Source organism: Legionellales bacterium, from assembly GCA_026125385.1.
Taxonomy (GTDB): Bacteria; Pseudomonadota; Gammaproteobacteria; order JAHCLG01; family JAHCLG01; genus JAHCLG01.
This window is the reverse complement of the sequence record JAHCLG010000012.1, coordinates 1-57,671: the sequence shown is the minus strand read 5'-3', so window position 1 is coordinate 57,671 and position 57,671 is coordinate 1. Positions and strand designations below refer to the sequence as shown.

General features: G+C 36.1%; 54 protein-coding genes (1 of these 54 running past the window's edge). 24 read left to right on the top strand and 30 right to left on the bottom strand.

Annotated elements, in window-relative coordinates:
* The 4 genes in view from KIT27_06460 to KIT27_06445 are tightly spaced (at most 21 nt apart) and all read left to right on the top strand, a layout consistent with a single transcriptional unit that may run on beyond the window.
* A protein-coding gene (locus KIT27_06460; GenBank protein MCW5589291.1) for a nucleotide sugar dehydrogenase crosses the window boundary here: on the top strand, positions 1 to 1,248 show its 3' portion. 66 nt of this gene lie to the left of the window's left edge; 1,248 of the gene's 1,314 nt are visible here — the last part of the coding sequence; its start codon lies beyond the left edge, outside the window; it ends in the stop codon at positions 1,246 to 1,248.
* Between the two features lie 12 nt (positions 1,249 to 1,260).
* On the top strand, positions 1,261 to 2,316 hold the full coding sequence (locus KIT27_06455; GenBank protein MCW5589290.1) for a Gfo/Idh/MocA family oxidoreductase: 1,056 nt from the start codon (positions 1,261 to 1,263) through the stop codon (positions 2,314 to 2,316).
* Between the two features lie 3 nt (positions 2,317 to 2,319).
* Complete coding sequence (locus KIT27_06450; GenBank protein ID MCW5589289.1) at positions 2,320 to 2,904, top strand: N-acetyltransferase; 585 nt, start codon at positions 2,320 to 2,322, stop codon at positions 2,902 to 2,904.
* Positions 2,905 to 2,925: 21 nt separating this feature from the next.
* Positions 2,926 to 4,005, top strand: a complete 1,080-nt coding sequence (locus KIT27_06445) for a DegT/DnrJ/EryC1/StrS family aminotransferase (GenBank protein ID MCW5589288.1) — start codon at positions 2,926 to 2,928, stop codon at positions 4,003 to 4,005.
* A 198-nt stretch (positions 4,006 to 4,203) separates the two neighbouring features.
* Here the strand turns inward: KIT27_06445 and KIT27_06440 are convergent, their stop codons facing one another.
* From KIT27_06440 to KIT27_06425, 4 genes are read right to left on the bottom strand one after another with little or no spacing between them, the layout of a single operon-like run.
* Positions 4,204 to 6,075, bottom strand: a complete 1,872-nt coding sequence (locus KIT27_06440; protein ID MCW5589287.1) for a polysaccharide biosynthesis protein — start codon at positions 6,073 to 6,075, stop codon at positions 4,204 to 4,206.
* A gap of 17 nt (positions 6,076 to 6,092) precedes the next feature.
* Positions 6,093 to 7,310 (bottom strand): DegT/DnrJ/EryC1/StrS aminotransferase family protein, encoded by a 1,218-nt coding sequence (locus tag KIT27_06435; protein ID MCW5589286.1) that lies wholly within the window; start codon positions 7,308 to 7,310, stop codon positions 6,093 to 6,095.
* Positions 7,303 to 7,935, bottom strand: a complete 633-nt coding sequence (locus KIT27_06430; protein ID MCW5589285.1) for an acetyltransferase — start codon at positions 7,933 to 7,935, stop codon at positions 7,303 to 7,305. The genes KIT27_06435 and KIT27_06430 overlap by 8 nt, the downstream gene beginning before the upstream one ends.
* The gene (locus KIT27_06425; GenBank protein ID MCW5589284.1) at positions 7,932 to 8,543 is read right to left on the bottom strand and encodes a sugar transferase; all 612 of its coding nucleotides are present in this window, start codon (positions 8,541 to 8,543) and stop codon (positions 7,932 to 7,934) included. Before KIT27_06425 ends, KIT27_06430 begins: the two co-directional genes overlap by 4 nt.
* A 288-nt stretch (positions 8,544 to 8,831) precedes the next feature.
* Between KIT27_06425 and KIT27_06420 the strand changes: the two genes are divergently transcribed.
* The 9 genes from KIT27_06420 to KIT27_06380 all read left to right on the top strand — a co-directional run bounded on the left by KIT27_06420 (position 8,832) and on the right by KIT27_06380 (position 18,975).
* The gene (locus tag KIT27_06420) at positions 8,832 to 9,629 is read left to right on the top strand and encodes a hypothetical protein (protein MCW5589283.1); all 798 of its coding nucleotides are present in this window, start codon (positions 8,832 to 8,834) and stop codon (positions 9,627 to 9,629) included.
* A complete protein-coding gene (locus tag KIT27_06415) occupies positions 9,619 to 10,830 on the top strand; it encodes a hypothetical protein (GenBank protein ID MCW5589282.1) in 1,212 nt (403 codons plus the stop codon). Before KIT27_06420 ends, KIT27_06415 begins: the two co-directional genes overlap by 11 nt.
* On the top strand, positions 10,830 to 11,807 hold the full coding sequence (locus KIT27_06410) for a hypothetical protein (GenBank protein MCW5589281.1): 978 nt from the start codon (positions 10,830 to 10,832) through the stop codon (positions 11,805 to 11,807). The genes KIT27_06415 and KIT27_06410 overlap by 1 nt, the downstream gene beginning before the upstream one ends.
* Positions 11,808 to 11,814: 7 nt before the next feature.
* A complete protein-coding gene (locus tag KIT27_06405) occupies positions 11,815 to 13,086 on the top strand; it encodes an O-antigen ligase family protein (GenBank protein ID MCW5589280.1) in 1,272 nt (423 codons plus the stop codon).
* Positions 13,087 to 13,108: 22 nt separating this feature from the next.
* Positions 13,109 to 14,938 carry an asparagine synthase (glutamine-hydrolyzing) gene (gene asnB / locus KIT27_06400; protein MCW5589279.1) on the top strand — a complete coding sequence of 610 codons (1,830 nt, stop codon included), beginning with the start codon at positions 13,109 to 13,111 and terminating at the stop codon, positions 14,936 to 14,938.
* Positions 14,939 to 14,947: 9 nt separating this feature from the next.
* Entirely contained in the window at positions 14,948 to 16,174 is a 1,227-nt protein-coding gene (locus tag KIT27_06395) for a glycosyltransferase family 4 protein (protein MCW5589278.1), read from the top strand.
* Between the two features lie 75 nt (positions 16,175 to 16,249).
* The gene (locus KIT27_06390) at positions 16,250 to 17,029 is read left to right on the top strand and encodes an isochorismatase family protein (GenBank protein MCW5589277.1); all 780 of its coding nucleotides are present in this window, start codon (positions 16,250 to 16,252) and stop codon (positions 17,027 to 17,029) included.
* Positions 17,030 to 17,046: 17 nt separating this feature from the next.
* Positions 17,047 to 18,132, top strand: a complete 1,086-nt coding sequence (gene wecB, locus KIT27_06385; protein ID MCW5589276.1) for a UDP-N-acetylglucosamine 2-epimerase (non-hydrolyzing) — start codon at positions 17,047 to 17,049, stop codon at positions 18,130 to 18,132.
* 387 nt (positions 18,133 to 18,519) lie between these two features.
* Positions 18,520 to 18,975, top strand: coding sequence for a hypothetical protein (locus KIT27_06380; protein ID MCW5589275.1), 456 nt, complete (start codon positions 18,520 to 18,522; stop codon positions 18,973 to 18,975).
* Between the two features lie 239 nt (positions 18,976 to 19,214).
* Here KIT27_06380 and KIT27_06375 read toward each other — a convergent pair whose 3' ends face one another.
* The 3 genes from KIT27_06375 to KIT27_06365 form a co-directional block, all read right to left on the bottom strand.
* Positions 19,215 to 19,472, bottom strand: coding sequence for an acyl carrier protein (locus KIT27_06375; GenBank protein MCW5589274.1), 258 nt, complete (start codon positions 19,470 to 19,472; stop codon positions 19,215 to 19,217).
* Between the two features lie 183 nt (positions 19,473 to 19,655).
* Positions 19,656 to 20,741, bottom strand: coding sequence for a hypothetical protein (locus tag KIT27_06370; GenBank protein MCW5589273.1), 1,086 nt, complete (start codon positions 20,739 to 20,741; stop codon positions 19,656 to 19,658).
* Between the two features lie 151 nt (positions 20,742 to 20,892).
* Positions 20,893 to 22,407 carry a flavodoxin family protein gene (locus KIT27_06365; GenBank protein ID MCW5589272.1) on the bottom strand — a complete coding sequence of 505 codons (1,515 nt, stop codon included), beginning with the start codon at positions 22,405 to 22,407 and terminating at the stop codon, positions 20,893 to 20,895.
* 178 nt (positions 22,408 to 22,585) lie between these two features.
* On the opposite strand from KIT27_06365, the gene KIT27_06360 reads away from it, so the two are divergent.
* On the top strand, positions 22,586 to 24,271 hold the full coding sequence (locus KIT27_06360) for a hypothetical protein (protein ID MCW5589271.1): 1,686 nt from the start codon (positions 22,586 to 22,588) through the stop codon (positions 24,269 to 24,271).
* Between the two features lie 16 nt (positions 24,272 to 24,287).
* Positions 24,288 to 25,787: an acyl--CoA ligase gene (locus tag KIT27_06355; GenBank protein ID MCW5589270.1), complete on the top strand. Its 1,500-nt coding sequence runs from the start codon at positions 24,288 to 24,290 to the stop codon at positions 25,785 to 25,787.
* Positions 25,788 to 25,845: 58 nt separating this feature from the next.
* On the opposite strand, the gene glnE is transcribed toward KIT27_06355, so the two are convergent.
* Together glnE and KIT27_06345 are read right to left on the bottom strand one after the other, a co-directional pair.
* The gene (gene glnE / locus KIT27_06350; GenBank protein MCW5589269.1) at positions 25,846 to 28,755 is read right to left on the bottom strand and encodes a bifunctional [glutamate--ammonia ligase]-adenylyl-L-tyrosine phosphorylase/[glutamate--ammonia-ligase] adenylyltransferase; all 2,910 of its coding nucleotides are present in this window, start codon (positions 28,753 to 28,755) and stop codon (positions 25,846 to 25,848) included.
* Entirely contained in the window at positions 28,748 to 29,674 is a 927-nt protein-coding gene (locus tag KIT27_06345; GenBank protein MCW5589268.1) for a hypothetical protein, read from the bottom strand. The genes glnE and KIT27_06345 overlap by 8 nt, the downstream gene beginning before the upstream one ends.
* 189 nt (positions 29,675 to 29,863) lie before the next feature.
* Here KIT27_06345 and KIT27_06340 point away from each other — a divergent pair, with 189 nt between their 5' ends.
* The 3 genes from KIT27_06340 (at position 29,864) to KIT27_06330 (ending at position 34,335) form a co-directional block, all read left to right on the top strand.
* Positions 29,864 to 31,228, top strand: a complete 1,365-nt coding sequence (locus KIT27_06340) for a DUF945 family protein (GenBank protein ID MCW5589267.1) — start codon at positions 29,864 to 29,866, stop codon at positions 31,226 to 31,228.
* 181 nt (positions 31,229 to 31,409) lie between these two features.
* A complete protein-coding gene (locus KIT27_06335) occupies positions 31,410 to 32,831 on the top strand; it encodes a DUF945 family protein (protein ID MCW5589266.1) in 1,422 nt (473 codons plus the stop codon).
* A gap of 25 nt (positions 32,832 to 32,856) precedes the next feature.
* Positions 32,857 to 34,335, top strand: coding sequence for a YdgA family protein (locus tag KIT27_06330; GenBank protein ID MCW5589265.1), 1,479 nt, complete (start codon positions 32,857 to 32,859; stop codon positions 34,333 to 34,335).
* Positions 34,336 to 34,436: 101 nt separating this feature from the next.
* Here the strand turns inward: KIT27_06330 and radC are convergent, their stop codons facing one another.
* A complete protein-coding gene (radC, locus tag KIT27_06325) occupies positions 34,437 to 35,111 on the bottom strand; it encodes a DNA repair protein RadC (GenBank protein ID MCW5589264.1) in 675 nt (224 codons plus the stop codon).
* A 222-nt stretch (positions 35,112 to 35,333) separates the two neighbouring features.
* On the opposite strand from radC, the gene coaBC reads away from it, so the two are divergent.
* A complete protein-coding gene (gene coaBC / locus KIT27_06320) occupies positions 35,334 to 36,533 on the top strand; it encodes a bifunctional phosphopantothenoylcysteine decarboxylase/phosphopantothenate--cysteine ligase CoaBC (protein ID MCW5589263.1) in 1,200 nt (399 codons plus the stop codon).
* Complete coding sequence (dut, locus tag KIT27_06315; protein ID MCW5589262.1) at positions 36,514 to 36,966, top strand: dUTP diphosphatase; 453 nt, start codon at positions 36,514 to 36,516, stop codon at positions 36,964 to 36,966. Before coaBC ends, dut begins: the two co-directional genes overlap by 20 nt.
* 36 nt (positions 36,967 to 37,002) lie before the next feature.
* Here the strand turns inward: dut and KIT27_06310 are convergent, their stop codons facing one another.
* From KIT27_06310 to psd, 19 genes are all read right to left on the bottom strand, one after another.
* Positions 37,003 to 37,173, bottom strand: a complete 171-nt coding sequence (locus tag KIT27_06310; protein MCW5589261.1) for a DUF4277 domain-containing protein — start codon at positions 37,171 to 37,173, stop codon at positions 37,003 to 37,005.
* Positions 37,160 to 38,632 carry an AAA family ATPase gene (locus tag KIT27_06305; protein MCW5589260.1) on the bottom strand — a complete coding sequence of 491 codons (1,473 nt, stop codon included), beginning with the start codon at positions 38,630 to 38,632 and terminating at the stop codon, positions 37,160 to 37,162. The genes KIT27_06310 and KIT27_06305 overlap by 14 nt, the downstream gene beginning before the upstream one ends.
* Positions 38,633 to 38,791: 159 nt before the next feature.
* Positions 38,792 to 39,037, bottom strand: a complete 246-nt coding sequence (locus KIT27_06300) for a Rieske 2Fe-2S domain-containing protein (protein MCW5589259.1) — start codon at positions 39,035 to 39,037, stop codon at positions 38,792 to 38,794.
* Positions 39,038 to 39,063: 26 nt separating this feature from the next.
* Positions 39,064 to 39,516, bottom strand: a complete 453-nt coding sequence (locus tag KIT27_06295) for a YaiI/YqxD family protein (GenBank protein ID MCW5589258.1) — start codon at positions 39,514 to 39,516, stop codon at positions 39,064 to 39,066.
* A 151-nt stretch (positions 39,517 to 39,667) separates the two neighbouring features.
* Positions 39,668 to 40,075 (bottom strand): type II toxin-antitoxin system VapC family toxin, encoded by a 408-nt coding sequence (locus KIT27_06290; GenBank protein MCW5589257.1) that lies wholly within the window; start codon positions 40,073 to 40,075, stop codon positions 39,668 to 39,670.
* Positions 40,075 to 40,302, bottom strand: a complete 228-nt coding sequence (locus KIT27_06285) for an AbrB/MazE/SpoVT family DNA-binding domain-containing protein (GenBank protein ID MCW5589256.1) — start codon at positions 40,300 to 40,302, stop codon at positions 40,075 to 40,077. The genes KIT27_06290 and KIT27_06285 overlap by 1 nt, the downstream gene beginning before the upstream one ends.
* A gap of 100 nt (positions 40,303 to 40,402) precedes the next feature.
* On the bottom strand, positions 40,403 to 40,723 hold the full coding sequence (locus KIT27_06280; protein ID MCW5589255.1) for a Rieske (2Fe-2S) protein: 321 nt from the start codon (positions 40,721 to 40,723) through the stop codon (positions 40,403 to 40,405).
* Positions 40,723 to 41,067 (bottom strand): SUF system Fe-S cluster assembly protein, encoded by a 345-nt coding sequence (locus KIT27_06275; GenBank protein MCW5589254.1) that lies wholly within the window; start codon positions 41,065 to 41,067, stop codon positions 40,723 to 40,725. The genes KIT27_06280 and KIT27_06275 overlap by 1 nt, the downstream gene beginning before the upstream one ends.
* Positions 41,068 to 41,072: 5 nt before the next feature.
* Entirely contained in the window at positions 41,073 to 41,522 is a 450-nt protein-coding gene (locus KIT27_06270) for an SUF system NifU family Fe-S cluster assembly protein (GenBank protein ID MCW5589253.1), read from the bottom strand.
* On the bottom strand, positions 41,519 to 42,754 hold the full coding sequence (locus KIT27_06265; protein MCW5589252.1) for a cysteine desulfurase: 1,236 nt from the start codon (positions 42,752 to 42,754) through the stop codon (positions 41,519 to 41,521). The genes KIT27_06270 and KIT27_06265 overlap by 4 nt, the downstream gene beginning before the upstream one ends.
* Complete coding sequence (gene sufD / locus KIT27_06260; GenBank protein ID MCW5589251.1) at positions 42,741 to 44,030, bottom strand: Fe-S cluster assembly protein SufD; 1,290 nt, start codon at positions 44,028 to 44,030, stop codon at positions 42,741 to 42,743. The genes KIT27_06265 and sufD overlap by 14 nt, the downstream gene beginning before the upstream one ends.
* Entirely contained in the window at positions 44,027 to 44,776 is a 750-nt protein-coding gene (sufC, locus tag KIT27_06255) for a Fe-S cluster assembly ATPase SufC (GenBank protein ID MCW5589250.1), read from the bottom strand. Before sufC ends, sufD begins: the two co-directional genes overlap by 4 nt.
* The gene (sufB, locus tag KIT27_06250; GenBank protein MCW5589249.1) at positions 44,776 to 46,224 is read right to left on the bottom strand and encodes a Fe-S cluster assembly protein SufB; all 1,449 of its coding nucleotides are present in this window, start codon (positions 46,222 to 46,224) and stop codon (positions 44,776 to 44,778) included. The genes sufC and sufB overlap by 1 nt, the downstream gene beginning before the upstream one ends.
* Positions 46,225 to 46,241: 17 nt before the next feature.
* Positions 46,242 to 46,703, bottom strand: a complete 462-nt coding sequence (locus tag KIT27_06245; GenBank protein MCW5589248.1) for an SUF system Fe-S cluster assembly regulator — start codon at positions 46,701 to 46,703, stop codon at positions 46,242 to 46,244.
* Positions 46,704 to 46,916: 213 nt separating this feature from the next.
* On the bottom strand, positions 46,917 to 47,726 hold the full coding sequence (locus KIT27_06240; protein ID MCW5589247.1) for a hypothetical protein: 810 nt from the start codon (positions 47,724 to 47,726) through the stop codon (positions 46,917 to 46,919).
* Positions 47,723 to 48,367 (bottom strand): hypothetical protein, encoded by a 645-nt coding sequence (locus KIT27_06235; protein MCW5589246.1) that lies wholly within the window; start codon positions 48,365 to 48,367, stop codon positions 47,723 to 47,725. The genes KIT27_06240 and KIT27_06235 overlap by 4 nt, the downstream gene beginning before the upstream one ends.
* A gap of 6 nt (positions 48,368 to 48,373) precedes the next feature.
* Entirely contained in the window at positions 48,374 to 49,150 is a 777-nt protein-coding gene (locus KIT27_06230; protein MCW5589245.1) for a TIGR04255 family protein, read from the bottom strand.
* Between the two features lie 204 nt (positions 49,151 to 49,354).
* Positions 49,355 to 50,740, bottom strand: coding sequence for an amino acid permease (locus KIT27_06225; protein MCW5589244.1), 1,386 nt, complete (start codon positions 50,738 to 50,740; stop codon positions 49,355 to 49,357).
* A 20-nt stretch (positions 50,741 to 50,760) separates the two neighbouring features.
* Positions 50,761 to 51,609, bottom strand: a complete 849-nt coding sequence (psd, locus tag KIT27_06220; GenBank protein MCW5589243.1) for a phosphatidylserine decarboxylase — start codon at positions 51,607 to 51,609, stop codon at positions 50,761 to 50,763.
* 122 nt (positions 51,610 to 51,731) lie between these two features.
* Here psd and KIT27_06215 point away from each other — a divergent pair, with 122 nt between their 5' ends.
* The 4 genes from KIT27_06215 (at position 51,732) to tdh (ending at position 55,814) form a co-directional block, all read left to right on the top strand.
* Positions 51,732 to 52,874: a multifunctional CCA tRNA nucleotidyl transferase/2'3'-cyclic phosphodiesterase/2'nucleotidase/phosphatase gene (locus KIT27_06215; protein MCW5589242.1), complete on the top strand. Its 1,143-nt coding sequence runs from the start codon at positions 51,732 to 51,734 to the stop codon at positions 52,872 to 52,874.
* 162 nt (positions 52,875 to 53,036) lie between these two features.
* Positions 53,037 to 53,513 carry an HU family DNA-binding protein gene (locus KIT27_06210; protein ID MCW5589241.1) on the top strand — a complete coding sequence of 159 codons (477 nt, stop codon included), beginning with the start codon at positions 53,037 to 53,039 and terminating at the stop codon, positions 53,511 to 53,513.
* A 72-nt stretch (positions 53,514 to 53,585) separates the two neighbouring features.
* Positions 53,586 to 54,773: a glycine C-acetyltransferase gene (locus KIT27_06205; protein ID MCW5589240.1), complete on the top strand. Its 1,188-nt coding sequence runs from the start codon at positions 53,586 to 53,588 to the stop codon at positions 54,771 to 54,773.
* 3 nt (positions 54,774 to 54,776) lie between these two features.
* Positions 54,777 to 55,814, top strand: coding sequence for an L-threonine 3-dehydrogenase (tdh, locus tag KIT27_06200; GenBank protein MCW5589239.1), 1,038 nt, complete (start codon positions 54,777 to 54,779; stop codon positions 55,812 to 55,814).
* 535 nt (positions 55,815 to 56,349) lie between these two features.
* Here the strand turns inward: tdh and KIT27_06195 are convergent.
* Positions 56,350 to 57,603, bottom strand: a complete 1,254-nt coding sequence (locus KIT27_06195; protein MCW5589238.1) for a hypothetical protein — start codon at positions 57,601 to 57,603, stop codon at positions 56,350 to 56,352.
* Between the last annotated feature and the right edge of the window lie 68 nt (positions 57,604 to 57,671).

The window sequence follows — 57,671 nt, the reverse complement described above, 5'->3', positions numbered from 1 at the left end:
GGTTATGTTGGTTTACCTTTAGCCCTACGCTATAGCGAAGTCGGATTCAAAGTACTTGGGTTTGATATCGATGCCAAAAAAGTCGATGATCTTAATCGTGGTCAGTCCGAAATTAAACATATTTCTCACGATGTTGTGGCCACCGCGATTCATGCGGGTTTCCGTGCGACCGTTGATTTCAAACAAATTGCTCAGGTGGATGCAATCATTTTATGCGTTCCTACACCACTTAATAAATATCGCGAGCCAGATTTAAGTTATGTCATTAATACTGTCGAGAATATTTTACCTCATCTTCGCAAAGGGCAAGTATTATCGCTTGAAAGTACCGTTTATCCTGGTACCACTGAAGAGGAATTACTGCCACGTCTCCAAGCAAAAGGATTTGCAATCGGGCATGATTATTTCTTAGTTTATTCTCCTGAGCGCGAAGATCCCGCCAATCCCGATTTCTCCACCGCCAGCATTCCTAAAGTCTGTGGGGGCAGTTGTCCGGCGTGTTTAGAAATTGGTATTGCACTTTATGATCAAATTGTTTCTCAAGTCGTGCCGGTGAGCTCAACCAAAGCAGCAGAAATGACGAAATTATTAGAAAATATTCATCGTGCTGTAAATATTGGTTTAGTGAATGAAATGAAAAAAGTGTGCACGGCGATGGATGTGAATATTTTTGAAATTGTGAATGCCGCAGCGACCAAGCCATTTGGTTTTGTGCCTTATTATCCTGGCCCTGGTATTGGTGGGCATTGCATACCTATCGATCCCTTTTATTTAACCTGGAAAGCCCGCGAATATGGGATTCATACTCGTTTCATTGAATTAGCGGGAGAAATTAATAGTAGCATGCCGCATTGGGTGATTGATAAAACCATTGAAGCGATGAATGCGCGAGGTAAGCCTATTAAAGACAGTAAAATGTTAATTTTAGGCATTGCGTATAAAAAAAATGTCGATGATATGCGTGAATCTCCTTCGCTAGAATTAGTTGAACTCTTATTAAACAAAGGCGCCCAAGTGGATTATAGCGATCCTCATGTGGAAGAATTTTCTCATATGCGTAAATACGCTGATTTACACATGAAAAGTGTCCCTCTAACGCCAGAAATATTAGCACACTACGATTGCGTCGTTATTGCCACGGCACATAAGGCATTTGATTGGCGGTTAATCAAAAATCATGCTCAATTAATTGTTGATACCCGTGGAGTTTATTATCAGGAATCGGCTGAACATATTATTGCTGCTTAGAGGAGATAATTAATGTCATCCCAACTTATAAACGATCGTAAAATTCGGATAGGTTTAATCGGTTACGGCCAAATTGCTAAAAAACATATTAAAGCGATTCGTGAGTTAACAGATGATTTATCGTTAGTGGCAATTACCGATGCCAACCCTCAAGCCTTGCACCATGCGATGCAAACAGAAAGTGTGGATGGCTATTCCGATTTAAACGATATGTTGCAAAAATCCAACCTTGATATCGTCACCATTTGCACACCCAGCGGTTTGCACGCCATGCAAACCATGGCGTGTGCCGGTCAAGGTAAACATGTAATTTGTGAAAAACCGATGGCAGTGAAATGGCAAGATGGTTTAGCGATGGTGGATGTGTGTAAAAAAAATAATGTGAATTTATTTGTCGTTAAACAAAACCGCAATACCCCTACTCTCCAATTATTAAAACAAGCCATTGATAAAAAACGATTTGGAAAAATTTATCAGGTAGCCATGAATGTATTCTGGACACGCCCACAAGATTATTACGATACGGCTCCTTGGCGAGGAACTTGGGAATATGATGGTGGAGCGCTAATGAATCAAGCTAGCCATTATGTCGATTTATTCCATTGGTTATTTGGTGCAGTAGAAAGTGTGAGTGCTTTTACCGCAACTCAAGCGCGAAATATCGAAACCGAAGATAGCGCGGTGATGAATGTGCGTTGGCGTAATGGCGCATTAGGATCATTAAACGTGAGCATGTTAACGTACCCTAAAAATTTAGAAGCATCACTGACTGTTTTAGGTGAGAAAGGCACAGTAAAAATTGGTGGTGTTTCCGTGAATAACATTGAACATTGGGAATTTGCCGACGTGCAACCCGAAGATAATCACATTGTAAAAGCGTCTGAAGAAACTACGCAGGCAGTAGGTTTTGGTCACACCTATTATTATCAAAATGTGATCGATACTTTGCGCGGGAAAACTCGGGCAGCCACCGATGGTAGTTCTGGTTTGCATTCCTTAGAGTTATTAATTGCTGCGTATCGTTCTGCTCGCGATGGCATTACCATTCACCTACCCTTAGAGATTTAAATAATGACAGATTATCAACAGCATCCCACTGCAATTGTCGATGAAGGCGCAAAAATTGGTAAAGGTTCGCGAATTTGGCATTTTGTTCATGTGTGTGGTGGCGCTGAAATTGGTGAACGTTGTTCACTAGGGCAAAATGTATTTGTTGGTAATCATGTTAAAATCGGTAATAACGTTAAAATTCAGAATAACGTTTCTGTCTATGATAATGTTTTTTTAGAAGACGACGTATTTTGTGGACCCAGCATGGTGTTTACCAATGTGTATAATCCACGTTCTGCCGTAGAACGTAAAAACGAATATCGCGACACACTCGTTAAAAAAGGTGCAACACTGGGGGCAAATTCGACAATAGTGTGTGGTATTACCATTGGAAAATACGCGTTTATCGGTGCTGGTAGCGTTGTCAATCGTGATGTGCCAGATTACGCGCTAATGGTGGGCGTGCCCGCCAAACAAATTGGGTGGATGAGTGAATTTGGTGAACGTTTAGATCTACCCTTACACGGACAAGGTGAAACCATTTGCCCACACAGTAGAAAAATATATCGGGTGATTAACGGCGAATGTTTTGTGATTGAACAATAAATTTATAGCGAGGGAAAGAGAATGCAATTTATCGATTTAAAAACCCAATACCAACGGATTAAACATGCGATTGATAAAAATATTCAAGACGTCATCGATAGCGGTAATTTTATTATGGGACCCGAGATTAAACTCTTGGAAACTCAATTAGCAGAATTTACAGGCGCTAAACATGCGATAACCTGTGCCAACGGCACCGATGCACTACAATTAGCATTAATGGCGATTGATATAAAACCGGGTGATGAAATTATTACCACACCTTTCACTTTTATTGCGACTTGCGAAACCATTGCTTTATTAGGCGCAGTGCCAGTGATGGTTGATATTGAAGAAAATACCTATAATATCGATCCGTCAAAAATAGAAGCAGCAATTACCTCAAAAACCAAAGCGATTATGCCGGTGAGTTTATACGGTCAGCCTGCTAATTTTACTGCCATTAATGAAATTGCCGCCAAATATCAATTAATCGTGATTGAAGATGCCGCGCAAAGTTTTGGTGCGACTCATCATGGTAAACGTTCGTGTAATTTATCCACGATTGCCACCACGAGTTTTTTCCCATCTAAACCATTAGGGTGCTATGGTGATGGTGGGGCGTGTTTTACCAATGATGATGCAATTGCATTAAAATTAAGTCAATTACGCGTGCATGGACAAGATCGCCGTTATCATCATCCGTTAATCGGTGTGAACAGTCGCTTGGACACCTTACAAGCGGCAATTTTAATTGCCAAACTAACCATTTTTGCTGACGAAATTGCAAAACGCCAAATGGTTGCAAATGCCTATAATGAATGTTTGCAAGGTAAAGTGGTAACCCCGTTTATTGCACCTGAAAATACCAGCGTTTATGCGCAATACACTATTCAAGTAGAAAATCGCGATAATGTCATTAACACTTTAAAAGAAAAAAATATTCCAACCGCCGTGCATTATCCCGTTCCACTTCATTTACAACCTGCTTTTGCGTATTTAGGATTAAAGCCAGGCACGTTCCCCATTTCCGAAGCGGCGGCAAAAAGAGTGATGTCATTGCCGATGCATCCGTATTTGGAGATGGCAGAAATTCAGGAAATTGCGCAGGTTGTGGGGTAGTGCAAAATATTATTAATGTAGAATTTGGGACATGTTGGCAATTCTACTCTGCTGGCCGTATCTTTTTGATTTTTTGTGCTCCGCTACTCATTTACTCCATGCAAACTGAACTCTAGCGCTAAAAAATCACGAGCTATGTCTCAGCTCAGCATAGCAAATTCTCAACACTCCCTAATAATAAAGTAGTACTATTTTTATTTAAAGCTGTACTACGCGTATCCCGCTTTTTTGATTATCAGAGATTTTTTCAGGGACAACTTTATTAAGCAATTCTATTAGCTTGCTTGGATCAACCTGATTAAACCTTTCAATAGCCATGGTATTAATGACGCTATTTAATAGTTTCCAATCAACCGATCTATATTTGGCTTGTAAAATTTTATTATGAATAGTTTTCTGGAGCGCTTCGTTCTTATGAAATAATTCTTCATATAATTTTTCACCCGGTCTTAAGCCAATATATTTTATCCCAATCTCTTCTACTCGTTTACCTGCGAGTGTAATAATTTTTTCTGCTAAATAGGATATTTTTATAGGTTCACCCATGTCCAGTACAAAAATTTCACCGCCCTTCCCTAAAATCATCGCTTGCAGAATTAACTGGCATGCTTCAGGGATCGTCATAAAATAACGAGTAATATCAGGGTGGGTAACAGTTAATGGCCCACCATTATTTAATTGCTTTTTGAATAATGGTACGACGCTACCGGCGGAACCTAAAACATTACCGAAACGTACGGTAATAAATTTAGTGTGTGGATTGTTAAAATTAAAATTTTGACAAAAAACTTCAGCTGCTCGTTTTGTGGTGCCCATAATGCTGGTTGGATTAACGGCTTTGTCGGTGGAGATTAAAATAAATTTTTCTACATGTGCTAAAACAGATTCCTCCGCAATAATTTTAGTTCCTAATATATTATTTTCAATCGCAATAGAAATTTGATTTTCTAATAAAGGAACATGTTTATAAGCTGCAGCATGATAAACAATAGCGGGTTTATGAGTTGAAAAAATTTGTTTTATAGCATCTCTATTCGTAATACTGGTTAAATAGAGATGAATGATAAGATTAGGATATTTATGCTTTAATTCGAGATCAATTTTATATAAATTAAATTCAGAATGGTCAATAATAATAATTTCTTTAATGCCCAATTTGGCAATTTGCCGACATAATTCAGAGCCAATTGATCCACCACCTCCTGTGACCAAAATAGTTTTATTCAAAAAATCATCATTAACTTTATCCCAGTCTACTGTCACTGGCTCACGTCCTAGAAGATCTTCAAGCGAAACTTCGCGTATGGTATTAATATTAATTTTGCCTTCTGCCAAATCGATTAAACTAGGCAAAGTACGAAAGGGTACTTCTGCTTTTTCACAATATGAAACTATACGTCTCATCGCTTTGGACTTTGCAGAAGGTAATGCAATTAGAATGAGATCAATGTTAAATTTCTTAACCAACCGTGGTATGTTTTTAATTTTACCTGCAACTCTTATACCGTGTATTTCTCTGCCTTGTTTTTCATGATTATCATCGACAAAAGCAATGGGAGAAAATGGTGCATGGCGCTGACGCTTTAAATCTCGAACAATTGCCTCTCCAGCCTGACCGGCGCCAACAATTAATATACGCTGTCCTAAATTAAATTTAAAACGCATCTCTCGTAAATAACGAAAGGCAAAACGTGAACCTCCCAAAAAAAAGATCAGCAACATTGCATATAACGGAATAACCGAACGAGGAACACCCGCCAAATGGTCATAAAAAAAGATAGCCATTGTGGAAGCTGATACTCCTATGAGCACTGCTTTGATAATGCGAATTAAATCGGGGCTCGAAGCAAAGCGCCAAACACCGCGGTATAAACCCACGAACCAATAAGCAATAATTTGGAAAAATAATAAAATCGGTAAATAAGTTAATGCATGAGTGAGGGTGTTGTACGAAAAAACAGTCATGTTGTAGCGTAACCAATACGCTAAAAGCCAAGCAATGGGTACCATGCAAGTATCATGTAAAAAGACAGTCCATTTTTTTAATTGTTGCGATAATTGCTTATTCATTACAGTTAATTAATTCCTTAAGTTTGCGCCGCATCACTTAAAATACTTTTAATAATCTCGGCTTGATGACTAATGTGTTGATGAGTCAATGTTGGATGGACGAGTAACATGATGCTAGTTTCACCTAATAATTTTGCATTTGGATAGCGTTGTGATGGTGATAGTTTATTATCTATAAAGGCATTTTCCAAATAGATTTCTGGGCAGATCCCACTAAAGGCTGAAATATTCTGTTGGGTAATTTTTTCTAAGATACTATCGCGACTCCAGGTAGCTTTTAATTTTTCGGGACGAATGAATAAATAATATTTATAATAAGCGTGAATATATTCTTGCGGAGGTAATGTTAACCTCACATTTTTAAGATCCGCAAACGCTTGATTAAATATCGCAGCATGTTCATTACGAATTTTTACCCAGCTCGCCAACTTTTCTAATTGTTTTCTGCCAATTGCTGCTTGAATTTCAGTAAGACGATAATTTGATCCAAAATTATCATGACGCCATGGAAAGCCAATGGTGGTAGCATGAGTTTGGATTTTTTTATGATTTTTCCCATGATCTTTATAAGCCCATGCCTTTTCCCAATAATCTGAATTATTCATTACTACCATTCCACCTTCACCGGCGGTGGTAATGATTTTATCTTGGCAAAATGAAAATGCTCCAATATCACCCAGTGTTCCTACATGTCGGCCTTTATAATATGCGCCATGAGCTTGTGCACAATCTTCGATGACTTTTAGATGATGACTATGCGCCAAATGCAAAATTTCATCCATATCACAAGGCCAGCCAGCAAGATGAACGACAATAATCGCTTTAGTTTTTGCAGTGATGAGTGGTTTAATGGTACTGGCAGTCATATTTTGTGACTCTAGATCGACATCTGCAACGATGGGAATTGCACCCCGGGCAACCACTGCACTCGCAGTGGCGATAAAAGTTCTTGAAGGTACAATCACTTCATCACCGGCTTGGATGTCTAGGCTGATTAAGGCTAATTCCAATGCCAGTGTGCCATTGGCTAGTGCAATAGCATGTTTTGCGCCCACAAATTCTGCAAATTCATTTTCAAATAAACGACATTCATTGCCCGTCCAATAATTGACTTTGCCAGAATAAAGTACTTTATTGGCCGCTGCAATTTCATCTTCGGCAAAAAAAGGCCAACTGCTGGTTTGATATTGGGGAAGAACGTTTTCAGAATGATTTTTTTCAACTAACTTATTCATGAGTTTCTATTAATCTCGCAGGATTGCCAACCACTTTGCTGTAGTCGTCGATGTTATTGATCACAACGCTTCCAGCCCCGATAATTACAGATTGTCCTATTGTAACATTTTGAATAATGTTTGCACCCATTCCAACCCAACTAAGATCGCCAACAGTGACGGTGCCTGCTAAACAAGCTTTTGGTGAAATATGAACGCCTGCTCCTAGTTTGCAATCATGTTCTACAGTGGCGGCAGAATTAATAATGCAGGCTAGCCCGATGTGAGTGGAAGCATTAATCACACTATTAGCGAAAATGACGCTCCCCTCCTCAATCACCACCTCACTGCCGATTATCGCTGATGGATGGATGAGTGTTGCAATCGACAAACCTTTATTGCGCAAGGTGTTAGTTAAGGATAACCGCCGTTGATTATCGCCTATTGCCACAATGATAGACGAATATTTTTGTATAACTTTTTCTAATTGTTCGAATTTGTCCAAGATTGGAAATTGGAGAAGTTGTTTTATAGCAGGATAGCGATCATCCAAAAATGCAATACGGTCCCATTTTTGCGTAGCATTTGCCGTATCTGCAACTACTTTGCCATGTCCACCAGCGCCAATAATTAATAATTCGTTCATTCTTGGTTACCTTTAAATTTAGGAGCAGTGACATGGCCTTCCGTGTTGATATGTTGCGGTTTAATTATTCTAATAACCGTTAAAAAAAGAATTTTAATATCCAGTAGAAAAGAATGATTATCCACATACCATACATCCAGTTTGAATTTTTCTTCCCAAGCAAGAGCATTGCGACCATTGACTTGTGCCCAACCCGTAATACCTGGTTTTACCTCATGTCGGCGCATTTGTTCTGCAGAATAAAGTGGAAGATATTCGACTAATAAGGGTCTCGGCCCTACTAAACTTATTTCTCCTTTTAGCACATTAATTAGTTGAGGCAGTTCATCGAGACTCCATTTACGTAAAAATTGACCGAATTGACTCAGCCTTTCTTCATCGGGCAAATCATTTCCAGCACTATCCTGTTTAATTTTCATGGTACGGAATTTATATAGGTAAAATTTCTTTCCTTGGTAGCCGATGCGCTCTTGTTTGAAGAAAATGGGATGGCCTAGTTTGATTCCAATGAGTAAGGTGGTTAATAAGAGGAAAGGGCTGATAAGAACCAATATAAAGGAAGCTATTATTAAATCAAAAATCATTTTCATGAGATGTTCTTTATATATGTGTGAGCGTGGTCTAAAGCATACAAAACGCAAAAAATATGGTCAAGTTTTGTTTTAAATATACTCTTCACACTTGAATTTTAGGCTTTGTTGCCGAGCTAAGGCTACTCAGTTATATGTTTCTGTATATACTTCTTCGTAGCTTTAGCTTGGAGGCTCGCCTAAAATCTGATTGCGTTGAGTATAGAGCCTTAATTTTATGCACCAATATGTGTATTGACTTAAGTTTGTTTCAAGTTCACAATTCGCCAAGTTTTATTAGCTATGAAATTCATAAAGGACGCCAAAATGGAGTTTATACTCAGAACAATTTTAAATGAAAAAAAAACTTATGCAAGCTTCATTATTTGTTTCGCTATTCTAGGTATTGTTCTGTCGTTAATCATTCCTGGAAAATATATTCATACTCAGATATTGTCAGTAGCCTCTTATTATAACCCAAATTCATCAACGATAACCCCTTTAGAAAACACGAGATTATTAATTCAATCTATAAACGAAGAAATTACTCCTGAATACATCATAAAAAATAATAAGAGTACTGGGTTGTTAAATAATTTAATCGCAAGTTTACTGCCAAGCAATAAAATATTATTGACTGCAGAGGATAATACAAGATCCTATAACAATGCCATGAAAATTTTCAATGAAATTTACTCTAAAATATATGATCAGGAAAAAAAACTGTTTGATTTCAAAAGACAAGGATTTATAAGTTTGATAAAAAATATTCAAGAATCTCTTAATGTAACTAGAAAAACTATGGGTGATAAGAAAAAATATACAGGCCAAAACATAAATTTAAACAAAACATTATATTTCTTAGCAAGTATTTCTCAAGAAAATACAATTAATATATCCATGATTGAGCCAGCTTACATTAGATCATATGAAAAAGATTTGTTGGAATTGCAGATGAAAAGCATGGTTTTACCAAAATTAGAAAATAGTGTAATTACTAAAAAAATCTCCACACCTCGGATAGCAATAGTCATTTCATGTGCTTTTTTAGGTTTTGTTGTGGCAATTATTTTTTGCTATATAAGATCAATTGTTTTAGGATATAAAAAAAGCAATGAGGTTTAAATCAGATTTAAAAATTATTAATAAGGCGAATAATCATTACTATATATCCGTTTTTATTTCCCTGACAAGTGTTGTTTTTGGTATTTTTAGAGAAATTCTTATTATTAGCATTTTGGGATTTACTGCGGAAAATGACAGGTTACAAGTCTATCTTTCAATTTTCTATTCATCAGCATTATCAATGGATGCTATTAAATTGGCGACACTTAATCTTTGCAATTATTTGCCATTTCATAAAATATTAGCTTATTGTGGATTTGTAGCATTGATTATTTCATCAACTATTGGTTTTGGAATTTGTTATTTGACAAATAGCAAATTTGATATATTATTTTTCGCTGTAGTTATAGGCAGCGCTCTTAATTTAATTATTGCAACAATTGTAACATATAAACAGAAATTAGGCGCCTTTCTTGGCTCTCAAATAATTAATGTGTTGCCAAATTTTATATTGATCCCAGTAATTTTGTTTTTTTATTTTCTACATACAAAAAATTTAGTTTCAGGAATAATACTTGCATGTTGTTTAATCCCTTTTTTCCAAATTATATTTCTTGCAGCTATGAAACAAAGAACTAAAATTATTATTGAAAATAGTAATCTTAGTTCTTTTAACGTGCTTATGATTTTTATAAAACATATCTATTCTATATTTGGGCAGCAATTTTTTCAAACTATAACGCGAACGATGTTTTTTAAATTTGCTCCAGGTTTTTTGACACTGATTTCATTGTGCACAAGAATTTATGCATCAGCTAAATCAATTTTTATCGATTCCTATATTGGATTTAAGCTATCAAAGTGGGAAAACATTCAGTCCGGTAAGCTTCCAAATATTAACTCATCAATTTTGAGTTTTGGATCCATAGTTATGCTGTTAATTTTTGTAAATACATTTTCTAGCAATATAAAGATTTTTGCTATGCAATATATTACAGTGCTTATTATTGGTTTTTTCTTTAATGCTAGACTGCAGATTATATATTACAGAATAAACTGTTTCCTCCATGATTCTATGCTTATAGTAAGATATGGGACATATGAGTTAGTCTTTGTTGTTGTAGGTTACTTAATGGTGAGGTTTATGAGTGCCGATTTAGCTTTATTCATCTTGCTATGGTATGTAATAAAACCAATAATGCAAATATATTTACTAAACTCAAGAGCAAATAGAATGTCAGCAGGGGTTATGAGAACGTAATGAAAATATTAAAAAATATTAGTAGCATTTTGATTGATTATGGTAAATATTTACTAAAAATAAATACATCAACATATTCCTTTTGGTATCTGCCAGCAAAAGCTAGAGTATATGATGCAAAATCGTTTCAGGAGTATACAAGTAGTGAATATGCTTATTATTTAATGGATTATAAAAATAAACTGCAATTTAATCTTACTAATAATGAAGGTATTATCGTATTATATTATCGTGACATTGGACAGCAATTAAACCCAGAGGCGGCCTTTCAGTATGCTCTTGCGTTAAATGACTTATATATCTCTGAGAGGAACGAGTGCATATTAAAGAAATTTCTACATTACACGGATTATTTTGAAAAAATTCAAACAGACGATGGCGCATGGAACTACGAATTTAATTGGTTTAACTCGAAAAGTCCCTGGTCATCTGCTTTAGCGCAAGCAAGAGGTGCAGTTGTAATGTTAAGAGCATGGCAGTATACGAAAGAAGTCCGTTACTACATTGCTATGAAAAATGCATTAGCAAAATTTTATATACCAGTAGAAGAAGGTGGATATTTAGCTATTTTTCCATTAGAAAAATGTTCTTATTTTGAAGAGTATCCTCAATCTCCTTCAATTGTAATAAATGGTTTCATGGCGAGTCTAATATGCTTATGGGAAATACAATATTGGACGAAAGATCCTGAATACAAAAATTTATGGAGTGAAGCTATACAATCACTAGAAAAAATGCTCCCGTATTTTACTACTTCAAAGTGGACTATTTACGATTTGTATAAACCCGAAAAAATGAAAAACTATAACAGCCCTTTTTACCATAACATGCAATTAGAATATATAAAAATATTATCTGTATTATATCCTTCAGATACCTTAATAAACTTTCGAGATATTTGGCAAAAACAAGAAAATTCTAGCATGAGATATTTTTCATATTTTTTAAAATTAATTCGAAAGATTTTTTATAGGTAATAAAGAGATGGAAAACAAACTATATGCACCTTTTGGCATGTTAATCTTTATGATAACTTCGTTTTTGGTGAATCCAGCTCCTCAATATCCAGGTGTATTTGATATTTTAATTCTTGTTTTACCTTCGATTACGGCTATTATAATTTTATCAAAATTGCCAATGGGTATTGAAAGCTTGCCTTGGGACAAGCCTTTATTTTTAGTAATATTATTGTATCTTTTAGTTTTTACAATTTCTGCCGTTATCGGATTGTCAAACAATGTTTCTTTTTATTATGTGATGCGCTCGTGCGCAAGTTATTTATTATTTATTCCACTTATTTCTATTGGCTTAATCTCATCTAAAGAATTAACTTTAGAATCAATAATATATGTCTTAATTTTTGCGGGAATAGTTCAAAGCTTATATCATTTTTATTTATATTACACGGTAGTACATAATCAAAAAGTTTTTAGCGCATTAACTATAAGCTTATCTAGAATTACATTATTGGATCCTCGTACTACAGAACCCCTATTGTTCTGTAATGCCGTTATTCCTATTGTCTATATTCTTGATAAAAATACAATTTTAATAAAAAAAATTCTGTTTTTCATAGTGATACTTATCGGATTTTTTGCAATTATGATAACGCTTACACGCTCCATGATATTAGCTTGTCTGATTGCTTGGATTTTTTGTGCGATACATTACTATAAATACAAGAGTAGTTCAGTTACTGAACCATTTAATCTAATTAATAGTGGGAAAAAAGTGAAAAAAACTACAGCATGCATTTTTATGATTCTTGTGCTTATATCGATATATATGTTATTTTTTCACGGGGTTTTCCAAGCATTACTAATGCGTATAAACAATCAAAATATAACAGGAAATACTCAGGACTACACGAATGGTCGACTATATGATGAATGGTTGCCGGCAATAAAAATATGGATTAACAGTTCTTGGCTAAATATTTTATTTGGAATTGGCTCTGGAAATCCATTTTATACTTCTCTTAATGATTCAAGAACATATATTCACAATCTAAGTATTTATTTTTTAGTATATGGTGGACTTTTTGGTTTAATGTGGGGTTTATTATTTTATGGTATATTATTTTCTAGCTTATTAAAAAAGGCTAAGCAGTTAAAATGTATAGAATATCTTGGGCTTGCCTGTTTGTTGCTATGTTTATTCATCTACGCGCAATTTTTCGCAGTCCATAAATTATTAATTTATAATATTTTAATTTGGTCAATAGCTTCTCAAGCAATTTTAAAAAGAGAAGTATAATTTCTTCCTTTGGAGGTAGTCTATGTGCGGAATATCTGGAGTTTTCTCGTCTTGCAAAAAGGACGAACATTTAATGCTTATAAATAGTATTGTTGAACACCAGTCCAATCGTGGACCAGATCACCAAGGCATTGAGGTTATAAAGTTTGAGCAGGGTCAAACTATTTTTGGGCATAATAGATTGAGTATTCTTGATTTAGATGCGCGCTCAAATCAGCCAATGTGGGACAATTCGAAACGTTACTGTATAACCTATAACGGAGAAATTTATAATTATCTAGAGCTAAGAGATATATTGCTTAAAATAGGCTTTAATTTTAAAACAAAGAGTGATACTGAGGTTATTTTAAATGCTTTTTACGCATGGAAAGAGCAAGCTTTTAAAAAATTTAATGGCGCATTTTCTTTTGGATTATTTGATAAATTAGAGAATGTATTATGGTTGGTTAGAGATAGATTTGGCAAAAAACCACTATATTACTGGTCTTCATCAAGTGAAATTGTATTTGCATCTACGGCAAAAAAAATTGCTCAGTATGTTCATGCATCTCCAAACTTTGACTATATAGCCCACGGAATTAAATATTTGGTTTTTGAAAATGGGAGCGAAGAAACACAATATAACAATATTAAATCAGTTATTCCTGGGTCATATGTTAGGTGCCTTAAAAATAACGGATTAAAATTAGAAAATAAGTATTACTACGATCTAAAAAAAAATGTCCCAACCTTGGTTGATAAGATTAGCTCATATTCTTTACTGCAGCACTCTGAGTCCATACTTGAGCTTCTTCAGGACTCGGTTAAAATTCGTCTTCGCTCTGATGTTCCGGTGGGAATTTCTCTAAGTGGCGGGCTAGATTCATCTGTAATCGCCTCTTTAACAGTTGCGCAGAAAAATAATATAACAGCATTTTGTTATGGAAGTCCGGATCAAAAACACTCCGAAGGAGTCGAGGTAAATAAGCTAAGCAAAAAATTAAATCTTAACGTTAATTATATTTGGCCGAGCAACCAAGAAATTATTGATGGTTTGTTAAATACAATAAAGTTGCAAGATGCGCCTTTTAGTAGTTTAAGTGTTGTAATGCAGCAGTTGATTTATAAACATGTAAAAAATTCAGGCATTAAAGTGTTAATGGGAGGCCAAGGTGGTGATGAAGCTTTCATGGGATATCGTAAATATTTGTTATTTAAATTCAAAAATTTAATATATCAAAAAAATTATTTTGGAATCATCAAACATTTCATTGACTGCATTCCAATTTTTTTTAGCGAATATAAACAATTTCCTTTATACTGGCGCCATAGAGATAGATATAATCTAGTAAATGATATTGACGATACAATTATTAATTTACCGCATTCATCGATTTTAAGTTTAAATTATTGTCCGTCGCAGCCACTTTACGAACGTCAAATTTTGGATATTATAAAATTGAGTTTGCCCACTTTGCTTAGATATGAAGATTGTAATTCTTTAGGGAATAGTGTAGAAAGCCGATTACCATTTATGGATTATAGATTGATTGAATATGGATTAGCCCTTGAAACTAAATTTAAAATTAGGTCAGGATACGGTAAGTGGATTGTACGTGAAATAATGTCAGATAAACTCATACCAAGCATCTGTTGGGCTAGATATAAACGAGGCTTTGATATAAGCTTGAGTAACCTAATTAATACAGGTCTAGGTAATATTCTTAGAAAAGAACTATTTGATAAAGAATGCGAATATAAATCTTTTTTGAAGAACAATATTAGTATAAAATCCGCATTTTCTGATATGCAACTTATATCAAATAAAAAACGTATTATGGAAGCCATTACACTATTATGGTTATCACAATAGGAATGAGTTATGAAGATTTTAATTTTTAATCACTACGCGATACCACCAACTCGTTTTGGAGGTACGCGTCATTTTAATTTGGCTAAAAAACTAATTCAAAGAGGCCATGAGGTTTATATTATAGCTTCAAACTTTGATCATTTTTCATCTGAAAATATTGAGCCGGCAGAGGAGTGTAAGTTAGAGCGGCCATTCTATTTTGATAGTGTCCCCTTTATTTTTATACCTACGCCTAAATACTATGGAAATAGTATAAAGCGATTCTGGAACATGTTGGTTTACTTTTTCAAAGTTACGCGGTGCAATTACTCAAATTTTTGTGAAAAGCCAGATATAGTGATTGGTTCTTCGCCGCATCTTTTTGCAGCACTGGGAGCTTACTATGTTGCAAAAAGATACAAAGTCCCTTTTTTTTTGGAAATTCGCGATATTTGGCCAGAAACATTAATAGCATTGGGTAAGTTTTCTCAAAAAAATTTCTTAATCATCTTGCTAAAGAAGATTGCAAAATTCCTCTACAAAAAATCTGAAACAATTATTTCACTTCTTCCTGATACTAAAAAGCATATAGAGGCTCAAGGAATTTGCAAAGAAAAAATTATATGGTTACCAAACTTTGTAGATACAAATATTCAACCTGGTTATAATTATACTTACATAAAAGATAATTTTTACTATGACATAGTATATGCTGGAACCCATGGATTGGCTAATGATCTTGATGTTTTGCTTGATGCTGCCAAACTTTTATTAAACTTATCAAATGAAGAAAAAAATATTCGAATAAAACTAATTGGAGATGGTCCAGAAAAAGCCCGCTTGAAATTGAGAAAAGAAAAAGAAAGTATTTCCAATGTTTACTTTTATGATCCTGTACCTAAATCAGAAATCTATAATTTTATAAAATCGTGTGATGCCTGTGTAATGCTATTAAAAGACTCACCACTTTTTCATTGGGGGATTAGTCCAAATAAACTTTTTGATTACTTTTTTATGTCAAAACCAGTAATATTTGCTGTAAGTTCTTCATATGATCCAGTTAAGACTGCTGGTGCTGGAATTTCAATTCCTCCATCATGTCCTGAATCCATGGCTAGAGCAATTGTAGAAATGGCAAATATGAATACTGAAAGTCAAAAAAGTATGGGGGAAAGGGGATACGAATATCTAAAGAAATATCATGATATCGAACAAATTGTAGATAAATTAGAAATGTCAATGTTTAATCAAATATAATTAGATTAATGAAATTTTTATAAACAAGATAAAAAATATGTGATTTATCTTTAAGTATTTATAAAGGAGTGAAAGGTGAGAATTATTGCAGCGCTAGTATTTGCTTTTATTGGAACAATCAATTGCTTCAGTTATGCAGCCAAGTCTGATATTGATCTTCAAAAAATAGTAGTTCCAGTATCAGTAACAAGTTATTTTAAACTTGACCAGAATGGAGTTTTAATGCTCGATAATCAAGATGTGCCATACGCAGGTAAAAAAAATAATTATTTATTTAACACATCGTTGAGTAACAAAGATACTGCCTTTTTTGTAGTTGATCCATGGGATAATATGCCTTCAAAATTTCTTAATACTTATTATGGAAAAATTACTCAAAATTATATTCTCCCGCTTATAACAGCGGCAAGCGCAAAGGGATTCCACGTATATATTTTCACAAATGACTGTAGAGTTTTTAAGCCAAAGGCTTATAGCTGCGAGATTTCTCAAAAATTTCATCAATTAGCTTATATTAATTCTAATGTTAAAATATTATTTTGGCAAAATTTTGATATAGATTCATTTATAAAACAATTAAGAAATATTGGAATTACTAAAATAGTTTATACAGGTTATGCCTCAAATCTTTGTATTATAGAAAGACCAGCAGGAATGGTTAATATGTTTAATAATGGATTTTCACTATATTTTATTCCAAAAGCTTCTGCTGCTATGGAGGTTGAAGGCACTTGGAAGAATCAGAAGATCCATAAAGCCATAACTCAAATTATTTCTCAATCACTCGCCAAAATTATTCAGTATAATAATATATACCAGGCGTTAGTTAAAGTATCCAAAAAAACTATAGATTAATAAGAGGGAGAGATATCTTGAAGATAATAAGTATAGTTGGTGCTCGTCCACAATTTATAAAAGCAGCTGCAGTTTCTAGAGTCCTTAAGACCAAAAACCAGATTCACGAAGAAATACTACATACTGGTCAGCATTACGATGAAAACATGTCATCTATTTTTTTTCAGGAGTTATCCATTCCTTTACCTACCTATAATTTAGGAGTTGGCTCAGCTTCACATGGCCAACAAACAGGAATAATGTTAGAAAAAATTGAAAATATCTTATTGACCAAAAAACCAAATTTAATAGTAGTTTATGGCGATACAAATTCTACATTAGCAGCGGCACTTGCAAGCGTTAAACTTCATATTCCAGTTATTCATGTAGAGGCAGGCTTAAGATCGTTTAATAGGTATATGCCGGAAGAAATAAACCGTATAATAGTTGATCAAGTATCTAGCGTGCTATTCTGCCCTACTGAAACATCAGTGAGTAATTTACTTCGCGAAGGTATTGAAAAAGATAAAATACATCTGGTGGGCGATGTTATGTACGATGCAGCGCTATTTTATCGTAAAAGTGCTTTAAGAAAGCAAGGAATACTAAAAGAAAATAAATTAATAGAAAAAAATTATGTATTGGCAACAATTCACCGTGCTGAAAATACTGATAACATTACAATCCTTAAGTTATTATTTCAACAACTGAATCATTTAGCTAGAACTATTCCAGTTGTTATGCCATTGCATCCTAGGACATTACATATTCTTCAGGGATATGGTTTGTTGAATGAACTCACTAAAAATATTACATTGATTCAGCCCGTAAGTTATATGAATATGATCATTTTAGAATCTAATGCTAAATTAATTGTAACAGATTCTGGTGGAGTGCAAAAAGAAGCCTACTTTTATCGCGTACCCTGTATTACAGTTAGAGATCAAACTGAATGGGTAGAGTTAATAGATAGTGAGTGGAATTTATTAGTTCCTCAAGCAAAGTTTAATTTATTAAATCAAATTATTGAAGATCGTGTCGGACATTATGGCAAGAACATTGAACTATATGGTGCTGGTAAGGCCGCAAATAAAATAGCAGATATTATTTGCTCATATATCTAGACTGATATTTTAATACACTTTTAAATTAGTAAATCAGTATAAACGCTCCAGGTATCTTTCAATTACAAACAATTTTTGATATACATGAAATGCTCTTGATAAATATGGATCGGTAGCATAAGGACATTCAAACAAAGAATGAAACCCCCTTTGCAAAATTCTCTTTTCAACTAGTTTTATAAATGGGGGGTTTACACCCTCAATTTAAAATCTCTGCTTAACTACTAACAGTCTCTTTTCAACGGGTAAACCGAATATTTATTTTATTTGAAGCTAGCCAATTGAATTGTATATTTTTTAATAAAATTGGATCTTTCTTGTCGTTTATACTATATTAACATTGTGCTTTATTAGAGTGTGCGTATGAATAGCCTCAGGAGATTATATATGTTAAGAACAATACAAGTTTCTTTTTTAGGTATTTGTTTAATGTTTTTTACGGGCACTCTTTTTGCTCAAACTGCAAATATTGCAACTATCCCCATAATTTCTTCGTCACCTGATATTCAGGGGATGATACATTCGGCAGATGGAGGGGTTTATGTTATAAGTTCGCAAACTGGGAGTTCGATAATTGGTGGAATACCTGATTCCACAGGACATATCAATATATTAGCATTTTCTGCTAATTCCTCTAACCCATGCCAGTGGAATCTAAGCGCGCCAGCTCGAGTTGCAGTCACTGTAACCGCTGAACATATTAATATTACACCCACAACAGTCGATGGGACATTTGTTGATTATCCAGGACCAGGAGTAAAGTGCCCTTATGCAGGCTTTAGAGCAGAAGTCACTGGTGGTAATGATAATTATAAGGTTAACATCACCCCTATAAAAAAATAAAAGCTGTTCAAGGTTGGGTTGAGGTGAATTCTCAGATATGGTGTACTTGGTTGCGTTAAAACCAAACGCTATCAAAACTTTCTTAACTGTTAAAATCACCCGATAAATGCCCCCCTTTTGAAGGGGGCTTTGCTATACCAATTGTCAATGAAGATTTTGTTCCCTGTCATTCTCCACGAAAGCAGTATTGTTGCATCGTTATTTTGAAATACAATATGAACATCAAGTGTCAAATTAAATTATTTTACTCTAAACTTTTGAATAAGTATGACAATTTTCGAAATAGAGTCAAAATCTTCAAGGCTAACCGCGTACACGGGTATTTTTATAGTAAATTTTTTTTCTATACTACTCATTAAACGAATTACATCAAGTGAGTCAAGTACACTATTGCTAAACAAACCTGTTTCTTCTGATAACTCGTCACTAGATAGGCCAAATTCATTAAAGAAGATTTCTTTAATCGCGGATTCTAATTCAGTAATTTCGTTGCCCATAAATATATTACCTTATCTTTAATAAAAAAATTAAATTATACTCCAAGTTTGCAATTCTATTTCGAGTTTTCTTATTTCTTGTCATTTACTATAATTTTAGCTCCAATTTTGCCTCGGCGATTAGTATTAGTTTGACAAAAATAAACAACACAATTATCAAAACCCTAAAATTATCAACATTCGCTAATCATTTTTCCAAGCATTTTCCACTAATGAATAAAATTGAGGTGCAAATTTTTTACGTCCACTTGGCAAAAAATGATAAATATCGTAATAATCTTCGTCAGTTAAGTTTGGTGAATTTATCAAATTATATAATGGTACATGGGTTATTTTTTGTATTTTAGTTAATTCTTGGTTAAGATTTAAAAAAAGATAACTATCGGCTTGTCTGGCTAATGTTGATCTGGGTAAAAAATAAAGAATAACTTTTACGTGCTTTTTTTGAGCATCTCGGATTAAGGTTAACAACAATTGGGAAGAATAAAGATAGTTTGTATTAAATTTTTTTTTCATTATTTTGGCATACTCCTTGGTGAAGTTTTTCTTTTGTTCAGCAGATAGAGGGCTCATGTTATAATAATGGTGTAATTTCATAGAGGGAAGTTGATAATCACTTATATTTCTGAATGTAGCAACAATGCACTTGGTGCTTGCCGATAACGAGAAATTTATTGAGCATGCAGAGGGAGATAGCTCAATAAAACGTTTTTTAATCCATAAACTATAACTAAAAAAATCAGGGTACCAAATTAGAAAACGATTAATATTAGTAGCTAAAAAAGCTTTAATCCCTCGATAATTTAAAAACGGTATTCGTGGATTGTTATATTGCTTAAGCATGTCTGAATAGCTTTCGTTAAAGCGTGATGGTGTTAATCCAATTAGTAAAAGAGAGTTTCTTTGGATTTTTAATGTATCGAATATTGCTCTGCTTTCTAAAAACGTTTGAGAGCTACTTGCAAGATTAAGAAACTGAATATCACTATGAAGTTCTCTTGATAAGATATCGGAAACGATTTTATCGGAATAAGTTGACTCTCTAAATGTAGATCCCCCTAAAACAACTACTGATAATGCTTTTGATTTTTGGGTAAAGTTAGCCAAATAAGATGCTCTACTGTAATCATCATTCCCATACATGAACGATAATTTTTTAAGATAAAACTGAGAAACACATAAAAATATGGAAATTAAAATAATAGCTGATAAAATGGGAGCTAATCTAGGCGTAAATAAATCTATCAAGAATTTTTTTAAAGCGTGCATTTAAAAACCAGCATATCGAAATGGTGCTAGTGAAAGGTCAGAAAAAGTTAGCACTAATAGCAGGATGGAAAATAATGTAAACCAAAAAAAACATTGTAAAATAAATATCGTAAATCGTTTGAAAAAAAAGCTCATACAGTTTACTCCACTACTAAGTTTTAATCTTCAGATCAAAAGGTTCGATCGTTGACTGACTGGGCGAAAATTTTTCAAGTTGCTCATGAAATCGTTCTGCACTGATTTTATAACCTACAGGATTATAGTAAACATTTCGATGAGACTGCTCTTGAGTTTCACGTTTTGCAGTCAATATTTTGGCCTGTGCAGCGAAATTTTTAGCGGAATCGATCAACTCATTCCAACGGAATAATTGCCCTTCATGCGAATAAGCGCGCAATACATCATGCAAAATCGTGTGGTGACGCAAGAGAGAAGTTAACATTCTAATTTGTAATCCTCTTGAACCGCCTAATTCTTCTATTACTAATGCCGTTGCTAATAAATTATCAAACACATAATTATCTCGGCGCAAATAGCGCGTACGCTCAATAAATTTTTGATAGGTAGTGACCCGCTCATTTTGATTTTTTGGACAAAATGCCACTAAGATAATCGCGTCCACATTGACAATTTCAGAATGCATTTGGGTAAATAAGTCGTGCTTGGTTTGAATAATGCAACGGTAGTTTTCTTTTTCTGCAAATTCTGTGGGGCATAAATCACAAGCAATACAACGACGAATATTAGCTTGAGTAAAATTATGATAAACAAATTCAATTTGGTCGTCTTGAGTGAATTCTTGGATTAATTGTTGAGTGAGAGTATCGCCTTGTTGTTTGATATCATCTTCTAATAACCAAAGGGCAATCTTGGTTTTTTTGGGTAGTGAGTGAGGTGGAGTAGGTAAATTTTGTAAAGTTAAAACATCGGCCACTCTTCTTCCAACCCCTAAGGCAGTATCAATTCCATACATGTCTCTGGAGGCAAAGCCAACATCACCGGCTTGAATGGTCCCACCATATTGTGCTGTGGTATCACTATCATTGCCAACCGCCAGCATACCCAGTTGAGTCATATCATATAATTGATAAATCAGCGTAGTTTCTTGGCCTCCATTACGTTTTGCACCAACGGCAATTCCGGCATAAATTTTGTTTTTTAAATGATTTTTGCATGTCTCATCAGTTTGAAGAAAGCGAATAAACGATCCAATCAATGAGCCACGATCGCCAAAGTAGACAGGACCGGAAAGAATTAATGCATCTGCAGTGAGAATGAACTCTCTCAGTTCATCAAGATGCCGAGGTTCGCCTACATCAGGAAAATAACGGGATAAACCAAGATGTGTTATATCCATGCCATGGTGATAAGCAGCCCATAGTGCCGCAGCTAAACCAATTTCAGAATTACTTAATCCACGGTCATTTCTACTGCGACGTAAGTTATCGTAAATTTTATCAAACGCTTCACCTTGAGCGCGCCCAGCATTAAAAAAATCGTCCAAACGAATTTTGGCTTGAGCGTCTATGTAGCTGATTAGTTCATCTTTGGTGGCGATCTCTTTAAGTTCACTGCATAATTTTTCACTACCTGCACCAAATCGAGAATTTCTTAGACTGCCAGAAATACCCAGAATGAGGGGGCGAGATTGTATATTGTTGTCCATGGTTCTTGCATCTTCCCGCAATTAACAATAATATCGTAGCGATTTAAATTAGCGCATGATTCTAACAAACTTATACCATTTGGTAAACAATGAATTTAGATAAATCTTATAGATTTAGATTTAAAATTAGGCCAGAAAAAAGTGTTCATTAAGACAGCGAGAAAGGATTTTAGAGAGAATGAAGTTAAATGCAAAATTGAATATATTGATTTTATTTTTTATCCTTTTTTTGGGGTTGATTGTGCACATGATTGTAAAAACAAACAGTGTTAAAATTCGTGTTTTGAATCAAACATCAAAAATTAGAATACATAAACTTCCTATGGTCATATCTAAAAATCAAAATCTAACTTTTGAGATACCCACAACACACATTACTGAACGACTTGCCTTAGATTTATCTTTTGATGGAGCGCTTAATATTAATCTGGGTGATGAATATTACATCCTTAACTTCCAAAATAGATACTGTAAACAGATTGCTAATAAGGAATTAGAATGTCATATTCCCATTACTCAAAATAAATTACCAACGCAGTTTACTCTAAAATCATTAGATGACCAAACTATAATATACAAAATTAAACCTCGACAACTAAGTTTTGGTGAGCAACTAAATATTTCTCATAATAAGCTAACTATAATATTTCTATTTATTATTGCCGCGTTTGTAACAAATATTTTTTTACATAAAAAAACACGCTTGAGCCAATGGTTTATTATTGTAATTTCAGTAATCATATTAATCTATATCCAACCAGTTTTCACATTTTTTTTAGTCCTTTTCCTAATTTTAATGTACTACTTTGGTAAAAATTGGCTATCTTCGATTCAGCGAGAAAAAAAAAGGCGTGGTCTTTTTTTTATTGGCTTTACATTAGCCCTATTATTTCTAGTTCTTTTTAAATATGGTAATAAATTGCTATTTTCAATATTTTCTCCAGGTAATTTAAGTCTTGCATTACCCTTAGGTGTTTCATATTTTGTAATTCGCCTAATTGACACATTGTTACGCTGGTACAGGCAAGAGCTTTCGCAACTAAGTCTACGCGAATTTTTATGCTTCATTTTGTTCTTCCCAACGATCCCTGCTGGTCCAATAGAAACAGTTGAGAGTTTTTTGGCAAATCGTACACCTAAAATTACAGCAGATGATATCGCTTATGGGTTCACTCGAATAAGTTTTGGGATGGTTAAAAAAATAATTATCGCTGATATGTTTTTAAGTTATTGGTTAAATAATGGTAGTGAAAGTCTGTTTTTTAGAGTGGGGTTGTTCCCCCACGACTGCAATTTGTCAACAATTGTTTTTTCACTATATTGTAGTTTTTTTTATGCTTATTTTGATTTTTCGGGATATTCAGATATGGCCATTGGCTTTGGTCGATTATTTGGCTACAAAATTATGGAAAATTTTAACTGGCCAATTTTGGCAACAAACTTACAAGAATTTTGGCGCAGATGGCATCGCTCATTATCGATGTGGTGTTTTCGTAATATTTATTTCCCATTAGTGCTTGTTACCAAAAATCCCTATCTACCTTTTTACGCGACAATGATTGCGGTGGGATTATGGCATGTTTATGATTTATCATGGTTCAGTTGGGCAATATATCATGCAAGCGGGCTTTGTTTTTTGGTTTGGTTTATGAAACGTGTTGGAATTAAAAACAAGAGTAAAAACAAACATAAACATAAATTATCATTTTTCTATGGCATTAAATACATTTCAGGAGTTTTTTTAACGATTAGCTATGTTGCATTGGGGCATGTTTTTGTTATGTTTAGTGATTATGCAACCGCGATGGAAATTTTTCTCCGTTTTTGGCAATTAATATTTACTAAGATGTTACATATTTTTTAATCTGAGGATGATATAAATGTTGAATTGTGCGCAGTATTTATTAAATGTTATCCAGCATAAATTGAGTTTTGAATTGGTTGATGATGAGGTGATATTTAGTAAAAATGAAATTATTAATTACGTTAATATCATTTCTAAACAATTGCAGGAACAAAATGTGAAGCCAGGAGATGCCATTTTAGTCTCTTCTAATTTAGGTAATTTATATTGGGTGTGTTGTCTTGCTATCTGGAGTACAGGAGCAATTTTAGTTCCCTTAGATAATACTGCTAATCCTGAATATTTATTAACAATTATTAATGCAGTAAAACCAGTTTTAATAATAGGTAATAATCATTGTTCAGAAGATATAAATTCTAATTGTAAAAAATTTATCCCAAACATTAATTGCCCTAATGAAAAAAATTTTTCATTGCCTAAGTTCAAATATAATGAGCTTGCTGCGATATTGTTTACAAGTGGAACTACAGGGGACCCCAAAGGGGTTCAGTTAACGCATGCAATGATTTTGCAAAATTCTTTGGCAACATCTACAGTTGCAAAAATTTCTCCGACTGCTCGCTTACTCGTGATTAGTGCCAAACACTTTACCAGTACACTCTGCCATTTTGTTTTTGCTTGTCTGAATGTTGCATCTTTTATCACAACTACTCAAAAACTATTTCCTAAAGATATATGCTCATTATTAATTGCCAAAAAAGCAACAGCATTTGGAGGCTCTCCTATTCAACTTCAATGGATAATTAACAGTATAGAATCTGATCTGTCAGATAGTGAGATATTAGAAAATATTACTTGGATAATGTCCTCTGGAGATAATTTAAATCCCGACTTAAGTATCAAATTATTAAACCACTTCAAAAACTTGCAATTGTTTGTGGCCTATGGTTTAACTGAATTAGCAGGAAGATTCTGCATCCTACCTTCTCACCTTGCTAGAACTTATCCGGGTAGTGTTGGTTATCCAATTCCTGGGTTAACTATAAAAATTCTAGATGAGAATAAACAAATAGCCGCGCCAAACAAAACAGGTGAAATCTATGTTGTGGGAGACTACATTTTTTCAGGTTATCTTGATAAACCAGAGTTGAGCCAAGAGTTTATTACTAGTGCTGGTCTAAAAACAGGAGATATGGGATATGTCAATGAACGCGGCTTATTATATCTGTCGGGCAGAAAAGATGATGTATTTAAGTGTGCTGGAAAAAAAGTTAGCACGTTAAAAATTTCAAATGTCATTCAAGCATTAAATTTATTTGAAGACTTTGTAATAATTCCCATACCAGATGAACAGCTTGGACATATTCCTTGCTTATGTTATGTCAGCGATAATATGAATTTGAGTCGTGGCATGATTTTAAAAATGCTACGAGAGCATCTTAGTGGTGTTGATTTACCCAAGAGGCTTATTAAATTCGATAGTATTCCACGCCGTGGGATAGGAAAAGTTGATAGGAATATGTTAATTGATTTAATAAATAAAAATCTCTTAAATGATGAGGCCACAAGTATTTAGAATACAGATAGCCAATTAGATAATTAAATTAATTATGCATAGAATTCTGAGGCGCACCCTAAAAATAAGTCCCCCATATCTCCCTAACCGCACGAATAGCCGCATTAAATTTTTCAAATTCGCTTATGCTCTTCTCTGGATCAAGCTTACTTAATTGTAGATGGTCTAAATATTCATGATGATAATTGATTAGCGCATTGCCAACTTCATGTGTAATTATGTCAGTAGATATTAGTTCACTTAATAGCATACTTGTATTTTGCTGATTTAATATATTTAGATTTTCCCTCCCCCACGTCAAAACCCAATACTGCACCAAAAACTCAATATCCAATAATCCCCCACGTGAATATTTAATCGAAAATACACTCTCTTGCTTGGGAGCAAAGTTTTGAATAATTTGTTCACGCATATCTCGAATGTCGTGGATTAATTGAGTAGCATCGCGAGGTAGCGTTAACACTTCTCGGCGAATATGGGAAAATTTTTCCATAAGATTGGGTGGACCACAAATGGCTCGGGCTTTTATTAGCGCTTGGTGTTCCCATGTCCAGGCGGAAGTTTGTTGGTAGTGCGCAAAAGCCGTTAATTTACTGATCAATAGTCCGGCTTTGCCAGAGGGACGTAGGCGGGTGTCGACTTCGTATAATAAACCTGCTTGGGTGCGCGTGGTTAAAAAATTAATTAATCGTTGGCTAAGACGTGTGTAAAACTCCGCTAAGGCGATGGATTTATTCCCTTGGGTTTCCTGTCGTTTGTTTTCTTCATCGTATAAAAAAATTAAATCTAAATCGGAATCGTAATTTAATTCTTGGCTACCTAATTTACCATAAGCAATAATCATTAAATCACAATCAGGGATAGCGTTACTCAAGGTGACAGGATGTCCGTATTTTTGGGTGGTTTCTTGCCAAACAAGACGTAGTGCCGCCTGAATAATCGCTTCGGTAATGTTAGTTAAATAAGAACAGACTTGTGATGAAGATAAAAAGTTAAGCACTTGACCACAGGCAATTCTTAAATAATAGGCATTTTTAAAATTACGCAAATGATTCATTAAACTTTCTTGATCCTGCGTAGGTGATTTTTTTAAATAATTAGCAATTTCTTCATGAATGTTTTCTGAAAATATTTGAAAAGATAATAAATCAGGATCGAGTAATTCATCCAATAAAATCGGATATAAAGCTAAATTATTGGCAATCCAAGGGCTGAGTGACGATAATTCAACTAAGCGTTGGATGGCGATGGGGTTTTCAATTAATAGGGATAAATAAATTCCACGTTGTAGAATTATTTCTAAGAGCGGTAAAATTCTTGTTAAAATGTCATCGGGGTTGGTTTGTTGGCTCATGCAAACGAGTAGTTTAGGAATGAGTTGACTCAGCTTGGTTTGACTTGCGCCCGATAAATGACGAATCTTTGTATTACGCTGTAAATTGATTAATTGTTGATACGCTATTTTTGGATTTTGGAATGTCAATGTTCGTAATATTTCTTCTGCTAATTCAGCTTCTAATTTACCTAGCCATAATTGCGCTAACTGATGCTCCTTATCCATTGATTGTGGGAAATTTTTAGGCAGTGCAATCATATTATTAAAATGAAGAGTGACATTTTTACGGTGTTTTTTTAACAATCTTTCAACTTCATTCCAGTTATTATAATTCAAGGCTAATGCAATGCGTAATTTTAATGTATTATCTGTCGGTAACGTTTGAGTTTGTTGATCGCGATAAGCTTGGAGGCGATGTTCTAATTCACGCAAAAAAATATAAGCAGTTTTTAATTCTTGCCACACTTTTTCTGGTAAATGCTGCTCACTGCCTATGGCTGCAATAGCATTTAGAAAATTACTTTTTTGTAATGTGCGATCTTGTCCGCCACGAATTAATTGGATGGCTTGAATAATAAATTCAATTTCACGAATGCCACCTGCGCCTCGTTTAATATTGTTATTAAGTTGTTTCAGGGTTACTTCGCGCTGAATTAATTTTTTTAAATCGCGTAATGAATCAATTACGGTGTAATCGACATAACGTCGATAAACAAAAGCATTTAATAATTGCGTCAGTTGCGAAGCAAAAGGCGCATGTTGATTAATCACGCGTGCTTTGATTAATGCATAACGTTCCCATTCGCGACCGCGTTGTTGATAATAACTTTCGAGCGCATTTAAACTCATGACTAATTGTCCAGCGCTATCCCCATAGGGTCGCAAACGCATATCCACTCTGAATACAAAACCGTCTGCGGTTTTTTCTGCTAAACAGTCGATTAATGCTTGCCCTAAACGCGTAAAAAAGGCATCGCTTGTTAGATGATGATTGAGTGGCGTGAGTTCGGGGTACGCAAAAATTAAATCAATATCCGACGATAAATTTAATTCTTCCCCGCCTAATTTTCCAACTGCAATCACTAGTAATTCTTGCGGTTGACGGTTGCTATCGAGCGGTGTGCCAAAGCGTTGGCAATGCCAAGACCACAATAAATGTAAACTTTCTAAAATGCACACATCCGCTAAAGCGGATAATTCTTGTGTGGTTTGTGATAAATTGCTTAATTGATGACAATCGCGCCAAATAATTCTTAACATATGAAAATTACGAAAATCACGAAGAATTTTTTTTAACGTTTCTTCCTCTGAACAATTGTTTAATTGATGATGTAATGAGGTTGATAATGAAATTTTATCAATCGGCTTTTGTAAAAAATCGGTCGTTAAACAATAAATCAACGCATTTATATGACTTAAGCAATAGTCACTAAAAAATTCACTGCAAATCATCACTTTGGGTAAGGCGGCGATTAACTGATAATTTAATGGCGATTTGGAATCGTTGGTGTGGGTTGAAGAAGATTCTAAAGCCTTTAAGCTTGGGAATAATGTTTGATAATAACCGTGTAATTGGCGATGAAATTCCTCAGGTAAAGCACTGACTCCAGTATTCCATGCTGTCTCAAACATTGGCATCATGATAAAAATCGGGCTCTCCCTGCGGCCTGGTTTTAAACCGTTTATATTGCCAAAAATATTGTTCTGGATGTGGTTTAATTAATGTTTCTAATACCTGATTAATGTGTGTTGCATCTGCAAGTTCATCGTTACTGGGAAAATCGTTCAAGGCTGGATGTAACCATACTTCATATCCTTGTAAATCATCACGCCGATAAAAGGCGCACGGAATAATTTTAGCTCCTGTTTTAGCAACAATTTTGGCCGTGGTAGTTAATGTATAAGCTGCCACGCCAAAAAAGGGTGCAAAGACTCCAGTGTGAATAGCGGCATCAATATCCGGTGTATAAAAAATCATTTCATTATTTTTTAGGCAACGTAAAAATTCCCGTAATTGTTCACGGGCAATCGCTTTAGTGTACGTTTTCGTTAAATGCTGATGATTAATTTTTTCTAATAAAGGATGTTTAAAGCGATTATACATCACGGCAAACGAATAGTGGCGCGCGAGCAAAGTACCAATAATTTCTAAACTGGCTAAATGAGCGCATAATAAAATGACGCCTTTACCAGCTTGGTGAGCCCGTGTAACTTCTTCTAAGCCATGGATATCTAATTGAGGAGTTAAGGTGTGGTTGGGTTTCCACCAACTCATGAGCGTTTCCATCATCCCCATGCCACTCGATTCAAAACTTTTAAGGACAAGTTCTTGTTGTGCGGCAGGAGGTAACGTTGGGAAACAGGCTTGAATATTTTTGCGCGTGATCAAGCGCGTGCGTTTATCGACTCGATAAGCAAGGCGGCCAAGTTTCTGCCCGAGTCGTAATAATACACCATAGGGCAAGCGCGCCAAGCAACGCCCTAGAGCAATCACCAAGACAATTGGCCAATTGCGAGGATGATAGGCGTGTGAGGATTTTCGCGACGACATAATGGATACGCGTTAAGATAAAAAGAAGAGTTTACTGAATTCATCGGATTAAGGCTATATACATTGGCATTTGCACGCGAAAACTCTCAGTGGCCGTAAAAAAATAATCATGCACATTTTACTAGGAGTTCATTCTCAAGGAATTATTGTGTAGAATAAAAATTCATGTGTTAATTTAGGATTTTTCTAATGCGCGCCATCAAAAAGTTGTCGATTGCTCTGCTCATCGTAATACTTATTGGCCTTTCATTGCCCCCCCTGATGGGATTCATCGCGGAAAAAGACTTAAACCGCTTCATTGCTCATTTACAAAAAAAATTACCCTATAAAATTACATTACAGAATTATCAACAAGGTTGGTTTTCATCGACTGCTCAACTCTCTGTGAGATTACCACAAACGCAACCTCGAAAAGACTTTCCTATCGATTTGCAAATCACGATGTCTATTCATCATGGTCCAATCGCTTTTATTCGCGATAAGCAACAACAATTACAGTGGTTTGCAGGTATTGCAGTCAGTCAGCTAAATGTTCATTTTTCTAATGAAGTGGAGTCGGTGATCCAGTTAATGATTGGCAAACCGCTGACATTACAAGGTAAACTGGCGATAGGCTTTCGTCGGCAATTCCATGTGTCGATGGCGAATGACGGATTAAATTTTCAATTTCATTGGGCAAAAGAGTCCATTGAGGTGAAATGGGGTGGATTTAATTTTCGTACGAACTTAAATTCTGCCATGGACGTCGTGCAATCTAAATGGCATTCTAAACCGTTTTATCTAAAGATCAATAACCAGCTTATCGATATCGGTGATGTCGTCGCACAAAATAATTGGCAAAAAGAGGGTAATTTAACGCATTTATTCTTTGGCAAAGCCAAGCTTTTTACCTCAAAAATTAAATTTAACGTCGATAATGAAATGGTGGAATTAAATCAACCGAGCCTTCAAGCGCGGGGTTTTCTGAGCGATGCCGATAACTATAATCTTGTTAGTACCTTTTCATTAAAGTCATCAACCCTATTCGACCGTTCCGTGGGACCCGGGGTGATCAAATTAAATATCACCGATTTAAATCCCACAGCGCTCGAGCAAGCCTTCGTCAAATTTAATCAACTGCAAGCGGGTTTCAATAATCACTATGCCTACCCATTTACTACGTTATATTTTCAAGCGGGAGAAAATAATAAGGTTACGGTGCAACTCAAAATCAATCATTTTGCCGTTGATAATCAACCTATCAGCGCTAATTTAAACATGAGTTTTCCACAGGGGGTGACCTTGCCTCAAGATGTAATGCTCAATAAAAATAATGTTGACGATCTTTTGGGGGCGAAATTGCTGATGACGGGAGAAATGAGTTTACCCGCGGTATTTGTGGATGAAATTATTCAACATGCCGCTAATAAAAAGACACTACCTAAACCATTTTGGGGTACAACGTTAGCAGATTGGAAACAACAACAGATCATTCAGGCGGTGAATGGTGCCTACACCATCCAATTTCAACTTAAAGATAAAAAGCTTACGGTTAACCAACATGTTGTGGAATAATCATTTCATCGCCATTCATGAGAAAATGATTTATAGTGCTACCTAAAATGCACTGCCAGCAGAGTAGAATTGTTAACAAGCGCTAGCTGTTTGCTAATAAAATATTGGTAACTCTGCAAGTGGGTGCTATGATGATTTTTCAAGCCAACGGGCTATACCAAACATTAAGGAGTGGTTAAAGATGCGTAAGACATGGGTAGGGGTTATTGCGTTACTCGCTATTATTATTGGATTAGCCCCTGTGGGAATGGGGTATTGGAGTAAAAAAGACATTGACGGCTTGATTGCGGCAATTTCTAAGAATCAACCCGTCATATTAACCGAAAAAAATTATCATATGGGTTGGATGCATTCTTCCTTCACCTTAGAAAAACTTCCAGTTAATCCTAGCATTTTTCCTAAATCATTACTCGGCATCTTTTATGAACTCGATGATAAAGGCAATATCGTTAAGCCTCGTTTTACTACAGAAGTCACTATTCAGCACGGCCCTATTTTATTTTCAATCAACGAAAAAACTCAAAAATTTGAGTGGCATTTAGGGCGTGGTTTAATTAACACCTGTGTAAAATTCGACCCTGCCACCCAAGCATTGCTGACTCAATATTTAGGTGCAGTGCCCTTAATCGAAGGGCATGGTTTTATTACCTTAGCCGGAAATTTTAAAAATTATATTCAAATCGGTCCACTGAAAACCACTGATAAAAAACTGCCTTATCAGTTTGAATCTCAAGGTGTGAGTTATCACTACAATACCAACAAATCGCTGACCCAATTTAATTTTCTCCTCAAGGTATTGCCGGTGAAATTAATCAGCCAAGATTTGAATTTGAGTATGGATAATTTCTCAATTGAAAATCATTCCTCAAAACGTAATCCATTTAAAGTTTGGACAGGAAAAAATAGTGTTGAAATTAATAAACTCAACTTTCAACATCTTGCATTAACCGATGCAGCAGAACAGGTTACCATCGAGAATACTCAAGGATTGCAAGGCGATAAACTGACTAATAAAATGACGATTAACGCCAAAAATATCACCATCGATAATGTCAATTATCCCACGTTTGCTTTTGATATTAACGCCAATCAACTCGATGCAGCTAGCTTTGCAAAATTTAAAGATGCGTTAGTGTCCTATAACAAAAATTTTGATGCTTCATTTCGCGAACGCGAAGCGCAACAAATGGCGATGATTCCCTTAGCACTTAATTTAATTAAGCAAGGTGGCGAAATTCATTTAAATCAATTACAACTAACTTCAGCTGATGGCAACCTCACGGTTACTGGCGAATTATCATTAGCGAAAATTGATGGTGAAAATACTTCATTTTTTGCGGCATTACGTTCCTTACTCGAAAACACGAAAGCTAATTTATCTCTCGACGTGTCCGAAAAATTGTTAACCAACGATTTATCCAAAACATGGACAGCAGATAATAATCCAAGTCAAGCAACCGAAAATCCCGTGAATGCTAAAATTACCGATTTAATTAATAAAGGTATTTTAGTTAAGCAAGGTGATGATTTGAAAATGGTTGCAGTGTATGAAAAGGGTAAATTAATGGTGAATGGGAAAATTATCCCTACCCCACATTTTTAATTGAATTTTAAGCGGAGGTTATTCAATGGCTAAGTCATTATTGTTAACAATATTCATGGCAATTCTCATTGTCGTAGGGGCGGGTCCTTATGTGATGGGAATGCTGTCTAAATCCAGTATTGAAAAGGGTGTGCAAGCGTTATCGTACCCACCTTTTTATGAAGTTAAAATTAAAGAATATCATCAAGGTTGGTTACATTCTGATATGGTTTTAACCGTAAATAGTATGTTACCGTTTGCAGAACGGGCTACTCGTCAAATGATGCAAGCCTCTGGTCAAAAACCCACTGAAGAAGTCTTAGCCACCATCAAAGGGCAAGTTCAACACGGGCCATTAATCTGGTTACAACACGATAAAAAACAAGAGATTGAATGGCATTGGGGTCGTGGCGCACTCTATACGCAAATGGTTTATTCGCCGGAAGCCACCGAATTCTTGCAAAAAAATCTGAAACAATTGCCGTTGATCCATAGCACAGTAATTCTGGCGTTTAATGGGGATTATGATTGGAATTTCGCTTTAGAACCTTTGCAATTTTTAGCAAACGATCGCACGGCGACGGTAGCAAATTGGCAAGGAATTCAAGGAAGTTGGTTGACTGATCGAAATATTAACAGCATCGATCTTACCGCAAACATTTTACCTTTAAGCGTCACCAATAATACTAATAATAGTTTCCAATTAAATGGCGCAGAAATTTCTGGTAAAAGTAATCGCAATAATACTTACCATCTGTGGATAGGTAATTCAAATTTGGACATTAAAAATATTAAATTAGCGCAACATGGCAATCCATTATTTGAAATGGATGGTTTAAGCATTCAACAATCTGCTGAATTAAAATCGGATTTAGTGAATGGAATCTTTTCGCTTAAACTTGCTAAATTTGATGTTATGAATATGGCTTATGCGCCTTCGACGTTTACATTTAATATTTTAAATTTAGATGCAAAAGCGTTAGGTGAGTTGGTAAAACTGTCGCAAGAATTACAACAAAATTTTGATAATGTGCAAAAGCAGCAACAAATAACCATGCAAAGCCTACCAGTGTTGATGCAAATATTTTCTCGCGGGACTGAGTTAACCAGCAACATCGACTGGACAACTCCGCAAGGCAAAATCACTGGCAATGTTACGGCAACATTAGCCAAACCCAGTAATGCTGGTATAGGTGGAATCCAAGAAGCCTTCATGAATGCTAATGTAAAAGTGGATGTGAGTGCACCTAAAGCCTTGGTCGTAGCATTGCTGATGCAAGAAGAACAACGCTACTTACAACAACAGCAAGCGGCGAATAATCCAGATTATGCCAATAAAACCCCACAAGATTTGCAAACGCTTGCGCAAACCAATGTGGAAAAAGAATTAGCAGATTATCAAAGTGAAAACTTTATCTCCATTGATGGTGATGTGGTAAAAATTCATGCAACCTACCAAGATCAAAAAGTGGAATTAAATGGTAAAGTATTTCCTTTACAACAATTTTTACATCAAGGCAATTAATTTACCTTGAAACTTTAAACGCTCAAATGGCCGGAACAGGCTATGCCTGTTCCGGCCATTATTAAAAGAAATAGCACTCACAATTGTGAGTGCTATTTCTTTTACAATAAACCATTTTCCATCATCGAATAACAATCAAACTCGCTAATAATCAGATGGTCCAATAAATCGATTTCTAAAAAATCCAAAGCACGTTTTAACGATTTTGTGAATTGCAAATCTTGTGGACTGGCACCCAATTTACCCGATGGATGATTGTGTGCAATAATCACCCGCTTGGCATTATTTTTTAAAATGTATTTCACCATTTCACGGGGATAAATTTGCGCATAATCTAAGGTGCCATGAAATAATTCAGCAAAATGCAATACGCGATTTTGTCCATCGAGGACTAAACAACAAAATACTTCATGTTGATAGTCGTGTAATTGCTGTAAAAAAAATTGTTTGACTAGTTGAGCGGAATATAATTTTACCCGCTTGGGTAATAATTCTAAATTTGTGCGTCGCCCAATTTCACGCACAGCTTGCAAAAAAATAAATTTTGTTATCCCTAAACCAGATATTTTCGTAATCTGTTCGTAGTCCGCTTGGAAAAGTTGGCGCAAACTTCCAAAATGATTTAATAAATCTCGCGCTAAATCTAAGGCGGTTTTGCCGCGTACGCCAGTTCGTAGCAAAATTGCTAAGAGTTCAGCATCCGATAAGGCCTGCGCGCCTTTGCTCAAACATTTTTCGCGTGGGCGTTCGTTATTCGGCCAATCTGTTATCGCCATGTCAGTTTTTCCTTGGTATAGCTCAATTAACAGGAGTTTCGCACATTCAGTGCGTTACTCTTTCCTGGATTGATTTCGCCTGGGCAAGCTGTGCTCGCACGGATGGCGATTTAAGGGGAGAAACGCAACATCACAATTTACTCTGGTATAGCGCGATTTTTTTGTTAGACTAGGGCGTATTTACCATAAGTGATGTTTCAGTTTAATAGGTGTAATCTCAGAATGAAACGTGTTTTATTGGGTATAAGCGCAGGAATTGCAGCGTATAAATGTCCCGAACTGATTCGGCGTTTACGTGAAAACCAGTGCGACGTGCAAGTGATGATGACGAAAGCCGCTCACGAATTTGTCGCCCCGCTCGCCTTACAAGCGGTCTCAAGTCATCCCGTGCGTGACGATTTGTTTGATCCCGAGGCCGAGCTTGGGATGAGTCATATTGAATTAGCGCGCTGGCCTGATTTAATTTTACTCGCACCCGCTACCGCAAATCTGATCGCTAAATTAGCGCACGGTTTTGCCGATGATTTATTAACCAGCGTGTGTTTGGCCACGACTAAAACCATTGCCATCGCACCTGCAATGAATAAACACATGTGGGAAGCCACGCCAACTTTAGAGAATGTGGAACGCTTAAAACAACGCAATATGTTAATTTGGGGGCCGGAGAATGGCGAACAAGCGTGTGGTGATGTAGGCTTGGGGCGCATGCTAGCGATAGAAGAAATCGTCGAAAAAGTAAAACAGTCTGCAGTGAATTCTCAACTTTTTCAGGGTAAAAAAATTCTTATTACCGCAGGTCCCACGCGCGAAGCAATTGATTCGGTACGTTATATCTCTAATCGCAGTTCAGGAAAAATGGGATTTGCCTTAGCACGCGCCGCATACGAAATGGGCGCTGAAGTTATCTTAATTGCAGGCCCCACTGCTATTGATACGCCACAGCAAATACAACGAATTAATATTACAACCGCGCAGGAAATGTTAGCTGTCGCAAGAGTAATGTGTTCGGAGTGCGATATTTTTATCGGTGCGGCTGCCGTAGCAGATTATCGTCTCGCACAGGTTGCAACTCAAAAAATTGCCAGTCGTGAAAAGGAATTAACCTTAAAACTCATTCCCAATCCCGATATTATTGCAGAAATTGCCAAACAATCTCCTAAGCCATTTTGTGTGGGTTTTGCTGCGCAAACAGACGACGTCATTGAAAAAGCCCTGCAAAAATTAAAGCATAAAAATTTAGATATGATAATCGCCAATGATGTGAGCTTAGATGACCGCGGTTTTGATGTTGATAATAATCAAGTAACCGTGATAGATCATCAGCAAAAAATTGAATTATCATTAAAACCCAAAATGCAATTAGCGATTGAAATTCTACATTTAATTCATCAAGGATATAAAAATGCAAACCGTGCAAGTTAAAATATTAGATAAACGTATTGAGCAAGAATTTGGTTTACCACACTATGCTACCGCAGGATCGGCGGGATTAGATTTGCGTGCGTGTGTGGAACAACCGCTTTTACTAAAACCTGGACAAACCGAATTAATTCCCACGGGGATTGCCTTGTATATTGGCGATCCGAGTTTAGCTGCAATTATTTTACCGCGTTCGGGATTAGGGCATAAAAAAGGAATTGTTTTAGGAAACTTAGTTGGTTTAATCGATTCTGATTATCAGGGACCTTTAATGATTTCTTGTTGGAATCGTTGCAATGAAACTTATACGATTGAACCGGGTGAACGTATCGCGCAATTAGTCATAGTCCCTGTTGTGCAAACACAATTTGAAATTGTTAACGAATTTAACGAAAGCGCGCGTGGCACTGGTGGCTTTGGGCATACTGGGAAATAATTTTTTCGTGTTTTTTTAAAATCTTAGAGTGTGTTACTAGTGTGGAGTAAAATTGCATGCGCGTTCTAACGCTTTGTTTTCGAGAAAATAGGGTGTTAAATTTATTGGTTTATTTAAAAAACCCAGATCATTCAATATCATTCTCGCTATTGCTTCGCCTGTGGTGATAAGCCTGCTATTCTGAATTGTCTCGTCAATACTCTGCAAATAAGTGATTTAGCGTTATTATATCACTAATCAATTCATCTGAATATTTATTTTCTTTGATACCATCATTCGTGATCATGGCAATGAGCAATTTTTTATTTGTTCCAGTTATTTTTTTATATACAGCCATCTTTTTCTTTAAAATTTCAGCATAGTGTTTATCAATGATAAACTTATTTTTAGAAAATTTTATTTCACACAGTGTTACTATTCCATCATCCCTGTCAAAAACTAGATCGATTTGAGCTCCAGATTCTGTTGAATTTTTTCTAGGAGAATATCGCCATACTCCCACTGTCGACCCAATATTGATATTTAATGCTCTTCTAATCTCGCCTATATGTTTATAACAAATCGATTCGAATGAATACCCCATCCAGTTATGGTATTCGGCCGAAGATAGTTTGCTAGACCAATATTTATTATTTCTTTCTTGGGTAATTAACGTTTTTTTTGCTGACTCAATCCATCTTAAATAAAAATAACAATATTCATCAATGACTCTATAATAAATGCCTTGTCTTTTGTGTCCTAACGGTATAAATGATTTGATAAAAGCCGCGTCTTCTAGATCTTTTAAGCGCCCGCTCAATGTGCCTCCTTTTGACAAATAAGTGCTTTTCAATTCAATTTTTGCATGATTTACTCCTTCTCTAGATTGCGCGATAACTCTAATTAATTCTTTATATGTTTCTGAGTCATCAAAAAGTGAATCAAATAATTTTTCGAATTCATTATATAAAACGCCATTTTCCTGAAAACACATTTGATCGATAAGCTGTGCTGGTGACTTACTTTTTTTGATATAATTTAAATAATAAGGAATACCGCCACAAAACATATAGATTTGCGCCACTTGTTCATTATTAACTTTGACACCAGCCGAATGTAAAAAATCTTTTGTTTCGTTTAAATTAAATGGATTTAATAACATAGTTCTTGTGTTTCGATTATGTAATCCCCCTTTATGGTGAATAATTTTGCGAATAATCCAAGAGGCGCTGGATCCACAAATGATGAGCTTGATCTGTTTATTATTTTTCCAATAGCGATTCCAATAGTAATCAATTGCTTGAATTAATCTTGATTTTCGCGTACATAGCCAGGGAAGCTCATCAAAAAATAAAATAATTTTTGTATTTTTAGGCGTATTGTCGATGGCTTTAGTCAGTTCCTCAAATGCATCCATCCAAGATTTTGATGTTGCAATCGCAGCTCCTTTATAAAAGGTATTTCCAATCGCTTTAACAAACTCTTTGATCTGTTCGTCTATTGTTCCATTTTGAACACCTGTTACATGAAAAAAATAACAGGATTTTTTCTCAAATATTTTTTCGATTAGATACGATTTCCCGATCCTTCTCCGACCATATAAAACAAGAAATTCTGCCGCTTTGGAATTAAACATCTCGAGTAATTCTTTCCGCTCTTGTAGGCGTCCTACAATAACCTCAGCCATGGCATCTCCGTTAAGATTAGTGGGCTGATTATAGTTTAACTATATGTAGCCCACTAAGTCAATGTAAAAATAGCGGGCTGATTATAGTTTCACTATAGGTAGCCCACTAATTTTATACTCATAGTATCTTGGGTTTTCTGTTAAGTGCAAATCGCATTTTCAATTTGACTCAAATCCCACGAGGATCTGATCTTGTTCAATTTTCACAGGAAAGGTGTGTAAATTTTTATAGGCAGGAGGTTCAAGAACTTCAACGGTGCGAATAGCAAAACGGGCGCCATGCCAAGGGAACACTAACGTTTCAATTTCGATAGGTTCGCTGACAAACGGACAGCCTATATGCGTGCAATAATCTTCTATGGCAAAAAATTCGTCGTCTAAATTAATAATCGCCAAATTTAACATTTAACTATACAAGTTTGATAAAATTATTATTTATGGCAGTGAGTGCTAATTAATTTATCTAAGCAATTAGCAAATGCTTGAATCTCTTTATTGCTTAATGGAGCAGGACCAGAAGTCAGCATACCTGCGTTTCTTAACTCTTCATTATTATTGCGGATAGATAAATGGCGTTTGATATTATTCTTATCATAAAACTTGCCTCTTGGGTTTAATGCCATTGCTCCTTTAGCGATAACAGCATCTGCTAGTGGGATATCAGCAGTGATAACGAGGTCGCCACTGTCTACTTGCTGAATAATTAAATCATCCGCTTTATCAAAACCGGCTTGCACTAGTTTTCTAGTCACGAAAGGGTTACTTGGAATAGCAATTAGTTGATTAGCCACAACAATGACAGCTATTTGAGTGCGTTTAGCAGCACGAAACAATATTTCTTTAATAACTTTCGGACATGCATCTGCATCGATCCATATTTTCATGGTGATATTCAAGCTTATGTAAATAAAAATATTATATACTAAGCATTAATTATTTTCATAAAAGCTTTAATTTTTTTAGTCCTACCTTGTTTAGCGAATCATTTATTCTTATAGTTAAAACTAGTTTAAAATAGACATTTTTTGCAATCTTCTAATCTACCCAGTTTTCTACTTTAAGTTTTGAAATTCTTGAAAATTCTTTTAGGTTATTTGTTACCAACACTAATTTCATTGCTAGAGCGTGAGAAGCAATCCAAAGATCATTATTTCCAATAGGTCTTCCTTGTTTTTCTAATTTGTTTCGTACCTCTCCATAATATTTAGCTGCATCGGTGGGTAAAGGAAGTGGAGGAATTAAACCGGTTAGCTCTTCTAACAAAGCAGTAGTTTTCTTAGTAAATTGGCTTTTTTGTGCACCATACAGTAATTCGCCGTAAGTTATAATTGACATACCAACACTACCCACTTTTAATTGTTCAAACCTACTTAGCACAGTAGCAGGTTTTTGTTTAGCGATATAAATGCAAATATTAGTATCTAGCAAATAATGTAATTGCATTAAAATTCTCGCTCTTGCGGTAGGCTGTCTTCCCTGCCATTCGTAAAAAAGTCTTCTGGTAAGTGGGTCAGTAATTCAAAAGCTCTTGATAAATCGCGGGGCTTTTCACGAATAATAATTTCATTATTGCGCTTAAAAATTTCTACCTCATTGGTAGTAAATTGAAATCCAACAGGAAGGCGTACTGCTTGTGAGTTACCAGATTTAAATACACGTGTGGTCGCCATGATAATTTCCCCTTAACAATGTATATACCTAAAGTGTATACCATGATTTGGCTATAAGCAAATTTAACAGCTACGGTAAATAGGCATTTTAGGCAATGTTTTATTTTGACTCAAATCCCACGAAGATCTGATCTTGTTCTATTTTCACAGGAAAGGTGTGTAAATTTTCATAAGCAGGAGGTTCGAGAACTTCACCGCTGCGAATGGCAAAACGGGCGCCATGCCAAGGACACACCAAGGTTTCATTTTCGATAGGTTCGCCGATAAATGGACATCCCGTATGCGTGCAATAATCTTCTATGGCAAAAAATTCGCCGCCTAAATTAATAATCGCTAGATCAAGATTATTAATGCTGACGATTTTCCATTGTTGATCGGCAATATCATGCTTATTGATGGCAGGAAACCAAGTTATATTCATTATAAAAATCCCAATTGTAATTTTGCCGCTTCAGACATTTTATCTTGCGTCCAAGGGGGATCCCAAACTAATTCAACAGAAGCACTTTTTACGTCAATTACTTTTTCGACTTCTTGTGCGACAGTACCCGGAAAAGTTTGTGCGACTGGACAGCCAGGTGCAGTTAACGTCATTTTAATATCAACGTGAGCGTCATCGTGGATAATAACGTCATAAATTAATCCGAGATCATAAATATTAACTGGAATTTCTGGATCGTAAACTGTTTGCAACGCTTTTATAATCGATAATTTTAAATCTTCTTTATTGAGATTATTTTTTCTCTTGCGCCTTAACCATCCCATGTGAGTTACTCCTCGGTGGAAATTAATTCTGGAGAATCGTGAAGTGCTGCGTGTAAGGTATGCCAGGCTAACGTCGCACATTTAACGCGTGCAGGATAATCTTTCACGCCTGCTAAAACCGCTAATTTTCCTAATTCCATCGTTAAGGGAATTTTACCCATGACTAAATCATGAAATTGTTGAAAAATTCTTTCTGCTTCTTGTTTGGTTTTATTTTTTAATACTTCCGTCATAATCGATGCAGAGGCCGTGGAAATCGCGCATCCTTTACCTTCAAAACTTAAATCCGTGATGCGATCGTTTTCTAATAATAAATAAACATTCAATTTATCTCCACATAAGGGATTCATTCCTTCTGCTTGATGATTGCAAGATGCTAAATGACCAAAATTTCGTGGATGACGATTATGATCAATAATCACTTCTTGATATAATTCGCGTAGACTATCACTCATCGATTAAATACCTCTCGAACTTTCATCAGCCCATGGATTAGCGCATCAATTTCGTGTGTCGTATTATAAAAGGCTAACGAGACACGCACCGTAGCCGGCACATTAAAATGCTCCATAATTGGCATGGCGCAATGATGGCCGCTGCGCACGGCAATACCTTCATGATTTAAAATCGTACCAATATCGTGTGGATGAATATCGTCTAAAATAAACGAAAAGACACTGGTGCGATGTTTAGCTTGGCCAATTAATTGTACTTGTTGAATTTCACTGAGCGCATGTTGCAAATAATCTGTCAGCGTTTCTTCATAACGGATAATATTCGACATACCCAGATGATTTAAATAATCAATCGCAGCGCCTAAACCGATAGCACCAGTAATATTTGGAGTACCAGCTTCAAAACGCATGGGAATATCGGCGTAGGTGGTTTTGTTGAAACTCACCGTGCGGATCATGCTGCCGCCGCCTTGATACGGTGGTAATTCTTTTAATAAATGCGCTTTGCCGTATAACACACCAATACCAGTAGGGGCATATAATTTGTGGCCGGAAAAACTTAAAAAATCACAATCCAAATCTTGTACGTCTACCGTTAGATGAGGTAGAGATTGCGCGGCATCTACCGCCACCAATGCACCGTGTTGATGAGCGATGGTAATCATTTCTTTTAAAGGATTAATGGTTCCTAGGGCATTGGAAATATGTGAAATAGCCACTAATTTAGTTTTTGCTGTGAATAAATCATTATATTGGTTAAGATCAATTTCCCCCGCATCCGTAATGGGGATCATTTTAATTACGGCTCCGGTTTTTTCAGCAATTAATTGCCAGGGAACAATATTGGAGTGATGTTCCATTTCTGAAACTAAAATTTCATCCTGAGGTTTAAAATATTTCAAACCATAACTTTGAGCTAATAAATTAATGGATTCTGTAGTACCGCGAGTAAAAATAATTTCTTTCGTTTCTTGAGCATGAATAAAATGTTGCACTTTTTCTCGAGCAATTTCATACGATGCTGTGGCACGTTCGCTCAACGTATGAATACCACGATGAATATTGGCATTATCATGGCAATAAAAATGAGAAACCGCATCAATTACCTGCTGAGGTTTTTGAGTGGTCGCAGCATTATCAAAATAAATTAACGATTTCCCACAAATGGTTTGATGCAATACCGGAAAATCTTGGCGAATTTTTTCGACATCATAATCATTATGACTGAACATGATGATCTCCTAACGTTAAATAATAGTTGATTTTTTCTTGGAGAAATTCACGTAATGCGGTGTTGGGGAAGGCATTAATAATATCATCACTGAAAGCGCTTAATAACATTGCATGAGCGGCTGCTTGCTCCACGCCGCGCGATTGTAAATAAAATAAGGCATCTTCGTCGAGTTGGCCAATGGTTGCGCCATGCGTGCATTTTACATCATCGGCAAAAATTTCTAATTGGGGTTTGGTATCGATTTGTGCGTTTGCTGATAATAAAATATTGTTATTCATTTGTTGGGCGTGTGATTTTTGCGCGTGCGGATGAACAATAACCTTACCATTGAATACCCCATGCGCATGATCAGCTAAAATTCCTTTATAATGTTCTGAACTCGTGCAATGCGAAGTAACATGCTCGATCGTGGTGTGATGATCAATGTGTTGATAATTTTTGCCTAGATATAAACCCATTAATTGCGTTGTGGCATGAGCTTGTGCTAAAAAAATCGATGTATCACTTCGCACCAGGGAGCCACCTAGGGAAAAAGAATAACTGTTGACTTCACTATTTTCGGCTTGTTTCGCTACAAGATGACCGATATGAAATGCTTTGCTACTTTCTAATTGTAATTTAATCTGCTGAATACGAGCATTTTTTTCGGCAAATACTTCGGTTATCGTATTAGTAAAATATTCTAGTGTCGGTTGCTGAGTATCGTATTGTTCAATAATCGTTGCTTGGCTATTTTCTTCGGCAATAATCAGATTACGGAGGTGAGTTGCAGTGTGAGATTGGGTGTGAATAAAGTGAAGCAAAAGAGGTTTATCTAAAACAGTGTGTCGCGGCAAAAAAATAAAAGCACCTTGATCACTTAAGGCCGCATTTAACAAGCCAAAGGCGTGTGAAGAATGCGGAGTTAAATAGTGTTGCATGATTTGAGGATAATGGTGATAAGCCGTCTCTCGATCGCAAATAATAATTTCTGCTGGCAAATGATTTAAATCGGAAAGATGTTTTTGTAAATGACCATCGCAAAATGTTAAGCGATAGTATTCTCCATGTAACGATGAAGATGGGGGAAAAGTAGAATGACTAACAGGTGCACGCAAAAAATGCTGTTTTAGAATGGGTGTTACTCGCGTATATTTCCAGTCTTCATGGTGAGGGGTTGGAAATCCTTGTTGAGAAAATAATTGCAGTGCTTCATCGCGCCATTGTTTGAGCCATAACGGTTGAGTTAATGATGGCGTAATTTGATGGTATTCCTGAATATACGCTTCAATCATGCTTGTGCTCCCGCAATCCAAGCATAACCTTGCTTTTCTAATTCATGAGCTAGGGTTTTATCGCCCGATTTAATGATTTTGCCTTGGGCGAGCACGTGAACATAATCGGGTTCAATATGCGACAGTAAACGTTGGTAATGAGTAATTAGTACAATTGCACGATCAGGATGGCGTAATTGATTGACCCCATTGGATACAATTTTTAAAGCATCAATGTCTAAGCCAGAATCTGTCTCATCTAAAATAGCGAGTTGCGGTTCGAGAATAGCCATTTGTAAAATTTCATTACGTTTTTTTTCACCGCCAGAAAATCCTTCATTGACGGAACGATATAATAAATCTTCATTCATTTGCATGTCGTGAATTTTAGCTTTAACCAGATTTAAAAAATCCATGGCATCTAATTCAGCTTCACCGCGCGCTTTACGAATAGTATTTAACGCGGTTTTCAATAAATAAATATTACTCACGCCAGGAATTTCAACAGGATATTGAAAACTCAAAAAAATGCCACGATGCGCGCGCTCTGCAGGGGATAACTCAGTGATATCGTGTCCTTGGTATAAAATTTTTCCTTGGGTGATTTCATAGCCTGTGCGCCCTGCTAAAATATTGGCGAGCGTGCTTTTTCCAGAACCATTAGGCCCCATAATAGCGTGTATTTCACCAGAATTAACCGTTAAATTAATGCCTTTGAGAATGTGTTTGTTATCCACTGTCACATGTAAATTTTCAATGCTTAACATTATCCGATACTACCTTCTAAACTGATACCTAATAATTTTTGTGCTTCTACAGCAAACTCCATCGGTAATTCGCGAAACACACGTTTACAAAAACCATTGACGATCATTGAAACTGCATCTTCTGTTTCAATACCACGTTGGGCTAAATAAAATAATTGATCTTCACCAATTTTAGAGGTGGAAGCTTCATGTTCTACTTGCGTGCTAGCATTTTTAACTTCAATATAAGGGAAGGTGTGTGCGCCACATAAATCGCCTAATAAGAGGGAATCACATTGAGTGTAATTACGCGCATTTTCTGCGGCTTTTTGCACGCGTACTAAGCCGCGATAAGAGTTTTGTCCATGGCCTGCGGAAATTCCTTTGGAGATAATGGTACTTTTAGTATTTTTTCCTACATGGATCATTTTCGTGCCGGTGTCGGCTTGTTGATAATGATTGGTGAGAGCGACAGAATAAAACTCACCCACGCTATGATCACCTTGTAAAATTACGCCAGGATATTTCCAGGTAATTGCCGATCCGGTTTCTACTTGTGTCCAAGAAATTTTAGAATATTCTCCACGGCATGCACCCCGTTTAGTGACGAAATTATAAATTCCACCTTTGCCATTTTTATCGCCTGGATACCAATTTTGTACGGTAGAATATTTAATATGAGCATTTTTTAGTGCCACTAATTCAACCACGGCGGCGTGTAATTGATTTTCATCGCGCATGGGAGCGGTGCAGCCTTCTAAATAACTGACATAACTGCCTTCATCGGCAATAATTAACGTGCGTTCAAATTGTCCGGTAGCAACTGCATTGATGCGAAAATAAGTCGATAATTCCATGGGGCAACGCACGCCTTTAGGAACATAGACAAAAGAACCATCGCTAAATACCGCTGAATTTAAAGTGGCAAAAAAATTATCGGTGTAGGGCACCACCGATCCTAAATATTCTTCGATTAATTGTGGGTGATGTTGCACAGCTTCAGAAAAAGAACAAAAAATAATGCCTTGTTCGGCTAATTTACTTTTAAAGGTGGTAGCAACAGACACACTATCGAATACCGCATCGACAGCGACTCCTGCTAACATTTCTTGTTCGCGTAATGGAATACCTAATTTTTCGTAGGTGCGCAATAATTCGGGATCGACTTCATCCAAACTTTTGGGGGCATCTTTTTTTTGTTTTGGCGCAGAATAATAACTGATGGCTTGATAATCAATCGGATCAATTTTTAAATTTGCCCACGTTGGGGATTTCATTTTTAGCCAATGACGATAGGCTTTTAATCGCCATTGTAATAAAAATTCGGGTTCATTTTTTTTGGCGGAAATAATGCGGATCACGTCTTCATTTAAACCAGGAGGTAATGTATCGGTGGCGATTTCGGTAAAAAAACCGTGTTGATAATCTTGGTTTAGTAGTTGGGTTAACTCAGATGATGATTTAGTCATGAATAATTACCTCAAGATTACGATTTTGGATAAATAGGAATAGTTTTTTGCCGAGGTAAGTTGACTTGAAACTCTACCAAGGGCGCAATTAAACTTGCCAAACTCACATCGGCTAAGGCTTTTTGCACGGCAAGACTAATTAAACGCCAATTACCTTTAATCGAACAAAATGGTTCAATTTGACAGTTTGAATGGTGGTCGCCACATTCAATCATCGCAGTATTTTGTTCCATCGCGTTGATAATATCGACCAAAGAAATTTGGTTGGGTGTTGCTGCTAATCGATAGCCGCCTTTCGCACCACGTTCAGAAAGTAATAATTGCGCTCGGGTTAATTGTTTGAGAATTTTACTGACGGTGGGTAAACTAATGTGCGTTTTTTGGGCTAAATCGTTGGCGGAAAAAGCTATTTCTGGTGCACGCGCCATTACCGTTAAAATCACGGTGGCATAATCAGTTAATTTTCCCACTTTGAGCATAGCGGTTCCCCTAAAAATAGGGGACTATTTTAGTCCTAATTAGGGTGAGAACGCAAGTAAATTATTGGCTATTGTCAAAGCAAGATGAAAATGTCCGCCTTTCCAACCACTATGTAAACAACATTAGATTTTTACGGAAAAATTAACCCGTTTTCTTTAGCGTGACTCCTTGCATCTTACGGCAAGATAAAGAAGTAATTGGCAACCGATCGCTCAGGTAGCTTCTAGAACATGATCATGCGGGTGGTTTCGAAAGCTTAAATAGTCAAATCGATAATACATATTTTGGGTCATATCGTGTAAAGTAAATTCATGTTCGGAATATGCTTGAGATGTTAATAAATTTACTGGCCCTAGATGCTTGGTTTTTTTTATTAAAGACACAAAATTTTGCTTTATCTCTATGGCAAGTTTCTTAGCTTCAACTTCATATGCAGGATCTCTGGCAGAATACACAATATATATTTCAAAATCATAAGGATCGTTTTCTGAAAGCTCCTCACTACTGGGATCAAAATTTACCCAATATCCAAGAATAGCTGGAGTATTATTTTTTCCATGTTTTTCGATATAATTCCACAGAGGAACTAATCGAGCTTGTAAGGCATCTGGTAATTCTTGACGTTTATATCTAGCGCCCAACCAATTTTGCAAAACTTTCCGCTGTTCGTCATCAAAAACATATAGTGGATCAGGCGATATATCCCGCAAATCATTTTTACTTACCGAAAATCTTCTATCAGCGACTAATTGTATAGTAACATGTTTTTCATTTAAAATTGGTAAATGCAATTTTCTTAAGTGTTTCGCATTTAAATAGTTTCCTTCACTTTGATCAATGATATCTCCATAAAGAAATTCTACATTAGGCTCTGCACTTGCAATATCGCAGCTATGGGAAATCACTACTGCTATTGTTTTCTTAGAAGAAAATGTATCTGAACTCATAACATTTAATTTTTGCAAATTAGCTAGTGATAATATCTCTCCTTGGCGCCATTTAATATCTAATATCCGAGTCATTTATTATTATCTCTTTTATATAATGGCATAGCATAATCATTAATTGCATCATAAATAGGCTGTTTATTTTTTCCTTTTTTAGTATTTCGTCCTAAATTTTCTTTTTCTGCTAAATCTTTAAGTACGACTAAATGTTTAGTAATGTCCTCATTTCTTTTTAATTTATCCAATAATGAAATTCCTTCAAAAATTGGCCTACGCATCAGTGTATCGAAACGTTGAATATGAAATGACTGAACCTTGCCTGCTATTTTAGAAATTTGTTGAATACCCATTAATGCCTCAGGTTTAGGTTCTTGACCCTCTTGCCAAGCATAAATAGTTGGACGTGTTACATTTAATATTGCAGCAAGTTCAGAAGTATTTAAACCCAGTATGTTACGTATAAAGATAAGATGTTCTGCTGGTGAACGGTTATCGATATTACTTAGGTCTGATGATTCTTTATGAATACGTGGCTCATAAACTTGTCGACTATATGCTGTTAAACTATGGGGCGTAATCATGCCACCCGTGCCAGCAATAAAAAATACAAGGATAGAATCAACTGCAAATATACCACTTGGTGAAATACTCGATTGTGGGTTAATATTTTGCTGCCTAGGTCTCCAGTTGGGATCAGATGTAAAAGGTATATTCATATTAAACTAACTCCATTCATTACGAGCATAATCAGTTACTGATGCTTGAAATGAAACTTTAGAAATTTTATGTAAAGTTAACATGGATTCTTTTAAAGGCGGAATAGTAAATATTTGCCTTTCTTCTAAAAAAGCATCGATATCTAAAGTAGTCGTATATCCTTTAAGATCTAAAAACCTCGGTGATAGTTTTAGTTGCAAAGGATACAAATCAGGGGGTAACGCGAGTCTATCTTTACTGGTCAGTGCACGGGCTACTAAGGTAACATGATTGATACTGAAGACAGTTTCTATAAAACTATGACTTAACTCTCCTTTAATAAGAGAAGAAAAACCTAATAAAGCGGGACTAAGATAATTTTCCAATTGTTCCGTATCTTTAGGCGCAATCGCATTTAAATAACGTAAGCCAATTCTTTCAACATATGCTAGCTCAATTATTTCATCAATTAAACTTATCCCACTAATTAATTTATCAAGGAAATCTTCAAACGAATTATAGGAGGTTGTATGAAACATTAATGAATTAGATAGTAATAAATACCCTTCTGTACCCGAAAAATTACTAAATTTCCATCTATCCTTTTCTTGAGAAGAAATATCGGGTTTTTGAGAATCTCTTACCTCTATAGACATTAATTTTTCATTAACAAACTCTGGATAACCTTTATGCCGTAAAGAATCTTGTATATCTGGTATGTATTTATCAATGTGTGCGATGGTATTAAATTTTATTTGAGCCAAAGTATAAAATACAGGTGGATTTTTTAATGTCATATTCATTCAATATTCTCAAAACTGATAGTCCTTAATATCAATTTTACACTCCACTTTACACTTTAGCAAATTAATGACGTTCTATTTTTTTAAGTTGTTTTAACAGTCTGTTCAAAGCCGCCAATCTTGGTCATAAACTGCAGAGTTTCTGTGCTCCGGTGCTCAAAATCGACCCTTTCTGGACTCACGCTTGAAGACTGTGCATAGGTTCTAAGGTTCCTTTTTGCTGGAAATAAACCAAGGGGGTAAACACAATATCACGGTGCCACCGCATAACAATAGTTCATAATGCCAGAGATTGCCGACATTAATTCCAGGAGGTGGGAAAAATCCAAATAAAATTGCACCGAGACAGGTTAAAATACCCAATAATCCACACAACCATAGGCCAATTTTTCCACACGGAATAATAAAGCTGCGAGGAATTTCTGGCTTTTTGTAGCGCAAATAGAGACAGGCCGCAAACATTAAAATATAGCCAATTAATGCCAATTGCGCAGTCATGGCGGTTAGTAACCAAAAAGATCCGTTGACACTGGGAATTAAAATAAAAGCAAAACATAAAAATGTAAAAATGATCCCTTGTAAGATGAGTAAATTTACAGGAGCATGATGACGATTGGTTTTGCGTAACCAAGTAGGTAACTGATTTTCATGGCAAGCAACGTATAACCCGCGAGTAGGACCTAAAATCCACGCTGAAACTCCAGAGAATGCGCCGAGCGTAATTAATAAGGCAATCACGGGTAACATCCAAGGTAAATGAAACGTGGTGAAAAATACGGCGAATGCATGAATTAAACCAGACACTAAACTGATCTGATTTTTAGGAACCACAATAGCTAAGGCAAGCGAAGAAAAAATTAAGGTGCCTACTATGATTAACGTAGAATATAATAATGCGCGTGGATAATCGCGTTGTGGATTTTTTACATCACCCGCGTGAATAGCAGACATTTCCATGCCAATTAATCCAAAAATTACGCCAGTAAAAAAGGCTAAATTATTAAAAGCATGAATATCAGGAATTAAATCTTTTTCATGAAAATGAATGGCTAAAGGATGTTTAGTAATAATCCAGATGATACCCAGTATGATCATAAACAGCATGGGAAAAAGTGTGCCAAATAACGCACCCAGCGTGCTAACAATACTTGCCGAACGCAAACCTAAACAATTTAAAAAAGTCGCGAACCAAAAAATAACTAACACACTCATCATTAAATAAGAGGAATTATCGCTTAAGTGAGGATTCACGACATAAGCAATCGTCGCAGCAATGAACGATAAAATCGTGGGATACCAAACAATATTATAAATCCATTGTAACCAAATGGTAAAAAATGCTGCTTTTTTACCGAACGCTTCGCGTACCCAAATATAAATTCCACCCGTATCTGGCCAGCCTGTAGCTAATTCAGCAGCGACTAATGCTGTGGGGATAAAGAAGATTACAGACGCTAATAAATAGAAAAAAATAATGCCAGTACCATATTCAGCATTAATAGGTAAGGTTCGTAAACTATCAACTGCAATCACGTTAATCATGACTAAGCTAAATACGCTTAAGATTTTTTTTGGTTTGTTGTTAGTCATTGAGATATTCCTGTGGGTGATTATAAGACCTGAGCAATTGAGCTGCCATAAATCACAGCGTGTTGTGCTTGCAAGGATGGATGAAATTGAATGCGATTTTTTTCAAATAATAAAATGACGGTCGATCCCATTTGGAAATAACCCATTTCATTTCCTCGTTGATAGCGGAGTTGACTATTTTTTCCATACTGTTGATGACGAATTTGCCGATTTTTATGCGGTGGAGTAACAATGCCTGCCCATTGGGTATGGATACTTCCCACGTTCAACGCACCGACCATGATCACGGCCATTTTGCCAATGCTAGTATCAAATAAAGAAATCACTCGTTCATTACGGGCAAATAATCCTGGGATGAGTCGGGCATTTTTTTGATTAACCGATAATAAACGTCCAGGAACATGGATCATGTCGGTGAGCGTGCCTGAAAAAGGCATATGAACGCGATGGTAATCGCGAGGTGATAAATAAAGCGTTATAAACTCGCCGTCTAAAAATAGTTTGGTAAATTCGCCATGGTTGCCGAGTAACTCAAACAGAGAATAATCCGTACCTTTTACCTGAAGAATGCGATCATCGTCAATTTTACCTAGTTCACTAATGCAACCATCGACGGGTGAACAAATTTGTTTGGGATCGCGACAGATTGGGCGATATTCAGATTGCAATTTACGGGTAAAAAACGCGTTAAAGTCTGGGTATTTTTTATAGTCTGGTTCTAACGCAATATTCATATCAACGTGATAATGGCGAATAAAATGTTTAATGAAAAAATTTTTCAACCACGGTTTTTGCTGGGTAGCAAGCTTGCCAAATAATCCAGTGACTAAAAATTGTGGAAAATAATATTGTAAATAAGCTGATATCATGAGTTAAAGTGTGTTACGTTACTTAAGGTAGGCGCATTATACTCGATTCTTACGCGACTTGTCTTGATAATATCAATATTCTCAGTATGATGTTGCTGAGACAACAAGGTAGCACGCATTCTATGTTAGAAAACGAGTTAAACTATTACTTAGTCGGTGGCGCAGTGCGCGATGAAATCCTGGGTATTCCGGTGAAAGATCGCGATTATGTTGTGGTGGGTGCTACACCCGCTCAATTACTAAACTTGGGATTTCAGCAGGTGGGTAACGATTTCCCGGTATTTTTACACCCACGCACGCATGAAGAATTTGCCTTGGCGCGCACGGAAAAAAAAATAGGTCGCGGTTATCAGGGGTTTCGTGTTGATTTTAATCCTAATGTTACCTTAGCAGAAGATTTGCAGCGTCGTGATTTAACCATCAATGCCATTGCTCGTGATAAAGAAGGCCATATTATCGATCCCTATCATGGCGTCAATGACTTGCAATCGAAATTATTACGCCATGTTTCTCCAGCATTTATTGAAGATCCGGTACGCTTATTGAGAGTCGCGCGATTTTACGCCCGCTTTTATGACGAGGGTTTTTGCATTGCTGAAGAAACGCTACAGTTATTAAAAACCATGGTAAAAAACGGCGAAATAAATGCGTTGCAACCAGAGCGCGTATTAGCCGAATTGACCAAAGCATTAATGACTTCTGCCCCCGCTCAGTTTTTTACAGTATTACAGCAGTGTGGTGCGTTAGTCATTTTATTCCCAATCATTGCCAATTTTTGGCAAGATACAAAACAACAGCAATCTTGTCATTCGCATTTGAAAATTGCAGCGCAACGTCATTTCTCGCCAGCATGTAGTTTTGCGGTAATCGCCGCCTATTTTTCTGCAAAGCAGGATGATCTCAAGCAATTTAATAGATTATATCCATTGCCAAAATCCTGGCAGCGCTTAGCCAAAATGGTGATTGACTACTCGTCTTATTATTCCAAAATCACCCAGTTAAATGCAGTGCAAGTTTATGAATGTCTAATGGGGATGGATGTATTACGCGGCGCCGATCGCTTTCAAGAGTTTCTACAAATTAGTGCCATTCTTGCTAACACGGATGCTTTCATTGCACCTTGGCAACGCGCTTATGAAATACTAAAATCAGTTGATATTAACGAGTTGTTGCAATTAAATTTATCTGGAAAAGCCTTAGGTGAGGCGATTCAACACCACCGTATTCTGGCGTTAACTCAATATTTTCCCCAAGACAAATCCTAGTTTTGTGCAGAAGCGCTTTTTAAAAGAAAAAAAACATAAAAATTTTCATATTTTCGCAATTAAATATTGTATCTAACAAAATATCGTTCTAAGCTATACGAGACTGGAAAAACCAGGGTTTTTAAAATCATTAATTAGGGTTAAATTTAAAGGAGACTTAACATGCCAAGAGCAGCAGCCAAAAAAGCACCTAGTGCTAAGAAAGGCGCAACTCGTGCTAATGCTAAAAATGCAGTAAAACGAGTTCCTGCAAAAAAAGCGGTAAAAGCTGAGAAAGCCAAAGCCGTAGAAAAGAAAAAAGTCGATATGACGAAAGTAAAACCGCTTACTGAAAAACTAAGCAAAACTCAAGTCATTCAATTTATTGCCGAACAAACCGGTTTGCCAAGAGCGGATATCACCGAAGTATTTAAAGGCCTTGCTCTTTGTGTTTACGGTCAAATGAAAAAACGTGGATTTGGTGAAGTTTCTATTCCTGAAACTGGCATCAAAGTTCGTCGTATTCGTAAGCCTGCCACCAAAGCTCGTAAAATGTTAAGTCCTTTTACTGGCGAAGAAATCATGGTGAAAGCGAAACCTGCGCGTAATGTCGTTAAAGTTTCTGCATTAAAGGCGTTAAAAGAAAGCGTGAAAGACTAACTCAGTCTGGATGATATCTTAACGCCTTACACAGATAATTTTGTGTAAGGCGTTTTTTTTTGAGGAGTGCTCATGAGCCAAACAATATTTCCGCATCTGCAACAAGAGCTCGCTGAATTAAAAGAACAAGGATTATATAAATCAGAACGCGTTATTACTTCTGCGCAAACAGCAGAAATTGAGGTGAATCACCAGCATGTTCTTAATTTTTGCGCAAACAATTACCTGGGCTTAGCCGACCATCCGGCATTAATTGCTAGCGGCCAAAAAGCACTAGAGCACTATGGTTATGGCATGTCCTCGGTGCGTTTTATTTGTGGCACTCAAACGATTCATAAACAATTAGAACAACGAATAGCAGATTTTTTAGGAATGGAAGATACCATTTTGTATTCTTCCTGCTTTGATGCTAACGGTGGCTTATTTGAAACTTTATTAAGTGAAGAGGATGCCATTATCAGTGATGCCTTAAATCATGCGAGCATCATCGACGGCGTGCGCTTATCGAAAGCCAAACGTTGGCGGTATCATAATAACGATATGCAAGATCTAGAACGGTGTTTACAAGAAACTAAAGAGGCGCGATTCCGCTTAATTGCAACAGATGGTGTTTTTTCGATGGATGGCATTATTGCAAATTTAAGTGCGATCTGCGATTTAGCCGAAAAATACGATGCTTTAGTTATGGTCGACGATTCCCATGCCGTAGGATTTATGGGAGAAAATGGCCGTGGCACGCACGAATATTGTCAAGTCATGGGACGTGTCGATATTATTACTGGCACGCTAGGAAAAGCTTTGGGTGGTGCTTCAGGTGGTTATACGTGTGCGCGTAAAGAAATTATCGAGTGGTTACGTAATCGCTCTCGACCTTATTTATTTTCAAATACCTTAGCTCCAGTGATTACGGCGACATCCCTTGCTGTATTCGATTTATTAGAAAATAATCATGAGCTGCGAGAAAAACTACATGAAAATGGCCGGTATTTCCGTAAAGAAATGGAAAACTTAGGATTCAATTTAGTGCCCGGTGTTCATCCGATTATTCCTGTGCTGTTGGGAGATGCGAAATTAGCCAGTTTAATGGCGGCAAAAATGTTGGATGAGCAAATTTATGTGATTGGCTTTTCTTATCCTGTGGTACCTAAAGGCCAAGCACGAATTCGTGTGCAAATGTCCGCAGGGCATGAGCGCCAACACTTAGATAAAGCCCTTGCAGCGTTTGCAAAAATTGGTCGTGAATTAGGAGTCATAAAATAAATGATGCGCGCATTAGGTAAACTACATAAAAAACCTGGTATTTGGTGGCATGAAGAAACAATACCTGAAATTGGCCACAACGATGTCTTAATTAAAATTCGTAAAACCGCAATTTGTGGTACGGATATTCATATTTTTAACTGGGATGAATGGGCGCAAAAAACTATTCCAGTGCCAATGACCATTGGCCATGAGTATGTTGGAGAAATTGTAAAATTAGGCAGTGAGGTGCAAGGTTTTGCTGTGGGTGATCGTGTGTCGGGTGAAGGCCATATTTCTTGCGGGCACTGTCGAAATTGTCGTGCCGGAAAACGTCATTTATGCCGCAATACCATTAGTGTAGGCGTGACGCGTGCTGGCTGTTTTGCCGAATATTTAAGTGTGCCCGCAGTGAATGTTTTTCGTTTACCGGATGCTATTCACGATGATGTCGCGGCAATTCTCGATCCATTCGGTAATGCCACTCACACGGCATTATCTTTCGATTTAGTCGGTGAAGATGTGTTAATCACTGGTGCAGGTCCTGTGGGGTTAATGACCGCAGCGATTGCTCGGCATGTCGGTGCGCGCCATGTGGTGATCACCGATGTCAATGAGCATCGTTTAGCAATCGCAAAAAAAATGGGAAAAAATATTCACGCCGTCAATGTTAAAAAATATGCGTTGGCTGAAATTCAAACCAATCTACATATGACGGAAGGTTTTGATGTAGGACTTGAAGTCTCAGGCAATTCTCTCGCGTTTAATCAAATGTTAACGACAATGAATCATGGTGGACGGATCGCCATGTTAGGATTTTTACCGAATAATACCACCATCGATTGGAATCAAGTGATCATGAAAGGTTTATTCATCAAGGGTATTTATGGTCGCGAAATGTTTGAAACCTGGTACAAAATGGCGAGCATGATCGAAAGTGGTTTAGATATCACGCCAGTGATTACTCATCATTTTGCGGTAAACGATTTTGCTGAAGCCTTTCAAGTGATGAATTCTGGTCAATCGGGGAAAGTGATTTTAGATTGGAATAAATTGGTTTGAAAATGCGACGAGGGTTGTCATCCTCTGCAAACTCTCTGAATTAGGTTGTAAACAGCGTTTTCTGTGCTGCGCATTTACGTCGCGTAACCAGATAATGCTAATGAAAAATCAATGGTCTATATTCTTGGTTGAGTATTGTCACTAGCCCTCAATCTTAATTGCACCATTTAGTTTAAAACAAATTGGTTTTAAACGGATTGGTTTTATGAAAAAGAAAAATTGTGTTAGGTTAAACGCCCATTTTTCGAGCTAAAGCAGCGGAGTTAGAGCCTGTTCAAAGTCTGCAATCGGTAACTATTAACTGCCAATTTTCTGAGCTCCAATGCTTAACCCCACCTTGATCTACCCCACACTTAAAAAATGGATTTAATTTTGTGAAAAGATAGCCTAATCAATACGGCATTTAAGTGGGGTAAGATCACTTTTGTGTTCCCCCATTTTTACCTCCTGAGGGAGGTTATTATCTCTCAAATTTTTTGCGTACATTGGTCTAAATTGTGGGGGCCATTATATTTTTTCATTAAACAATTTTCCTCTATAATTTAGAAGCAAGGCGTATTTTAGAAACTTCAGAGTTTGTAAGTTGTTTCATCATAGCGAAAGTATTCATGGCACAGGGGAATCCACTATATATCATCTCATGTAACATAATATTTTCTAGGTCAACTAAAGATAGCTTTTCACTTTTCAATATACTCTCTATACAGTTTTTCATTTTATCTTTTTTATCTAATGCAAAACATGATGAGAAATCAATAATCGCCTTTTCTCGTTCTGTTAGAGCGAGTGTGTTTTGGATGTCTAGCACTAGTTCTTTTTCATATATAATTTTTTTTAAAACGAGCAACCCCTCATCTACGGATGAAATATATTCCTGTTCTTTCATATAATTGAGTGTTTGTAAGATGATATTAGGTGTTCCACCAAGATTAATAAATCCACTAAGATGAATTTGTAGTTGTTCTTCCTTTTTTAAGGTAATTAACGAAATAATGGTGACGAAACTTTTTTCTTTGAGAGATAATCCTGGTCTATGCCAAAAAATATCGTATACTATCCTTTGAACAAGATAATTAAAATTAGGACTTAACGATTGACATCGATCATATACAGCTTGAGAACTTATACAACCATATAGTTCATCCATCATTACAGATTTTCTAGGGTTAATTAAATTTTTAGATTCTATTTTAGGTCTGATTAATTTTAGCAGTGCAAGTCCGTTCATAGCGCATGGGAAACCACAATAAATAATTTGTTGAAGCATAATATTTTCCAGCTCTTCCACAGACAATGAGTCTTTCTTTAATAATTCTTTTATACATTCTTCTGTTTTATTTTGCTTGCCTAATGCAATATGATATGAGAAATCTATGAATGATTTTTGACGGTCAGTCAAGATGTAATAATCACTATTCGCGATTAATCCCAGATCTATTTTACTTATCATTTTTTGTAGAGTCGAAAAAGCAGAGTGTGACGGAGGAATATATCCTTTTGAATGCATATAGTTCAGTGTTTGTAGAATGATCTTAGGTTTCCCACCTAAGTTGAAAAATCCATCAAGATGAATTTTTAATTGCTCTTCTTTTGCGAGAGCGATGAGTGAGATAACTGTGACGTAACTTTTTTCTTTTAGAGATAATCCTGGTCTACTCCAAAAAACATCATACACTACCTCTTGAATAAGGCGATTAAAGTTAGAGCTTAAAGCTTGATATTGATCATAAATGGCACGAGCATTATGACCATATAATTCATACATTATATTAGATTGTTGAATTGGCATATTTAACTTTCCTCACATGAGCTATAGTTACATAAAATACTTAAATGACCCCCTTGTCTAGACCACGA

Excerpts from the sequence above, each read along its gene's own strand:
- KIT27_06445 (MCW5589288.1), top strand. The coding sequence starts at position 2,926 with ATGCAATTTATCGATTTAAAAACCCAATACCAACGGATTAAACATGCG.
- KIT27_06370 (MCW5589273.1), bottom strand. The coding sequence starts at position 20,741 with ATGCACGCTTTAAAAAAATTCTTGATAGATTTATTTACGCCTAGATTA.
- KIT27_06205 (MCW5589240.1), top strand. The coding sequence starts at position 53,586 with ATGAGCCAAACAATATTTCCGCATCTGCAACAAGAGCTCGCTGAATTA.
- sufB (MCW5589249.1), bottom strand. The coding sequence starts at position 46,224 with ATGACTAAATCATCATCTGAGTTAACCCAACTACTAAACCAAGATTAT.
- KIT27_06245 (MCW5589248.1), bottom strand. The coding sequence starts at position 46,703 with ATGCTCAAAGTGGGAAAATTAACTGATTATGCCACCGTGATTTTAACG.
- KIT27_06450 (MCW5589289.1), top strand. The coding sequence starts at position 2,320 with ATGACAGATTATCAACAGCATCCCACTGCAATTGTCGATGAAGGCGCA.
- dut (MCW5589262.1), top strand. The coding sequence starts at position 36,514 with ATGCAAACCGTGCAAGTTAAAATATTAGATAAACGTATTGAGCAAGAA.
- KIT27_06295 (MCW5589258.1), bottom strand. The coding sequence starts at position 39,516 with ATGAAAATATGGATCGATGCAGATGCATGTCCGAAAGTTATTAAAGAA.
- KIT27_06270 (MCW5589253.1), bottom strand. The coding sequence starts at position 41,522 with ATGAGTGATAGTCTACGCGAATTATATCAAGAAGTGATTATTGATCAT.
- KIT27_06300 (MCW5589259.1), bottom strand. The coding sequence starts at position 39,037 with ATGTTAAATTTGGCGATTATTAATTTAGACGACGAATTTTTTGCCATA.
- KIT27_06375 (MCW5589274.1), bottom strand. The coding sequence starts at position 19,472 with ATGGGCAACGAAATTACTGAATTAGAATCCGCGATTAAAGAAATCTTC.
- asnB (MCW5589279.1), top strand. The coding sequence starts at position 13,109 with ATGTGCGGAATATCTGGAGTTTTCTCGTCTTGCAAAAAGGACGAACAT.
- KIT27_06420 (MCW5589283.1), top strand. The coding sequence starts at position 8,832 with ATGGAGTTTATACTCAGAACAATTTTAAATGAAAAAAAAACTTATGCA.
- KIT27_06340 (MCW5589267.1), top strand. The coding sequence starts at position 29,864 with ATGCGCGCCATCAAAAAGTTGTCGATTGCTCTGCTCATCGTAATACTT.
- sufD (MCW5589251.1), bottom strand. The coding sequence starts at position 44,030 with ATGATTGAAGCGTATATTCAGGAATACCATCAAATTACGCCATCATTA.
- KIT27_06240 (MCW5589247.1), bottom strand. The coding sequence starts at position 47,726 with ATGACTCGGATATTAGATATTAAATGGCGCCAAGGAGAGATATTATCA.
- coaBC (MCW5589263.1), top strand. The coding sequence starts at position 35,334 with ATGAAACGTGTTTTATTGGGTATAAGCGCAGGAATTGCAGCGTATAAA.
- KIT27_06305 (MCW5589260.1), bottom strand. The coding sequence starts at position 38,632 with ATGGCTGAGGTTATTGTAGGACGCCTACAAGAGCGGAAAGAATTACTC.
- KIT27_06395 (MCW5589278.1), top strand. The coding sequence starts at position 14,948 with ATGAAGATTTTAATTTTTAATCACTACGCGATACCACCAACTCGTTTT.
- KIT27_06345 (MCW5589268.1), bottom strand. The coding sequence starts at position 29,674 with ATGTCGTCGCGAAAATCCTCACACGCCTATCATCCTCGCAATTGGCCA.
- KIT27_06360 (MCW5589271.1), top strand. The coding sequence starts at position 22,586 with ATGAAGTTAAATGCAAAATTGAATATATTGATTTTATTTTTTATCCTT.
- KIT27_06335 (MCW5589266.1), top strand. The coding sequence starts at position 31,410 with ATGCGTAAGACATGGGTAGGGGTTATTGCGTTACTCGCTATTATTATT.
- tdh (MCW5589239.1), top strand. The coding sequence starts at position 54,777 with ATGCGCGCATTAGGTAAACTACATAAAAAACCTGGTATTTGGTGGCAT.
- KIT27_06440 (MCW5589287.1), bottom strand. The coding sequence starts at position 6,075 with ATGAATAAGCAATTATCGCAACAATTAAAAAAATGGACTGTCTTTTTA.
- KIT27_06285 (MCW5589256.1), bottom strand. The coding sequence starts at position 40,302 with ATGGCGACCACACGTGTATTTAAATCTGGTAACTCACAAGCAGTACGC.
- KIT27_06230 (MCW5589245.1), bottom strand. The coding sequence starts at position 49,150 with ATGAATATGACATTAAAAAATCCACCTGTATTTTATACTTTGGCTCAA.
- KIT27_06195 (MCW5589238.1), bottom strand. The coding sequence starts at position 57,603 with ATGCCAATTCAACAATCTAATATAATGTATGAATTATATGGTCATAAT.
- KIT27_06380 (MCW5589275.1), top strand. The coding sequence starts at position 18,520 with ATGTTAAGAACAATACAAGTTTCTTTTTTAGGTATTTGTTTAATGTTT.
- KIT27_06415 (MCW5589282.1), top strand. The coding sequence starts at position 9,619 with ATGAGGTTTAAATCAGATTTAAAAATTATTAATAAGGCGAATAATCAT.
- KIT27_06280 (MCW5589255.1), bottom strand. The coding sequence starts at position 40,723 with ATGAATATAACTTGGTTTCCTGCCATCAATAAGCATGATATTGCCGAT.
- KIT27_06265 (MCW5589252.1), bottom strand. The coding sequence starts at position 42,754 with ATGTTCAGTCATAATGATTATGATGTCGAAAAAATTCGCCAAGATTTT.
- KIT27_06405 (MCW5589280.1), top strand. The coding sequence starts at position 11,815 with ATGGAAAACAAACTATATGCACCTTTTGGCATGTTAATCTTTATGATA.
- glnE (MCW5589269.1), bottom strand. The coding sequence starts at position 28,755 with ATGTTTGAGACAGCATGGAATACTGGAGTCAGTGCTTTACCTGAGGAA.
- KIT27_06275 (MCW5589254.1), bottom strand. The coding sequence starts at position 41,067 with ATGGGATGGTTAAGGCGCAAGAGAAAAAATAATCTCAATAAAGAAGAT.
- KIT27_06430 (MCW5589285.1), bottom strand. The coding sequence starts at position 7,935 with ATGAACGAATTATTAATTATTGGCGCTGGTGGACATGGCAAAGTAGTT.
- KIT27_06435 (MCW5589286.1), bottom strand. The coding sequence starts at position 7,310 with ATGAATAAGTTAGTTGAAAAAAATCATTCTGAAAACGTTCTTCCCCAA.
- KIT27_06290 (MCW5589257.1), bottom strand. The coding sequence starts at position 40,075 with ATGCAATTACATTATTTGCTAGATACTAATATTTGCATTTATATCGCT.
- KIT27_06210 (MCW5589241.1), top strand. The coding sequence starts at position 53,037 with ATGCCAAGAGCAGCAGCCAAAAAAGCACCTAGTGCTAAGAAAGGCGCA.
- KIT27_06235 (MCW5589246.1), bottom strand. The coding sequence starts at position 48,367 with ATGAATATACCTTTTACATCTGATCCCAACTGGAGACCTAGGCAGCAA.
- KIT27_06365 (MCW5589272.1), bottom strand. The coding sequence starts at position 22,407 with ATGGACAACAATATACAATCTCGCCCCCTCATTCTGGGTATTTCTGGC.
- sufC (MCW5589250.1), bottom strand. The coding sequence starts at position 44,776 with ATGTTAAGCATTGAAAATTTACATGTGACAGTGGATAACAAACACATT.
- KIT27_06215 (MCW5589242.1), top strand. The coding sequence starts at position 51,732 with ATGTTAGAAAACGAGTTAAACTATTACTTAGTCGGTGGCGCAGTGCGC.
- KIT27_06225 (MCW5589244.1), bottom strand. The coding sequence starts at position 50,740 with ATGACTAACAACAAACCAAAAAAAATCTTAAGCGTATTTAGCTTAGTC.
- KIT27_06330 (MCW5589265.1), top strand. The coding sequence starts at position 32,857 with ATGGCTAAGTCATTATTGTTAACAATATTCATGGCAATTCTCATTGTC.
- KIT27_06455 (MCW5589290.1), top strand. The coding sequence starts at position 1,261 with ATGTCATCCCAACTTATAAACGATCGTAAAATTCGGATAGGTTTAATC.
- psd (MCW5589243.1), bottom strand. The coding sequence starts at position 51,609 with ATGATATCAGCTTATTTACAATATTATTTTCCACAATTTTTAGTCACT.
- radC (MCW5589264.1), bottom strand. The coding sequence starts at position 35,111 with ATGGCGATAACAGATTGGCCGAATAACGAACGCCCACGCGAAAAATGT.
- KIT27_06355 (MCW5589270.1), top strand. The coding sequence starts at position 24,288 with ATGTTGAATTGTGCGCAGTATTTATTAAATGTTATCCAGCATAAATTG.
- KIT27_06410 (MCW5589281.1), top strand. The coding sequence starts at position 10,830 with ATGAAAATATTAAAAAATATTAGTAGCATTTTGATTGATTATGGTAAA.